Origin of the sequence: Enterobacter cloacae complex sp. GYL001 (assembly GCF_049237125.1) — a bacterium.
Classification (GTDB): Bacteria; Pseudomonadota; Gammaproteobacteria; order Enterobacterales; family Enterobacteriaceae; genus Enterobacter; species Enterobacter hormaechei_C.
The window spans coordinates 172,081-213,097 of sequence record NZ_JBMKGW010000008.1; the positions used below are offsets into that span (position 1 = coordinate 172,081).

Here is a 41,017-nt window from a genome sequence, read left to right on the forward strand (position 1 = left end):
ATTGCCATCTACACCGGCAGCCAGCTGGCGTACCAGGGGGCGGTGATCCAGATGATTGCGCACGGCCTGTCCGCTGCCGGTCTCTTCATCCTGTGTGGTCAGCTGTACGAACGTCTGCATACCCGCGACATGCGTATGATGGGCGGTCTGTGGGGCAAAATGAAATGGCTGCCGGCGCTCTCCATGTTCTTCGCGGTGGCGACTCTGGGTATGCCGGGTACCGGTAACTTCGTCGGCGAGTTTATGATCCTGTTCGGCAGCTTCAACGTGGTACCGACGATCACCGTCATCTCCACCTTTGGTCTGGTATTTGCCTCCGTGTACTCGCTGGCGATGCTGCACCGCGCTTACTTCGGTAAAGCGAAGAGTGAAATTGCTGCACAAGAACTGCCGGGGATGTCGCTGCGTGAGCTGTTCATCATCCTGCTGCTGGTCGTACTGCTGGTGCTGTTGGGCTTCTATCCGCAGCCGATTCTGGATACCTCGCACTCCGCGATGGGTAACATCCAGCAGTGGTTTGTTAATTCTGCTTCTACTACAAGGCCGTAATTCGCCATGACAATAACTCCACAACAACTGATCGCGCTGCTACCGCTGCTGATCGTCGGATTGACGGTGGTGGTTGTGATGCTCTCCATTGCGTGGCGACGCAATCACTTCCTGAATGCGACCCTGTCCGTTCTGGGTCTGAACGCTGCGTTAGTTTCCCTCTGGTTTGTTGGCCAGGCGGGAGCGATGGACGTCACGCCGCTGATGCGCGTTGACGGTTACGCCATGCTCTACACCGGTCTGGTGCTGCTGGCGAGCCTGGCAACCTGTACCTTTGCGTACCCGTGGCTCGAAGGTTACAACGACAACAAAGAAGAGTTTTACCTGCTGGTACTGATTGCCGCACTGGGCGGTATTCTGCTGGCGAACGCGAACCACCTGGCCGCGCTGTTCCTCGGTATTGAGCTGATCTCACTCCCGCTGTTCGGCCTGATTGGTTACGCTTTCCGCCAGAAGCGCTCTCTGGAAGCGGCAATCAAGTACACGATCCTGTCTGCTGCCGCGTCGTCGTTCCTGCTGTTTGGTATCGCGCTGCTGTACGCACAGACGGGTAATCTCTCCTTCATGGCGCTCGGTAAGAGCCTTGGCGACGGCATGATGCATGAGCCGCTGCTGCTGGCGGGTCTGGGCATGATGATTGTTGGCCTTGGCTTTAAACTCTCACTGGTTCCGTTCCACCTGTGGACGCCAGACGTATACCAGGGTGCCCCTGCACCAGTCTCGACCTTCCTGGCGACGGCGAGCAAAATCGCTATCTTCGGTGTGGTCATGCGTCTGTTCCTGTACGCCCCGGTGGGTGACAGCGAAGCGGTCCGCGTGGTGCTGGGCATTATCGCGTTCGTGTCCATCATCTTCGGTAACCTGATGGCGCTGAGCCAGACCAACATCAAGCGTCTGCTGGGCTACTCCTCTATCTCCCATCTGGGTTACCTGCTGGTGGCGCTGATTGCGCTGCAAAGCGGTGAGATGTCGATGGAAACTGTGGGCGTCTATCTGGCCGGTTACCTGTTTAGCAGCCTCGGCGCGTTCGGCGTGGTGAGCCTGATGTCCAGCCCGTACCGTGGCCCGGATGCGGATTCCCTGTTCTCCTACCGTGGTCTGTTCTGGCACCGTCCGATTCTGTCTGCGGTAATGACCGTGATGATGCTCTCTCTGGCGGGTATCCCGATGACGCTGGGCTTTATCGGTAAGTTCTACGTGCTGGCCGTCGGTGTGCAGGCGGGTCTGTGGTGGCTGACGGCGGGTGTCGTTATCGGCTCCGCGATTGGTCTCTACTACTACCTGCGCGTAGCGGTGAGCCTGTACCTGAGCGCGCCTCAGCAGCTCAACCGCGATGCGCCGTCTAACTGGCAGTACAGCGCGGGGGGCATTGTGGTGCTCATCTCCGCGCTGCTGGTGCTGATCTTCGGTATCTATCCGCAGCCGCTGATTGATATCGTGCAGCGCGCGATGCCGCTGATGTAAAAACAAAAAACCCGCCTCGGCGGGTTTTTTATTGTTTTCTCCCTCTCCCCGTGGGAGAGGGCCGGGGTGAGGGCACCAGCCCGCACAGAGTAAAACATGCCCAGCGGCGCTACGCTTGCAGGGCCTACGGGTCCTGTAGATCGGGTAAGCGTAGCGCCACCCGACTAAGCCAGCTGCTTGCGGCTAATCAACGGCCCTTCAATCTTCTTCATCGAGCGGTCCAGCACCTCTTCAATCACCGACGACAGCTCGTTCAGCTCAAACTTCGCCACATAGCCGTCCGCCTTCACTTTGCGAATATGATCTTCGTTCGCGTTGCCGGAAAGAGACGAGTGGATCACCACCGGAATATCTTTCAGTACCGGGTCGGTTTTGATTTTGCGCGTCAGCGTAAATCCGTCCATCTCCGGCATTTCGAGGTCGGTTAATACCAGGGCAATCTTATCGGTAACGGGAACGCCCTCGGCCTGTGCCTGCGCGGCCAGCTGAGTGATTTTCTCCCATGCGTCTTTGCCGGTGATATGCAGCTGGGCCGGGATCTCCATCGCCTGCAATCCCTTCTCCAGCATTGAGCGCGCTACTTTTGAATCTTCTGCAACAATCGCGACAGAGCCAGGCTTGATGTTGAATTTGGTGGTTTCCAGATGGGTGGCGTGCAGATCGTGGTTCGCCGGGGTGATGTCGTACAGGATCTGCTCCACGTCCAGCACCATCGCCAGATCGTTGGTATCGGTCTTCTCGTTCAGACAGGCAATGCTGGTGATGTAGCGACCGCTGACGGCGGTTTCCGCGGCGTGCACCTGCTTCCAGTCCAGACGCATGATGTTTTCCACCGATTCCACGGCAAACGCCTGCACGCTGCGGGCATATTCGGTGATCAGCAGGATGTTCAGCCCGGTGGCTGGTTTGCAGCCGGCGACGGCGGCCAGATCGATCACCGGGATCACCTGGTCACGAATGTTCACCATCCCCATCAGCGGAGACTTCATTCCCGCCGGTTTGGTGAAGGTCGGCATCGGCACAATTTCGCGCAATTTGAATACGTTGATGCCGAACAGCTCGGATTTATTTTCGTTCAGAGAGGTGCCAAGACGGAACAGCAACAGTTCAAAACGGTTGGACAGGGTCAGGTTTGCCCTGTCATCAATATCTTTCTGGAAATTATCCATTCTATCCTCAAGAGAAATGCTGGCCTTTTAATCGTTATCGGCACGCTGAGGGAAAAATGAAGGACTAAACGCTGACCTGAGCAAAATCTTCCGCCAGCTCGCATGCCGGAAATACTTCCCGGCACTCTGCCAGCAGGCTTTCAGCGCCGCGGACGTCATAGCGTGAGCTGACGTGAGTAACAATCAGTTTCCGGACGCCAGCCTCACGTGCCAGCTGCGCCGCCTGACGCGTAGAGCTGTGCCCCCGGCTGTTGGCTTTTTCTTCCATCGCCGCTTCCAGCGTAGCCTCATGCACCATCACATCTACACCTCTGGCAAGCCTGAGCGCCGAAGGGCAGGGGGCGGTATCCCCAAAAATAGCCAGTTTTTTGCCCGGCTGCGGTGGGGCGAGGTAATCCTGACCGTTGATGACGCGCCCGTCTTCCAGCGTGACGGTCTCGCCGTGCTTCAGACGCTGGAACAGCGGGCCTGGTTTCACCCCATCGGCCTGCAACGCGGCGGCGTTCAGCGCCCCGGGCTTGTCATGCTCCTCAACGCGATAGCCGTAGCATTCCACCGGATGGTTAAGCGGGTAAGCGCGCACCAGGTAATCTCCGTCATCGAACACCAGACCCTCGCCGATCTCTAACACCTCCAGCGGATAATCGGTCCACGAGCCGCTCAGGCGCAGCGTGGTTTCAACGAATTCCTGAATACCCGCGGGGCCATAAATGGTCAGCGGGTTAGCGTTACCGGCCATCGAACGGCTGCACAGCAGGCCCGGCAGGCCAAACAGATGGTCGCCGTGCAGATGGGTGATAAATATTTTATCCACTTTCCCCGGGTGGTAGGAGGTATGCAGCAGCTGATGCTGCGTACCCTCGCCGCAGTCAAACAGCCACAGCCCACCGCGGGTAGGATGCTTAAGATCCAGCAGAATCGCCGTCACGTTTCGTGAGCGGGTTGGCACCCCGGCGGACGTACCCAGAAAAATCAGTTCCATAACGCAATCAGCCCTTTGCCGAATGGGAAGGGGTTTAGTATAACGTGATGAACCCCAGGAAGGAGAAACACATGATCCAGTGGCAAGATCTACACCACAGCGAACTGACCGTGCAATCGCTCTACGCCCTGCTCAAACTGCGCTGCGAAGTCTTTGTGGTTGAACAAACCTGCCCGTATCAGGATATCGACGGCGATGACCTGATCGGCGAGAACCGGCACATCCTCGGCTGGCGCGATAACGAGCTGGTGGCGTATGCGAGGATTCTGAAAAGCGAAGAGGATTTTGACCCTGTCGTCATTGGCCGCGTCATTATCAGCGGCCGCGCGCGCGGTGAAAAGCTGGGCTATCAGCTGATGGAAAAAACGCTGGACGCATGCCAGAAACAGTGGCCGGACAAGGCGTTATACTTGGGCGCGCAGGCGCATTTGCAATCATTCTATGGCCATTTTGGTTTTACCCCGGTCACGGACATTTACGACGAAGACGGCATCCCACACATCGGCATGGCACGCGAAGCGAAACAGGCGCAATAGCAATACGTTGTCTATAGTTACCGGACTGGTGTACTAACATGGAGAAAAATATGTCATTTCAATCCTGGGATACCCGAGTCGACGACGACCTGACGCTGCTAAGCGAAACGCTGGAAGAAGTGCTGCGCTCTTCAGGCGATCCTGCCGATCAGAAGTACATTGAGCTCAAAGCCCGCGCCGAGCAGGCGCTGCATGACGTGAAAAACCGCGTCAGTAACGCATCCGACAATTACTACTACCGCGCCAAGCAGGCGGTTTATCGTGCTGACGATTATGTGCATGAAAAACCGTGGCAGGGCATTGGGGTCGGTGCGGCCGTAGGGCTGGTGCTGGGTCTGCTGTTAGCCCGTCGTTAAGCCGGTAAACCACTCCCTACACGTGGGTACTGCTATTTATCGTCAGTACCCCGTATAATATAAGGCTTTAACAGGGAGAGGTTCGCGTGCACTCGATTTTCCTCGCGCTGCAAAGCCTGCGTACTCAGCTTGCGCAAGCATTGCCAGCTACACCCGGTTTACGCCATTTCGATGTCTCTTTCCCGTTAAACGACGCCTTCGATCCGCTGGCCTGGCTCGGTGTGCAGCGATGCTATCCTCAGTTTTACTGGCAACAGCGCAGCGGCGATGAAGAACTTGCCGCGCTCGGAAGCCTCGCCCATTTTGATTCTCTGGCCTCGGCCTCGCGGTTTTTGCACACCCACGACGTAGCCAATGACACCCGTATCTGCGGCCTGAACGCCTTCAACCCGGCGCAGGGCAAGCTGTTTTTACCGCGCCTTCTCTGGCGACGGTCTGGCGGGGTCGCCACGCTGCGTCTGCAACTGTGGAGCGAAACGTCGTTGCGGGAAGAGGCCCGTGAGGCGCTGAATTTTGTCGATAACCTGCGCGACGCCGCGCCGATCCGCCCGTTGTCCGTGCAGATTGTGCAGGAAACCCATCATCCGGAAAAACCGGAATGGCTGGCGTTGATTCGTCAGGCGACGGATACCCTTGCTCGCGGCGATTTTGAGAAAGTGGTCCTCGCACGTGCTACAGACGTGCATTGCCAGCAGTCCGTGAATGCCATCGCGCTGATGGCTGCCAGCCGCGCGCTAAACCTCAACTGCTATCATTTTTGTATGGTCTTTGACGCCAGAAACGCGTTCCTCGGCTCGACGCCTGAACGCCTGTGGCGGCGACGCGGCACGCTGCTGCGCACTGAAGCGCTGGCAGGCACCGTCGCCAGCCATTCTGACGATAAGCAGGCCCAGCGTCTGGGCGACTGGCTGATGAATGACGACAAAAATCAGCGGGAAAATATGCTGGTGGTGGAAGATATCTGCCAGCGTCTTCAGCACCATACCCGGACGCTGGAGATCCTGCCTGCGCAGGTGCTGCGTCTGCGCAAGGTGCAGCATTTACGTCGCTGTATCTGGACCGAACTTAAACAGCCTGACGACGAGCAGTGCCTGCATATTCTGCAACCGACGGCGGCGGTGGCCGGGCTGCCGCGACAGGCGGCGCGAGAATTTATTGCGAAAGTGGAGCCGTTTGACCGGGAGTGGTACGCCGGGTCGGCGGGCTATTTATCGCGCGATCAAAGCGAATTCTGTGTGGCATTACGCTCCGCCCGCGTTCACGACGCTGCGCTGCGTCTTTATGCGGGGGCGGGCATCGTCAGCGGCTCCGATCCGGAGCAGGAGTGGCAGGAGATCGAAAACAAGGCCGCCGGGCTGCGTTCCCTTCTCCTAAGGGATTAATACTGATTCGTGCAATCCCGATTCATATCAAAATTCTGACTTTTTCTATTATTTATACTGTGTCGCATTCTTGATACTGGACAATCTCATGTCAGTAAGTTCTTTTAACCGACGCTGGGCGGCGGTGATCCTTGAAGCCCTGACCCGTCATGGTGTCAGGCATGTGTGTATTGCCCCGGGCTCTCGCTCCACGCCGCTCACCCTTGCTGCCGCGGAAAACCGGGCTTTTATTCACCACACCCATTTTGATGAGCGGGGTCTGGGCCATCTGGCGCTCGGGCTGGCGAAAGTCAGCAAAGCGCCCGTGGCGGTGATAGTCACCTCCGGCACGGCGGTGGCGAACCTCTATCCGGCGCTGATAGAAGCGGGATTAACCGGCGAAAAGCTGATATTACTCACCGCCGACCGTCCCCCGGAACTTATTGACTGCGGCGCTAACCAGGCGATTCGTCAGCCTGGCATTTTTGCCTCGCATCCTTCACAGACGGTCTCGTTGCCGCGCCCCACTCAGGACATTCCCGCCAGCTGGCTGGTCTCAACTCTCGACCACGCCATGAACGCACTGCGCAGCGGCGGGCTGCACATTAACTGCCCGTTTGCCGAGCCGCTGTACGGCGAAATGAACGATACTGGCCTCGTCTGGCAACAGCAGCTGGGTGACTGGTGGGAGAGCGAAAAACCCTGGCTGCGCGAGCAGACGCATCTGGAAAGCGCAAGACAGCGCGACTGGTTCTTCTGGCGCCAGAAGCGCGGCGTGGTGATTGCCGGGCGGATGAGTGCGGCGGAAGGCAAGCTGGCGGCGGAGTGGGCACAAACGCTTGGCTGGCCGCTGATTGGTGACGTGCTTTCCCAGACGGGCCAGCCGCTGCCCTGCGCCGACCTCTGGCTGGGGAACGCGAAAGCGGTTACCGAGCTGGCGCAGGCGCAGATTGTCGTCCAGCTGGGATCGAGCCTGACGGGGAAGCGTCTGCTCCAGTGGCAGGCCACCTGTACGCCAGAAGAGTACTGGCTGGTGGATCCGCTCGAAGGACGCCTTGACCCGGCGCACCATCGCGGCCGCCGCCTGGTGAGCAACATTGACAGCTGGCTGGAATTGCATCCGGCGGAAAAACGCAAACCCTGGGCGGTGGAGATCCCGGCGCTGTCACGTCAGGCGTGGGAACTCACCAAAGCGCAGTGCGAGGCGTTCAGTGAAGCCGGGCTGGCGCACCGTATCTGCAAATATCTTCCCGAGCAGGGACAACTTTTTGTCGGTAACAGCCTGGTGGTGCGCCTGATTGACGCCTTTTCGCAGCTGCCGGCGGGTTATCCGGTGTACAGCAACCGGGGCGCGAGCGGCATTGACGGCCTGATCTCCACCGCCGCTGGCGTACAGCGGGCCAGCGCGAAATCCACGCTGGCGATTGTGGGGGATCTCTCAGCCCTCTACGATCTCAACGCGCTGGCGCTCCTGCGTCAGGCGTCGGCCCCGTTCGTGCTGATTGTTGTGAACAATAACGGCGGGCAGATTTTCTCGTTGCTGCCGACGCCGCAAAGCGAGCGTGAGCGCTTCTATCTGATGCCGCAAAACGTGCAGTTCGAACACGCCGCCGCCATGTTCAGCCTGAAGTACCATCGCCCGGAAAACTGGGACGCGCTGGAGACGGCGCTGAACACCGCCTGGCGGCAGCCTGGCGCGACGCTGATTGAGCTGGTGGTAAACGATGCTGACGGCGCGCAGAAGCTGCAACATCTGCTTGCGCAGGTGAGTCACCTGTGATCCTCGCAGGCGTCTCCCAGCCAGGAAAACCAGGCTACCCCTGGCTGGTTTTCCTGCACGGTTTTTCCGGCGACTGTCGCGAGTGGCAGGCTGTCGGGGCGTCGCTGCATGACTACCCCCGGCTCTACATTGACCTGCCCGGGCACGGTGGTTCAGCGGATACGGGCGTGACGGGGTTTGCAGAGGTAAGTGAATTGCTCTCGCATACCCTTGTTAGTTACAACATACTAAGATACTGGCTCGTGGGGTACTCCCTCGGCGGCCGCATTGCGATGTTCCATGCCTGTCAGCATCCTGCGGGGTTAGACGGGCTGATGGTGGAAGGTGGACACCCGGGCCTGCAAGACGCCGATGCGCGCCAGGCCCGGCTGATCTCTGACCGCCGCTGGGCGTCACGGTTTCGCAGTGAGCCGCTGGAGGCCGTCTTTGCCGACTGGTATCAACAGCCGGTCTTTGCCTCACTTACGGATGATCAGCGCAGGGCGCTGATCGCGCTGCGCAGCCGGAACAACGGCCCGAGGCTGGCAGAGATGCTGGAGGCCACCTCGCTTGCCGTTCAGCCTGATTTACGTCCCGCGCTCATCGCGCGTAATTTTTCTTTTGACTATCTCTATGGCGAACGTGACGGGAAGTTTGCAGCTATCGCTGCTGAACTTAACGCCACGCGTCATGCTATCCCTCACGCCGGACACAACGCCCACCGGGACAACCCGGACGCGGTTGCCGCGAGTCTGGCTCAGATACTGCGTTATCGAACAAAGGACACGCTATGATCTATCCTGATGAACACATGCTTTACGCGCCGGTTGAATGGCAGGACTGCTCCGAAGGCTACACCGACATTCGTTACCACAAATCCGCCGATGGTATCGCCAAAATCACTATCAACCGTCCACAGGTGCGCAACGCATTTCGTCCGCTGACCGTAAAAGAGATGATCCAGGCGCTGGCGGATGCCCGCTACGATGACACTATCGGCGTCATCATCCTCACCGGGGAAGGGGAGAAAGCCTTCTGCTCCGGCGGCGATCAGAAAGTCCGCGGTGACTACGGCGGATACCAGGATGATGCGGGCACGCACCACCTGAACGTGCTGGATTTCCAGCGCCAGATCCGCACCTGTCCAAAACCGGTGGTCGCGATGGTGGCAGGGTATTCCATCGGCGGCGGTCACGTGCTGCACATGATGTGTGACCTGACGATCGCGGCGGAAAATGCCATTTTCGGTCAGACTGGCCCGAAAGTCGGCTCTTTCGACGGCGGCTGGGGCGCGTCCTATATGGCGCGCATTGTCGGTCAGAAAAAAGCCCGCGAAATCTGGTTCCTGTGCCGTCAGTACAACGCCCAGGAAGCGCTGGATATGGGGCTGGTTAACACCGTGGTGCCGATCGCCGATCTGGAAAAAGAGACCGTGCGCTGGTGTCGCGAAATGCTGCAAAACAGCCCAATGGCGCTGCGCTGCCTGAAAGCGGCCCTCAACGCCGACTGTGACGGTCAGGCGGGCCTTCAGGAGCTGGCAGGTAACGCCACCATGCTGTTCTATATGACCGAAGAGGGTCAGGAAGGGCGCAACGCGTTCAACGAAAAACGCCAGCCAGACTTCAGCAAATACAAACGGAACCCGTAATGCGTTGCGCGCAGGTTTACCGCTGGCAGATACCGATGGACGCGGGCGTGGTGCTGCGTGAACGGCGGTTAAAAACCCGTGACGGCTTTTGCGTGCATCTCCGGCAGGGCGAGCGGGAAGGGTGGGGCGAAATCGCCCCGCTTCCGGGTTTTAGCCTGGAAACGCTGGACGAGGCGCAGGCTGCGCTGATGGCCTGGACGTACGAATGGCGTGAGGGAGCAGATCCGGCGCTGCCGGACGTTCCTTCCGCCGCGTTCGGCATCAGCTGTGCGCTGGCAGAGCTGGACGGCAGTTTACCGGACGCGACGAACTATTGCGCCGCGCCGCTCTGTACCGGCGATCCGGATGAACTTTTCGCGCTCCTTTCCGCGATGCCTGGCGAGAAGGTGGCGAAAATAAAGGTTGGCCTGTACGAAGCAGTGCGCGACGGAATGGTGGTTAACCTGTTACTGGAAGCCATTCCCGATCTGCACCTGCGCCTGGACGCCAACCGCGCCTGGACGCCGCTCAGGGCGCAACAGTTTGCGAAGTACGTCAACCCGGCGTACCGCAGCCGCATCGCGTTTCTCGAAGAGCCGTGCAAAACGCGCGACGACTCGCGCGCCTTTGCCCGGGAAACCGGCATTGCCATCGCCTGGGATGAGAGCCTGCGCGAAGCCGATTTCGCGTTTGCCGCCGAGCCGGGCGTCAGGGCCGTGGTGATTAAGCCAACGCTGACCGGCAGCCTCGACAAGGTGCGCGAGCAGGTTGCGGCGGCCCATGCCGCAGGGCTGACGGCGGTGATCAGTTCATCCATCGAATCCAGCCTCGGCCTGACGCAGCTGGCGCGCATCGCTGCATGGTTAACGCCGGACACCGTTCCCGGTCTCGATACGCTAAACCTGATGCAGGCCCAGCTGATTCGCCAGTGGCCTGGCAGCACCTTGCCGTGCCTCGACGTCGGGGCGCTGGAGCCACTGCGATGAGTTTTACCGACTGGCCGTGGCGGTACTGGCGCACCCGGCGTGCCGATAAATCCGCGCTGCGTTTAGACGATATAACGCTCAGCTGGTCTCAGCTGGGCGAGCGTATCGATCGTCTGGCAGCCGGTTTTCAGTCTCAGGGCGTTACGGACGGTGACGGCGTCATGCTGCTCGCCCACAACCACCCGCAGACCCTGCTGGCCTGGCTGGCGCTGCTTCAGTGCGGCGCCCGCATTTTGCCGGTGAACCCTCAGCTTCCCCGTCCGCTGCTGGACGTCCTCCTGCCGCAGATGACCCTGCGTTTTGCGCTGGTGCTTAACGGTGAGTATGACGGTCTGCCCGGTCTGGTATTAAGAGAGGGCGAGGGGCAGGGCGGCGTCACGTGGCGGGCAGAACGGCTGGCCTCAATGACGCTCACCTCTGGCTCCACCGGCTTGCCGAAAGCGGCGGTGCACACCTGTGCCGCCCACCTTGCCAGCGCAAAGGGCGTGCTGGCGCTGATGCCTTACGGCGGTAGCGACGACTGGCTGCTCTCTCTGCCGCTGTTTCACGTCTCCGGTCAGGGGATTTTGTGGCGCTGGTTGCAGGGCGGAGGCCGTCTCACCGTGCGTGAAAAACAGCCGCTGGAGCAGGCGCTACAGGGCTGTACCCACGCCTCGCTGGTGCCAACGCAGCTGTGGCGGCTGCTTAATTCACACCATCCCGTCGCGCTGAAAGCCGTGCTGCTCGGCGGGGCGGAAATCCCCGTTGCGCTGACCGAACAGGCGCGCGAGCAGGGGATCCGTACGTTCTGCGGTTACGGTCTGACCGAGTTCGCCTCCACCGTCTGCGCCAAAGAGGCCGACGGCGCGCCGGACGTGGGCAGCGCGCTGCCGGGCAGAGACGTTCAGGTGGTGAACGGTGAAGTCTGGATCCGGGCGGAAAGCATGGCGGCGGGCTACTGGCGAGACGGCGCATTATTGCCGCTGGTCAATGAGCAGGGCTGGTTCGCCACCCGCGATCGCGGCGAGTGGCATGACGGACGCCTGACCATTCTGGGCCGAATGGACAATCTCTTTTTCAGCGGCGGAGAAGGGATCCAGCCCGAAGCGCTGGAGCGCGTTATCGCCACGCATCCGCAGGTAAGCCAGGCGTTTGTCGTTCCGCTGGATGATGCCGAGTACGGGCAACGTCCGGTGGCGGTAGTGGAATGCGAGCCGGGCACGGATATCACGCTGTTGCCGGAGTGGGTTCAGGGCAGGCTGGCGCGCTTTGAGCAGCCGGTACACTGGCTGGCGCTGCCGTCAGAACTGAAAAATGGCGGGATTAAAATCTCCCGCCAGGCGTTAAAGCAGTGGGTCAATGCCCTGTTGAGGGGCTAATCAGCCGATATCCGGCTGCGGTTTGTGCTGGCGTCGACGGACCCAGCGCAGCACCGGCGGCACGACAATCACCATAATCGCCATTGCCAGCAGGATCTTCGTCACGCTGCTCTCCCACAGGATCCCCATGTTGCCGTTGCTGATGGAGAGGGCGCGGCGCAGGTTCTGCTCCAGCATTTCCCCCAGCACAAACCCTAAAATCAGCGGCGACATCGGGAAGTGCATCTTGCGCAGAATGTAGCCCAGCACGCCGAGCAGCACCATCAACACCAGGTCGAAGGTGGTGCTGTGCACCGCGTACACCCCAACCGCAGAGACGGCGGCGATGGCCGGGACCAGGAACCACAGGGGAATGGTCAGCATGCGGGTGAACAGGCCGATCAGCGGGATGTTCATCACCAGCAACATCACGTTGGCGATCAGCAAGGCGGCAATCAAACCCCAGACGATATCGGGCTGCTCGGTAAACATCGCCGGACCCGGGGTGATGTTATAGAGCGTCAGCGCGCCCATCATTACCGCCGTGGTGCCGGAGCCCGGCACGCCGAGGGTCAGCATCGGGATAAACGAGCCGCAGGCCGAGGCGTTATTCGCCGCCTCCGGCGCTGCCACGCCGCGGATATCGCCTTTGCCGAAGCTGTCGCTGTTACCGCTCAGCTTTTTCTCGGTCATGTAGGTGATAGCGCTGGCGATAGTAGCCCCCGCGCCGGGCAGAATGCCGACGAAGAAACCGATCACCGACGAACGCAGGGTGGCGCCAATACACTGCGCCCCCTCTTTGGCATTAAAGAGCATACGTCCGGTTTTACGCACCAGCGTCTGCCCGCTGCTGGTATGCTCCAGCATCAGTAAGATTTCTGAGACAGAGAACAGACCAATCACCACGACGATAAACTGCACGCCGTCGGAGAGATGAACGCTGTCGAAGGTAAAACGATAAACCCCGGTGTTGGCATCCACGCCGACGGTGGCCAGACTGAGGCCAATCAACGCAGACAAAAACGACTTCAGCGGATTCTGCGCCATCATGCTGCCGAGACAGGCGATGGCGAACACCATCAGGGCAAAATACTCGGCCGGACCAAACGCCAGCGACCACTGGGCCAGCGCCGGGGCGAAGAGGATGATGCCGCCAATGGCGATCATGGAGCCAAAGAACGAGCTGACGGCAGAAATAGAGAGCGCCACGCCGCCGCGCCCCTGCTGCGCCATCGGGTAGCCATCCAGCGCGGTCATAATGGCGGCGGCATCGCCGGGCACGTTAAGCAGAATCGAGGAAATACGCCCCCCGTATTCGCAGCCGATATAAACCGTCGCCAGCAGGATCAGCGCCGATTCCGCAGGCAGGTGTAGCGCAAAGGCCAGCGGCAGTAAAATCGCCACGCCGTTGATAGGGCCAAGGCCCGGCAGCAGGCCGACGATGGTCCCGACGAAACAGCCGATCAGGGCGATCACCAGGTTTTCCGGGGTCATCGCTACCGCGAACCCCTGAGAGAGATAGATCCAGGTATCCATAGCGTGCTCCGTTAGTTAAACCATGCGCCGAGCGGCAGGGTCACGTCCAGCAGGCGGTCGAAGGCGTACCAGAGTAAAATGCCCAGTACGACCCCGGAGATCCCCGCCGCAGGCAGCGAGGCGTTAAACAGTATGCCAATCACCATCGTCAGCAGGGCGGTGGCAATCGGGAAGCCGAGCCACTCAAAGCCCCACGCATACATCAGCAGGACAATTACCATTACCAGCAGACGTTGCAGCGTACGGCGTGGCGGCCACTCCACGGTATCCGGATGGCGCAGCAGCAGCGCCACCGAACAGAGCAGCATCAGGCCGACAATGCCGACGGGGAAGGGGCGTGGCCCCACGGGTTCATAGCTGTATTCGCTGTGGATCTGCCAGGCGACGAACATGCCGCCAATGCAGAGCAGCAGCCATATCCCGGCAAAAATGCGATCGCTCATAGCGCCTCCGGTTATTTCGCCAGACCAAAGGCTTTCGCCTGTTCGCGGTAGTCATTCACCTGTTTTTTGACATACTCGTCCAGCTGCTTGCCGTTCAGGTTGAACTCAAACAGCCCGCGCAGATCGCGCTGTTTTTTGAACTCCTCGGTTTGCTGAAGTTTTGCGAAGGTATCCACCCACCACTGGTACTCGGCGTCGGTCACTTTTGGCCCGACGAAGAAGCCGCGGATGATCGGCCAGACCAGGTTATAACCCTGCTCTTTAGCGGTTGGGACGTCTGCCAGCTGGCCCGGCAGACGGTTTTCCGAGAAGACCGCCAGCACGCGGATCTTATCCCCGCTCAGGTAGGGCACCATTTCGCTGAGATCGCCCGATACCGCCTGGACGTGATTGCCCATCAGCGCCGTCACCGGCTCGCCGCCGCCTTCAAAGGCCACGTAACGCATCTTGTGCGGATCCACTTTGGCCTGCTGCGCCAGCAGCGCGGCTTTCATCCAGTCCTGGCTGCCGATAGAGGCGCCCGCGCCAATGACCACGCTGTTCGGATCTTTTTCCATGGCGTTCAGCAGATCTTTCAGGGATTTCCACGGGGAGTCCGCGCGCACGGCGATCATGCCGTAATCGGTGCCTACGGTGGCGAGCCAGCGCACGTCATTCACGTCATAACGACCAAATTTCCCCTGCGACAGGTTCAGCAACGAACCGCCGGAGAAGGCCACCACGGTGCCCGCTTCGGCAGGGCGCTGCGCGACGGTGGCGTTATAGGCTACCGCGCCCACGCCGCCGGGCATGTAGGTGACGCGCATCGGTTTTTCAATGGCCTTCGTCTCCAGCAGGCTGACCTGAATCAGCTTGCAGGTCAGGTCGAAGCCGCCGCCGGGTTTGGCCGGGGCGATACATTCGGTACGGGATGGCGCGTCCTGCGCCTGGACGACAGAGGCACTCAACAGCAATACGCTTGCAGCAAGGGTAGAAAGTAATTGTTTTTTCATCGTTTATCCTCACGCCGGAGAACCGGGAGTACGGGTACGGGTGTATTTTTTCTGATTATGTGAACCACCTTGTAGCGGTTCCGTTGCGTGATTGTTAAAACAATAACCTTTCATTTCCCTTTCACTGCGACACCAACTTTACAGGATGTGATATGCGTCTCTTACTGGCGGAAGATAATCGTGAGCTGGCTCACTGGCTGGAAAAAGCGCTGGTACAAAACGGATTTGCCGTGGATTGCGTCAACGATGGACGGGCGGCCGATCATCTTTTGCAGGGAGAAAACTATGCCGTCGCGATCCTTGATATCGGCATGCCCGGCTTCGACGGGCTGGAGGTGGTGCATCGCCTGAGAAAACGCGGGCAGACGCTGCCGGTGCTGTTTCTTACCGCCCGCAGCAACGTGGCAGACAGGGTGAAGGGGTTGAATGCCGGGGCGGATGACTACCTGCCGAAACCGTTCGAGCTGGAGGAGCTTGATGCCCGCCTGCGCGCGCTGCTGCGCCGCAGCGAAGGACGAACCCAGGAGCGCCAGCGGCTGGGAGAGCTGGAGTACGATGATGAAGGCTTTTTTCTGCTGCGCGATGAACCCCTTTCCCTCACGCCGCGCGAACTCTCTTTGCTGAAGGTGCTGATGCACCGCCGGACCCGTCCCGTCTCCCGGCAACAGCTTTTCGACCAGGTATTCAGCCTGAACGACGACGTCAGCCCCGAGAGCATCGATCTCTATATTCACCGCCTGCGTAAGAAGCTGACCGGCAGCGGGGTGCGGATCATTACCCTCCGGGGGCTGGGCTACGTGCTGGAGTGCGGCGATGAGGTGGGTTAAGCCGCAGTCGCTTTACCTGCAACTTTTGCTTTTTCTGGGTTTGCCGCTGCTGCTGTTATGGGGGCTGTCAGCCTTTAACAGCTACGTTAGCGCGTTACAGGCGGCGACGCAGGCCTATGACCGCACGCTGTTATCCTCGGCGCGCACGGTGTCAGAGCGGCTGGTGGTGCACAACGGAAAACTCCAGGTGAACGTGCCCTGGGTCGTGCTCGACAGCTTCGAGCTGAACATGAACGATCGCCTCTACTACAAGGTCGTGGACCCTGACGGGCGGACGATCTCCGGCTACGACGATCTGCCGAATATGCCTCCCTCCACGTCGCGCACTACACACTATCCGGCGCTGGCGTGGTTTTATCATACCGAGTATCGCGGGCAGGCGATCCGCGTGGCGAAGCTGCTCCAGCCGGTTAACGAGGACAGTGTGTTCGGGATGGCGGAGATCTACGTCGCCGAAACGTTGCAGTCGCGGCGCTATCTGGCCACTCAGCTGCTGTTTTCCTCGCTCGTGTCGCAGGGGCTGCTGGTGCTGTTGACGCTGGTCCTGACCGCGTGGCTGCTGCGTCGTGTGCTGCGCCCGATGCGGCAGCTCTCGTCCCTGATGGTGCGCCGTGAGCCCGGGCTGCTGGCTCCGCTGCCGGAGCTGCTGCCCTGGTCGGAAACGCGGCTGCTGATTGTGGCATTTAACCGCTATATCGACAGGTTGCGCGGCGTACTTTCGCGGCAGGCGCGCTTTAACGCCGACGCCTCACACCAGCTCAAAACGCCGCTGGCGGTGCTGAAAACCCAGGTATCGGTTGCCCTGACGCGTAACGATCCGGCGCTGTGGCAGGAGAGCTTACGGGCGATGAACGTCACGCTGGATAACACCATCGTGCTGACGGAAAGGCTGTTGCAGCTTTCGGCGGTGAAGCGAAAAGAGCAGGGGGAGCGACAGTTTGCGCCTGTCGATCTGGTACAGGTGGTGCAAAACTGCTGCTTTTCCCGGCTGGCGCAGGCGCGCAGCAAGGGTATCGATCTCGGTTATGACGGCGTACAGCAGTCGGTAATGATTGAGGGGGATGACGTGTTGCTGGGCGAACTTTGCGCCAACCTGCTGGAGAACGCAATCAAATACACACCGGAGCAGGGCGTCGTGACGGTGTACCTGCGCACGGCTAACGATGCCGTTGAGCTGAGCGTGGAGGACAGCGGACCGGGCATTGCTGAAGACCAGATCTCCCAGGCCATGCTGCCGTTTCATCGGCTGGATAACGTGGGCGATGCCGCCGGGTCCGGCATTGGCCTGGCGCTGGCTAACGATATTGCCCGCCTGCACCGCAGCCATCTTCAGCTGATGCCCAGTGAAAATCTGGGTGGGCTGAGCGTGAAAATGCGCTTTCTGATGCTGGTATAAATGCCGATATTATCAAATCGTTACAAACTAATTGCCCGCCGCACGCTGAGTCCATTGATCACACAGGCAGTCAGGTTAAAATCTCGCGGTTTTTGGACATCTCTGAATAAATTGTGCGGGATCACGACAATGAAAAAAGTGGCATTAATGGGCTTAAGCGGCCTGATGTTTGTTTCAGCAGCGGCAAACGCAATTTCCTTCAACGGCTCGGCGGGAGAAGATTATACCCATCTGGGCTTTGGTCTTGGCACGGATAGCGCAGGCCTGGCAATGACCGGCGGCTGGACGCACAACGACGACGATGGGGATGCGGCAAGCCTGGGCCTCGGCTTCAACGTGCCGTTGGGCCCCTTCCTGGCGACCGTCGGCGGTAAAGGCATTTACACCAACCCGAACGACGGCGACGAAGGCTACGCGGCGGCAGTGGGCGGCGGCTTGCAGTGGAAAATTGGCGACAGCTTTGGCCTGTTCGGTGAGTACTACTACTCCCCGGATTCCCTCTCCAGCGGTATCGACAGCTATCAGGAAGCTAATGCCGGCGCGCGCTGGACCATCATGCGTCCGATCACCATCGAAGCGGGCTATCGCTATCTGAACCTGGCCGGTAAAGACGGCAACCGCGACAACGCCCTGGCAGACGGTCCGTACGTCGGCGTGAGCGCCGGTTTCTAATCCTCTCGGCGCGGCGTTCAGTCGCGCCAGTTTCTCTCTTCCCCCGGTCCTCGATTGCGCTATAGTGTTTTGACCATTGAAATGGGAGAACACAATGATAAATGTGGAAATGTTATCCACTGGCGACGAAGTGCTGCATGGGCAAATCATTGATACCAATGCCGCCTGGCTCGCCGATCTCTTCTTTGAGCAAGGATTACCGTTAACGCGCCGCAACACCGTAGGTGACAATCTTGAGTCGCTGGTCAACGTTCTGCGCGAGCGCAGCGAACGCTGCGACGTGCTGATTGTGAACGGCGGGCTGGGACCCACCAGCGACGATCTCAGCGCGCTGGCCGCCGCCACGGCCAAAGGCGAAGGCCTGGTTCTGCACGAGGCGTGGCTGGCACAGATGGAGCGCTTTTTCTCCGGGCGTGGCCGCGTGATGGCCCCCAGCAACCGTAAGCAGGCTGAAATTCCCGCCAGCGCGGAACTGATTGATAACCCGGTCGGCACCGCCTGCGGGTTTGCCGTTCAGCTGAACCGCTGCCTGATGTTCTTCACCCCGGGCGTCCCGTCGGAATTTAAAGTGATGGTCGAGCAGCAGATCCTGCCGCGCCTGCGCGCGCGCTTTACGCTGCCTGAACCGCCGCTGTGCCTGCGTCTGACCACCTTTGGTCGCTCGGAAAGCGATCTGGCCCAGAGCCTCGATCACCTGCAACTGCCTCCTGGCGTGTCGATGGGCTATCGCTCCTCCATGCCGATTATTGAACTGAAGCTGACCGGACCGGCGTCAGAGAAAGCCGCCATGCTGGCGCTGTGGCCGGAAGTGCAGCGCGTCGCCGGGGAAAGCCTGATTTTCGAAGGAACGGAAGGGCTGCCGGCGCAGATCGCAGCGCATTTGCAGTCCCGCCAGTTGAGCGTGACGTTAAGCGAGCAGTTTACCGGTGGGCTTCTGGCGCTTCAGCTTACCCGGGCGGGTGCGCCGCTGCTGGCCAGTGAAGTGGTGCCGTTCCAGCAGGAGACGCTGGCGCAGACCGCGCGCTGGGCGTCCGAGCGCAGAGTGAAGCATTTCGCCGGGCTGGCGGTGTTTGTGGGCGGGCTGGATGAGGAGCACCTCAACTTTGCCCTGGCAACGCCGGAAGGGACGCACGCCCTGCGGGTCAGGATGAGCATTACCCGCCACAGCCTGGCCGTGCGTCAGGAGGTGTGCGCGATGATGGCGCTGAACATGCTGCGCCGCTGGCTGAACGGGAAAGAGGTCGCCAGCGAGCACGGCTGGATCAACGTCGTCGAATCGCTGTTCGTGGAGTGAGAGTGTGCCGGGGCCGCGTCCCCGGCAACGGTTACGCCAGCGCTTTTGCCAGCAAGGTAATGGGATGTTCACAGCGTTTGCTGGTGGACATCTCGATCTGCCACTTGCAGGTTTCGCAGTCCGTCACCACGATATCTGCGCCGCTCTCTTCAATCTGCCGGAACAGCGGCGCGCCAATGGCCTGTGACGTTGGGTAGTTTTCACGCTTGAAGCCGTACGTGCCTGCGATGCCGCAGCAGCGTGAGTCCAGCACCGTCAGCTCCAGCCCGGGGATCAGCCGCAGAAGCTCAAGCGTATAGATCGACCAGCCCATCTTCTCCATATGACATGGCGTGTGATACACCACCTTCAGCGGCAATTTGCCCAGCGGTAACGTCTGCCCGCTGTCCAGTTTGCGCCAGAGAAAACGGGTCGCCAGCTCAATGTGCTCGCGCAGGCCGGTGTTATCCACCTCCAGCAGATGCGGATATTCATCGCGCAGCGTGAAGGTACAGGTTGACGACGTCGCCAGTACCGGTATCCCTTTGTCGACGATCGCCTCACGTAAAGAGGTGACGTTGCGGCTCGCCTGCTTGCGCGCTTTGTCGATGAAGCCGTTGGCAATCAGCGGAACGCCGCAGCACTTTTCTTTGCTCAGCAGCTGAACGCCCGTTCCCATGGCGTTCAGCACTTTCAGCAGGTCTTTCCCCAGCTGCGGATGGTTGTAGTTCACGTAGCAGCCGTGGAAGAAGGCGACCTGCTCAGCGAACTGCGCCTGTTCTGCCGCCACGGATTTAAACCAGCGGCGGAAGGTGCCGTGAGAATATTTCGGCAGACTGCGGTGATGGTCGATTTTGAGCGTCGCATCCAGCAGCCTGCGCACCGGCTTCAGGGCGGTGGCGGCATTGACGACCGGCGCGAAAGGCGTCGAGAGGCTACCCATCAGATCGGTGTGGCTCAGTATCGCGTCACGCAGCGTCGGTTTTTGCGTACTGTAGCGGGCGCGGGCGCGCTGGATGATATCGCCTATTTTCACGTCCGACGGGCAGGCAACTTCGCAGCGTTTGCAGTTGATGCAGTATTTCAGCGCCTCGTCGTAGAGCGCGCCATCCTTCAGGCGCAGACGCTCCCCGTCGGGACCGGCCTGTTTCGGGCCGGGATAGCGCGGATCGACGCCGCTGACCGGGCAAACCGTGGTGCAGACCGTGCATTTGATACAGCTTTCAAATCGGGTGTCGTTCATTGTGCTCCCTCCCTGCGCTGGATAATCTGCTCCGCGACATGCAGCGCAGTGACGGCGCAGACGCCGCCACCGCAGCCCTGCGCCACGGGATCGTACCCGCCCAGAACCGAGCCGATGGCGTAAAGATTTTCAACCGGTTCCCCGCCCAGCCGCGGGCGCAGTTGGCTGTCGACGATCACGCCGAACTGCTGCCAGGGCTGCGGGGTGAAGAAATCGCTTTGATACCAGTCCGCGCGGGAAGCGCTTTGCCGGACGTCCAGACCGAGGATCGCCTCACGCACGCCATCCCGGCTGCTCAGCAGACCGTTACTGAAGAAACTGCCGCTTGCCAGCACCGTAAAGCGTGCGCGAAGCGGGATGTCGCCGTGGTTGCGGGTCCAGATTTCGCTTACCGCGCCCTCAGCCAGGATGATTTTTTTCACCTCGTCGCCTGCCATCCAGACGCCACCCTGGGCAACAAACTGACGCTGAAGCTGGGTGTGCAGACGAATGCCGGGCACGGAAGGGGGGAGCGTCGGCAGTAAACCGAGCGTACAGGGCAGGCGCGCCGAGAGCCAGCGCCAGAGCCGGTTGTCCGTTAAGCCAAAACAGGCGGGCATAAACAGGGCGTCGCAGGTCTCGCCGAGCGGTTGAAGCGCCGCGTACAGCTGCGGCCAGTAACTTTCATTATCCAGCAGGCGGGCAATGTTCACCGCACGAAACTCGCTGGGGTTTTCGCGCAACACGTCGAGTTCGGGGAGATCAATCTCCGCCGTATCCACCTGAACACCCTGCTGTCTGAGAGACGCGGCGGCCAGATGCGGCTGGAAATCGAGGAAGCCGCTGATCCCCACCACCCGCACGCGCTCGGCAGCGATGGGGGCGACAGGCACCTCTTCCGGGCTAAGCCAGGCGGCGCGCAGGGTGCCGAGCGGCGTGACGCGCTGATGATTTTGCTCGGCGTCACCCTGCATGCGTGCGCCGCAGGTGGTGAGCAGGTGTTCGGTTTCGCAGGCAAAGCGGGCCATATTCTCTGCGCCCGTCAGGCGGTAGGGATGTTCAGGCGGCAGATCGGCGAACGATAGCGCGCCCAGTAAATCCAGCGAGCCGGAAGAGAAGTGCAGGGCACTCTGACCGCGAGTGACAATGGCGCAGCGCAGACCCCGCTGCGTCAGTTTGAGGCCGCACAGCAGGCCCGCCAGCCCGCCGCCGACAATCACGGTATCAAATTTCATGGTTGTGCTCCTTCTCCAGACCGCAAAGCCCCTGATAGACCCAGCGGGTAAACTCGCTTTCGCGCAGGGCATCGCCCCAGGCGACGGGCTGAATGCCCTTCCAGCGCTCGTTTAAAAAATCGCTGAGCTGGGCAAGCGACTGGGTTGAGGTGGTGGCGTGAAAACGTTGCAGCAGCCCGGCGGCACGGCAGGCGCACAGCTCCCCCTGACAGGTGCCCATCCCGACGCGCGTGCGGCGGCGTAAATCGAGCAGGTTGTTCACCGTCAGGTTTTCCACGGCATACTGCACCTCGCCTGCGGTCACGGCTTCGCATTCGCACACCAGGCTGCGGCTGAGTCGCCCTTCACCGAGCCAGGTTGGGGTGCGGTCGCCGTGGCGGTAAATCGCTGAACCGCGAAGCGGGGCAGGAAGTGAAATGATTTTGTGCAGCGTTTTTTCTGTCGATTGTTGCGAGCCGGGCAGAGCCTGTTCCGCCGTCACGCACGGTGCGGTGTTGCCGAGCTTACGGCAGATGGCATCGGTGGCCCACTGGGCCATCAGCCGATAGGTCATCAGCTTGCCGCCAGTAATGGTGATAAACCCGTCCATGCCGTCGCGTTCGGCGTGATCGAGCAGCACGATGCCGCGGCTGACGTTACGCCCGCTCGGATCGTTATCGCTGGCGACAAGGGGACGCACGCCCGCGTAGGCACGCAGAATACGCGTCTGCGCCATCACCGGGGCCAGCTTTTCCCCTTCGCGCAGCAGGATATCCACCTCTTCAGCGGTGACGCGGTTGTAATCAATTTCGCTGTAGTCCACATGCATTGAGGTCGTGCCGATTAACGAAATGGTGTCCCCCGGCACGAGGATATCGGCGTCAGACGGTTTACGGCAGCGGTTGATGACATGGTTATTGATGCGGTGGTCGAGGATCAGCAGCGAGCCTTTCGCCGGGAACATGCGCACCGACAGGTCCGCGTATTCCGCGATGCGCTGGCCCCAGATCCCCGCCGCGTTGACCACGACGGCGGCATACAGCTCGCGGTGTTCGTTGTACTGCGCATCAAACACGCGCACTCCGCGCACGGTATTACCTTCACGAATAAGCCCGGTGACGTGATGCCCGGTCAGGATCCGGGCGCCATGTTCCCGCGCGTCGAGCATATTGGCGGCGGTCAGGCGGAAAGGATCAACGGTTCCGTCCGGTACTTTTACCGCGCCCAGTAACGCCGGGTTTACCGAGGGTTCAAGACGGCGCGCCTGCGTAGGATCGATCGCCTCGGCCTGAATGCCTGCCGCCGTGCAGGCGGTGATAAAGGTTTGCTGAAAGCCGAGGTCATCTTCTGGAAGGGTGATAAAAAGACCGTTGGTCGGTTCAACGCAGTGGCGGGCGATGCGCCTGAGGATCTGGTTTTCAGCGATACACTCGCGTGCTGACTCAGCGTCAGTGACCGCATAGCGGGCGCCGCTGTGCAACAGACCGTGATTACGTCCCGTCGCGCCGGTGGCGATATCGTGGCGTTCCAGAAGCGTGACGCTCAATCCCCGCAGGGCGCAGTCGCGTGCGATGCCGGCACCCGTCGCGCCACCGCCAATGATAATCACATCGCTGAAGCGTGGATCGTGAATTGTCATTGCCTTTCCTCTATGTTCGTTTTTTAGCATTTAGCCACATTGATCGTGTGGTTTGTTTGATTTCGAACATAAACGCGCGAAATTCGAAAGTGAAACGTGATTTCATGCGCTTTTTTGCGCATTCTGTCATATTTCTGTAACAATCTGTGCGTTGATTCACAGTAACATTCACCGTGATTTCTTAACATCGCCGCCTCTGTAGCCGGGCGCGAGATGCCCGGTCATTTTTTGAAAGGCCACGGAGGCTGTTATGCTCAGTATCTTTAAACCTGCGCCACATCGGGCGCGACTGCCAGAGGCAGAGATTGATCCTCTCTACCGCCGTCTGCGTTGGCAAATCTTCCTCGGGATCTTCTTCGGGTATGCGGCGTACTATCTGGTACGTAAAAACTTTGCGCTCGCCATGCCGTACCTGGTGGAGCAGGGCTTCTCACGCGGCGATCTGGGATTTGCGCTGTCGGGGATCTCCATCGCGTACGGTTTTTCGAAGTTCATTATGGGGTCGGTGTCGGATCGCTCGAATCCGCGCGTGTTCCTGCCCGCCGGCCTGATCCTAGCGGCCGCGGTGATGCTGTTCATGGGCTTTGTGCCGTGGGCGACCTCCAGCATTGCCATCATGTTCGTGCTGCTGTTCCTCTGCGGCTGGTTCCAGGGGATGGGATGGCCGCCATGCGGACGCACCATGGTTCACTGGTGGTCACAGAAAGAGCGTGGTGGAATTGTATCTGTGTGGAACTGCGCACATAACGTCGGGGGCGGGCTTCCGCCGCTGCTGTTCCTGCTGGGGATGGCCTGGTTCAACGACTGGCATGCCGCGCTCTATATGCCAGCCTTTGGCGCCATTCTGGTGGCGATTATCGCCTTCGCTCTGATGCGCGACACCCCACAGTCCTGCGGCCTGCCGCCGATTGAAGAGTACAAAAACGACTACCCAGATGATTACAGCGAGAAGCACGAAGAAGAGCTGACGGCAAAGCAGATCTTCATGAAGTACGTGCTGCCGAACAAGCTGCTGTGGTACATCGCGGTGGCAAACGTATTTGTCTACCTGCTGCGCTACGGCATCCTCGACTGGTCGCCAACCTACCTGAAAGAGGTGAAGCACTTCGCGCTGGATAAATCCTCCTGGGCCTATTTCCTGTATGAATACGCGGGCATTCCCGGCACGCTGATCTGCGGCTGGATGTCGGACAAAGTGTTTAAGGGCAACCGTGGGGCGACGGGCGTGTTCTTTATGACGCTGGTCACCATCGCGACGGTCGTTTACTGGCTTAACCCGCCGGGGAATCCGGGTGTGGATATGGCCTGTATGATCGTCATCGGCTTCCTGATTTATGGTCCGGTTATGCTGATTGGTCTGCATGCCCTGGAGCTGGCGCCGAAGAAAGCGGCAGGCACGGCGGCAGGCTTTACCGGTCTATTTGGCTACCTCGGCGGTTCGGTCGCTGCGAGCGCCATCGTCGGCTACACCGTCGACTTCTTCGGCTGGGATGGCGGCTTTATGGTGATGATTGGCGGCAGCGTGCTGGCTGTTCTGCTGCTGGTTGTTGTGATGATTGGTGAAAAACGTCACCACGCCGAAGTGCTGGCGCGTCGTCAATAAGGAGCATTGCGATGAAATTAACTCAGTTAGCGACAGGTCTGCTGCTGGCGGGCCTGATGACAAGCTCCGCGCTGGCGGCGGATAAGATCGTGATCGCCCACCGTGGCGCCAGCGGTTATCTGCCGGAGCATACGCTGCCGGCAAAAGCGATGGCCTATGCCCAGGGCGCGGATTATCTGGAGCAGGATCTGGTGATGACGAAGGACGACCAGCTGGTCGTTCTGCATGACCACTATCTTGACCGCGTCACGGACGTGGCGGAGCGTTTCCCGGATCGCGCCCGTAAAGATGGTCGCTACTACGCCATCGACTTCACGCTGGCGGAGATCCGCTCGCTGAAGTTTACCGAGGGCTTCGAGATTGAAAACGGTAAGAAGGTGCAGGTCTATCCGGGACGTTTCCCGATGGGCAAGTCTGACTTCCGTATTCACACCTTCGAAGAGGAGATCGAGTTTGTTCAGGGGCTGAACCACTCGACAGGAAAAAATATCGGTATCTACCCGGAAATCAAAGCGCCGTGGTTCCACCATCAGGAAGGGAAGGACATTGCCGCGAAGACGCTGGAGGTACTGAAAAAGTACGGCTACACCAGCAAGCAGGATAAGGTTTTCCTGCAATGTTTCGACGCCGCGGAACTGAAGCGCATCAAAACCGAGCTGGAGCCGAAAATGGGGATGGATCTCAATCTGGTGCAGCTGATTGCGTATACCGACTGGAATGAAACCCAGGAAAAACAGCCGGACGGGAAGTGGGTGAACTACACCTACGACTGGATGTTTAAGCCGGGCGCGATGAAGCAGATTGCGCAGTACGCCGACGGCATCGGGCCGGATTACCACATGCTGGTGGCGGAAGGCTCAACGCCGGGTCACGTGAAGCTGACGGCGATGGTGAAAGAGGCGCATGCGAGCAAGATGCAGGTGCATCCGTATACCGTACGCGCAGACCAGCTGCCGGAGTATGCGACGGACGTGAATCAGCTTTACGACGTACTGTATAACCAGGCGGATGTGGACGGGGTGTTTACGGATTTCCCGGATAAAGCGGTGAGCTTTTTGAAGGATAAACGCTGAAATTGCCGGGTGGCGGCTGCGCCTTACCCGGCCTACGAACTGCGGTTTTGTAGGTCGGGTCAGCGAAGCGCCACCCGACATAATTACATCTCGATCTCAATATCGCCTTTTGCCCGGCAGCAGCAGGGCAAAATCTCCCCTTCACTGATAAAGGCCAGCGGTTCGGTCAGCCAGTCTACCTGGCCTGCGACCAGACGGCAGCGGCAGGAGCCGCAGTAGCCTTCACGACACTGGTACTCTACTTCTACCTGATGCGCTTCAAGCGCCACCAGCAGAGAAGGGTGCTCTTCCTGGCACAACACCTCTGTACCAGAAAGGCTCAGCGTTACGCGGCTCATCAGAGCTGGAAATCGCTCAGGTCGTCGGTGTTGACTTCAGAATCAATCTGACCGACCAGATAAGAACTCACTTCCACTTCCTGCGGCGCAACCTGCACGTTATCGGACACCAGCCAGGTGTTGATCCACGGAATCGGGTTAGAGCGCGTCTGGAATGGCAGATCGAGACCCACAGCCTGCATGCGGATGTTAGTGATGTACTCCACGTACTGGCACAGAATGTCTTTGTTCAGGCCAATCATGGAGCCGTCGCGGAACAGGTAGTCTGCCCACTCTTTCTCCTGCTGGGCGGCCAGCACGAACAGATCGTAGCATTCCTGCTTGCACTCTTCGGCAATCGCAGCCATTTCCGGGTCGTCCGCGCCGCTGCGCAGCAGGTTCAGCATGTGCTGAGTCCCGGTCAGATGCAGGGCTTCGTCACGGGCGATCAGGCGGATGATTTTGGCGTTGCCTTCCATCAGCTTGCGCTCGGCAAAGGCGAAGGAGCAGGCGAAGCTCACGTAGAAGCGGATCGCTTCCAGCGCGTTAACGCTCATCAGGCACAGGTACAGCTGCTTTTTCAGGGCCCGCAGGTTTACGGTAATGGTTTTGCCGTTCACGTTATGCGTGCCTTCGCCCAGCAGATGCCAGTAGCTGGTCATCTCGATCAGCTCGTCGTAGTAGTGCGCAATGCCTTCCGCGCGCTTCTGGATCTGCTCGTTGGTGACGATATCGTCAAACACCACCGCCGGATCGTTCACGATGTTGCGGATGATGTGGGTGTAAGAGCGGGAGTGGATCGTCTCGGAGAACGCCCAGGTTTCTACCCAGGTTTCCAGCTCAGGAATCGAGATCAGCGGCAGCAGCGCCACGTTCGGACTACGGCCCTGAATGGAGTCCAGCAGCGTCTGGTACTTCAGGTTGCTGAGGAAGATGTGCTTTTCGTGTTCCGGCAGCGCCTGGAAATCGATACGGTCGCGGGAAACGTCAACTTCTTCCGGACGCCAGAAGAAGGAGAGTTGCTTTTCAATCAGCTTTTCGAAGATGTCATATTTTTGCTGATCGTAGCGTGCCACGTTGACCGGCTGGCCGAAGAACATCGGCTCTTTGAGCTGGTCGTTTTTCGTCTGTGAAAAGGTGGTATATGCCATTGCGGTGAGTCCTGTTGAGATTTTATTGCCCGGCGGCACTGCGTTTGCCGGGCCTACAAAACCGTAGGCCGGGTAAGCGTAGCGCCACCCGGCGAAGTGCTTAGATCTTACATGCGCCGCTTTCGCAGCCATCGTCCTGAATTGACGGCACCAGGTCGTCCTGGGCGTCTTCCGCACCATCACGGGTGTTGTGATAGTACAGCGTTTTCACGCCAAATTTGTAGGCGGTGAGCAGGTCCTTCAGCAGTTGCTGCATCGGAACCTTGCCAGACGGGAAGCGCGTTGGGTCGTAGTTGGTATTGGCAGAGATCGACTGGTCGATAAACTTCTGCATGATACCCACCAGTTGCAGATAGCCGTCGTTGTTTGGCATTTCCCACAGCAGCTCGTAGTTGTCACCCAGCGTTTCGTAATCCGGCACCACCTGACGCAGCACGCCGTCTTTCGACGCTTTGATGCTGACGTGGCCGCGCGGTGGCTCAATACCGTTGGTGGCGTTGGAGATCTGCGAAGAGGTCTCGGACGGCATCAGGGCAGAGAGCGTGGAGTTACGCAGGCCGTGAGTTTTAATGGACTCGCGCAGGCCTTCCCAGTCGAGGTGCAGCGGCTCGCTGACGATCGCATCCAGGTCTTTCTTGTAGGTGTCGATTGGCAGAATGCCTTTCGCGTAGGTGGTTTCGTTGAACCACGGGCACGCGCCTTGCTCTTTCGCCAGCTCGTTGGACGCTTTCATCAGGTAGTACTGAATCGCTTCGAACGTCTGGTGCGTCAGGTTGTTGGCGCTGCCGTCGGAGTAACGCTTGCCGTTTTTCGCCAGCCAGTAGGCGAAGTTGATCACGCCGATACCCAGGGTGCGACGGCCCATTGCACCGCGTTTAGCGGCCGGGATTGGGTAATCCTGGTAGTCCAGCAGGGCGTCGAGCGCACGAACCGCCAGCACCGCCAGCTCTTCCAGCTCGTCCAGGCTCTTAATCGCACCCAGGTTGAACGCGGACAGCGTACAGAGCGCGATTTCACCGTTTTCGTCGTTCACGTCTTCCAGCGGTTTGGTCGGCAGGGCGATCTCCAGGCACAGGTTAGACTGGCGCACTGGCGCAACCACCGGATCGAACGGGCTGTGGGTGTTGCAGTGGTCAACGTTCTGGATGTAGATACGACCGGTAGAGGCACGTTCCTGCATCATCAGGGAGAACAGATCGACCGCTTTCACGCGCTGCTTGCGGATGCTGTCGTCTTTTTCATATTTGGTGTACAGACGCTCGAACTCGTCCTGATCGGCGAAGAACGCGTCGTACAGACCCGGGACGTCGGACGGGCTGAAGAGGGTGATGTCTTCCCCTTTCAGCAGACGGGTGTACATCAGCTTGTTGATCTGCACGCCGTAGTCCATGTGACGCACGCGGTTGCCTTCCACGCCGCGGTTGTTCTTCAGAACCAGCAGACTTTCCACTTCCAGGTGCCACATTGGGTAGAACAGGGTCGCTGCACCACCACGCACGCCGCCCTGAGAGCAGGATTTTACTGCCGTCTGGAAGTGCTTGTAGAACGGAATACAGCCGGTGTGGAACGCTTCACCGCCGCGGATCGGGCTGCCCAGTGCACGAATACGACCGGCGTTGATGCCGATACCGGCACGCTGGGAGACGTATTTCACGATGGCGCTGGAGGTCGCGTTGATGGAATCCAGGCTGTCACCACACTCGATCAGTACGCAGGAGCTGAACTGACGGGTAGGGGTACGCACGCCAGACATGATTGGCGTAGGCAGAGAAATCTTGAACGTAGAGACCGCATCGTAGAAACGCTTCACGTAGTCCAGACGGGTTTCACGCGGGTAATTAGAGAACAGGCAGGCGGCCACCAGAATATAGAGGAACTGGGCGCTCTCGTAGATTTCGCCCGTCACACGGTTCTGAACCAGGTATTTGCCTTCGAGCTGCTTCACCGCCGCGTAGGAGAAGTTCATGTCGCGCCAGTGATCGATAAACCCGTTCATCTGCTCGAACTCTTCTTCCGTATAGTCTTCCAGCAGATGCGTGTCGTATTTGCCCAGCTCGACCATTTTCACTACGTGATCGTAAAGCTTCGGCGGCTCGAACTGGCCGTAGGCTTTTTTACGCAGGTGGAAAATCGCCAGACGCGCAGCGAGGTACTGATAATCCGGTGCGTCGCGGGAGATCAGATCTGCCGCGGCTTTGATAATGGTTTCGTGGATATCAGACGTTTTGATGCCGTCGTAGAACTGAATGTGAGAACGCAGTTCAACCTGGGAGATAGATACGTTGTTCAGTCCTTCTGCTGCCCAGTCGAGAACTCGATGGATTTTGTCCAGATTGATACGCTCGGTGGTACCGTCGCGCTTTGTCACCAGCAGACTCTGATTCATGTGGGTTTTTACCTGTCCGTGAAATAAAAAAATATCCCCCGCTTATCCACAGAACCGTCTTGTGACTAACTCTGTGGATAAATACTACATATAGGGGTTTTGCGATAAGAAGAACGCTATATGGTGAGTATTCTAGTATCGAATCTTTTCAGCACAAGGGTTGATTTTGACGTTAAATTGAGGTTGTGAAAGGGTAAAAAAGGCTAAGTCCTCGTGCCGTAAGGCCTGGAAGAGATGTCAATAATTAAGAAAAAAAATTCAAAATTTGATCGAGTGCTGATTTCTTCAACGGGAGGTCAGAATTGCGCAACATGATGTCGCGCAATCATTATAAGAATAACGGATGACGTTAGTCGTTTTTGGCGGTTGTGTGCAACATATAGTTAACATCCACACCTGGGGCCAGTTTGAATTTATCCGTCAGCGGATTGTAGTGCAGGCCCGTCATGTGCTGCTCCTTAAGCCATGTCTGGTCAACCCAGCCCAGCAGTTCGGCAGGCTTGATGAACTTCTTCACGTCGTGCGTCCCTTTCGGCACCATGCGCAGCACGTATTCCGCGCCTACCACGGCCATCAGCCAGGCTTTGCCGTTGCGGTTGATGGTCGAGAAGAAGACCTGTCCACCCGGTTTCACCAGTTTTGCACAGGCGCTGACCACCGACTGCGGATCGGGAACGTGCTCCAGCATCTCCATGCAGGTCACCACGTCATACTGGTGCGCATGTTTTGCCGCGTGCTCTTCCACGGTTTCCTGGACATATTCTACCTGTACGCCGGACTCCAGCGCATGAAGACGCGCAACCTGTAGAGGTTCGAAGCCCATGTCCAGACCGGTGACGGTGGCCCCTTCACGCGCCATACTTTCCGCCAGGATGCCGCCGCCGCAGCCGACGTCGAGCACTTTCTTACCGAACAGACCGCCGGAACGCTCCGCGATATAGCCCAGACGCAGCGGGTTAATACGATGCAGAGGTTTGAACTCACCTTCGAGATCCCACCAGCGGGACGCCACCGCTTCAAATTTGGCAATCTCTTCGTGGTCAACGTTGTGAGCCACCGGGGATTTTTCGGCATTCATGGGCGCTTTTACTCCTTATTTAGCAAGACAAATGAGTATATCAGGCAATCCCTGTGAATAAAGCGTATAGGTTTACCTGTATCACCGCGGCTGTGTTATAATTTGCGACCTTTGAATCCGGGATACAGTAGAGGGATAGCGGTTAGATGAGCGACCTTGCGAGAGAAATTACACCGGTTAACATCGAGGAAGAGCTGAAAAGCTCCTATCTGGACTATGCGATGTCGGTCATTGTTGGCCGTGCGCTGCCGGACGTCCGCGATGGCCTGAAGCCGGTACACCGTCGCGTACTATACGCCATGAACGTATTGGGCAATGACTGGAATAAAGCCTACAAAAAATCTGCCCGTGTCGTTGGTGACGTAATCGGTAAATACCATCCTCATGGTGATTCCGCGGTGTACGACACCATTGTCCGTATGGCGCAGCCCTTCTCGCTGCGTTACATGCTGGTAGATGGTCAGGGTAACTTTGGTTCTATCGACGGCGACTCCGCCGCGGCAATGCGTTATACGGAAATCCGTCTGGCGAAGATTGCCCATGAGCTGATGGCTGACCTGGAAAAAGAGACGGTTGATTTCGTTGATAACTACGACGGCACGGAAAAAATTCCTGACGTTATGCCAACGAAGATCCCAAACCTGCTGGTGAACGGTTCGTCCGGTATCGCCGTCGGTATGGCAACCAACATTCCACCGCACAATATCACGGAAGTGATCAACGGCTGCCTGGCCTACATTGACGATGAAGACATCAGCATTGAAGGGCTGATGGAACACATCCCGGGCCCGGACTTCCCGACGGCGGCAATCATCAATGGCCGTCGCGGTATTGAAGAAGCGTACCGCACCGGTCGCGGCAAGATTTACATCCGTGCCCGCGCCGAAGTGGAAGCGGACGCTAAAACCGGCCGTGAAACCATTATTGTTCACGAGATCCCGTATCAGGTGAACAAAGCGCGACTGATTGAAAAAATCGCCGAGCTGGTAAAAGAAAAACGCGTTGAAGGCATCAGCGCGCTGCGTGACGAGTCTGATAAAGACGGTATGCGCATCGTGATTGAAATCAAGCGCGACGCGGTGGGTGAAGTTGTGTTGAACAACCTTTACTCCCAGACTCAGCTTCAGGTCTCCTTCGGTATCAACATGGTTGCGCTGCACCATGGCCAGCCGAAGATCATGAACCTGAAAGAGATCCTGAGCGCGTTCGTGCGTCACCGCCGTGAAGTGGTGACCCGTCGTACCATCTTCGAACTGCGCAAAGCGCGCGACCGTGCCCATATCCTTGAAGCACTGGCCGTTGCGCTGGCGAACATCGACCCGATCATCGAGCTGATCCGCCGTGCGCCGACGCCGGCAGAAGCGAAGGCGTCGCTGGTTGCGCGTCCATGGGATCTGGGCAACGTGGCGGCAATGCTGGAACGTGCCGGTGATGACGCTGCGCGTCCTGAGTGGCTGGAACCGGAATTCGGCGTGCGTGACGGTCAGTACTACCTGACTGAACAGCAGGCCCAGGCGATTCTGGATCTGCGTTTGCAGAAACTGACCGGCCTTGAGCATGAAAAACTGCTCGACGAGTACAAAGAGCTGCTGGAGCAGATTGCCGAGCTGCTGCATATCCTGGGTAGCGCAGAGCGCCTGATGGAAGTGATCCGTGAAGAGCTGGAGCTGGTTCGCGATCAGTTCGGCGACGAGCGTCGCACCGAAATCACGGCCAATAGCTCTGATATCAACATTGAAGATCTGATCAACCGCGAAGACGTGGTAGTGACGCTGTCTCACCAGGGCTACGTGAAGTATCAGCCGTTGACCGACTACGAAGCACAGCGTCGTGGCGGTAAAGGCAAATCTGCGGCGCGTATTAAAGAAGAAGACTTCATTGACCGTCTGCTGGTGGCCAACACCCACGACACGATCCTCTGCTTCTCCAGCCGGGGCCGTCTGTACTGGATGAAAGTCTATCAGCTGCCGGAAGCGAGCCGTGGCGCGCGGGGTCGTCCTATCGTCAACCTGCTGCCGCTGGAAGCGAACGAACGTATCACCGCTATTCTGCCGGTACGCGAGTACGAAGAGGGCGTGAACGTCTTTATGGCGACCGCGAGCGGTACCGTGAAGAAAACTGCGCTGACCGAGTTCAGCCGTCCACGTTCTGCCGGGATCATCGCGGTGAACCTGAACGAAGGCGATGAGCTGATCGGCGTGGATCTGACCTCCGGTTCCGATGAAGTGATGCTGTTCTCTGCCGCCGGTAAAGTGGTGCGCTTTAAAGAGAACGCCGTGCGCGCAATGGGTCGTACGGCGACCGGCGTGCGTGGTATCAAGCTGGCGGGTGAAGACAGCGTGGTTTCCCTGATCGTTCCGCGTGGCGAAGGCGCAATCCTGACCGTCACCCAGAACGGCTACGGTAAACGTACGGCGGAAAGCGAATACCCGACCAAGTCACGCGGCACGCAGGGCGTTATCTCCATCAAAGTGACCGAGCGCAACGGTTCCGTTGTTGGCGCGGTGCAGGTGGACGACGCGGACCAGATCATGATGATCACCGATGCCGGTACGCTGGTGCGTACCCGCGTGTCTGAGATCAGCGTGGTGGGTCGTAACACCCAGGGCGTTATCCTCATCCGCACTGCGGAAGATGAAAACGTCGTCGGTCTGCAACGCGTTGCTGAGCCGGTGGATGACGAAGAGCTCGACTCTATCGACGGCAGCGTTGCGGAAGGGGATGATGAAATCGCCCCGGAAGCGGACACCGATGATGAAGTAGCGGATGACGCTGACGAGTAACGTCTCCTGACGCATAAAGGGCCGGTTTCCGGCCCTTTTGTTTTGCGCAAGCAGACAAGTGAACGTTGCGACAAGCCGCGTTTACCGCTACCTTAACCACATTCTTTTTGACCCCGACGGCGGAGCCTCGCCCCTTTGAAATACCTCGTCTCCTTTCGTACCACGTTAAAAGTCTCTCGCTATCTGTTTCGGGCGCTTGCGCTACTGCTATGGTTGCTGGTGGCACTGCTCTCGGTGTTTTACATCGTTAACGCGTTACACCAGAAGGAAGCGGAGATCCGCCAGGAGTTTAACTTAAGCTCGGATCAGGCTCAGCGCTATATCCAGCGCACGTCTGACGTGATGAAAGAGCTTAAGTATATTGCTGAGAATCGACTCACGGCGGAGAACGGCATTCTTGCTATCCGCGGTCGGGATGAAAAAACCGAAGTACCTGATTTCGAACCGCTCTTCCCGGACTCCGATTGTTCCGCCATGAGCAAAGCCTGGCGTGGTTCACTGGAGTCCCTGTCATGGTTTATGCGCTACTGGCGCGATAATTTCTCGGCCGCCTACGATCTGAACCGTGTCTACCTGATTGGCAACGAAAATCTCTGCATGGCGGATTTCGGCCTGCGGGATATGCCCGTCGAACGCGAAGACGCGCTGAAAAGTCTGCATGAGCGTATAGTGAAATACCGCAATGCGCCTCAGGAAGAGCGCGGGAACAACATCTTCTGGATAAGCCAGGGGCCGCGCATGGGCGTCGGCTATTTCTATGCCCTGACTCCGGTTTACCTCGGAAACCGCCTGCAAGCATTGCTGGGGATTGAACAAACCATCCGCATGGAAAACTTCTTCACGCCGGGCAGTCTGCCGATGGGCGTGACCATTCTGGATGAAAACGGCCATCCGCTCATCTCCCTTACCGGGCCTGAAAACCGCCTGAAGGTGGAACCCAGCTGGATGCAGGAGCGGTCATGGTTTGGCTATACTTCCGGGTTCCGCGAGCTGGTGCTGAAGAAAAGTTTACCGCCATCGTCGCTGAGCATTGTCTACTCGCTGCCGGTGGACAAGGTCCTGGAGCGCATTCGCATCCTGATACTTAACGCCATTTTGCTGAACATCGCGGTAGGCGTCGCGCTGTTTATGCTGGCGAGAATGTATGAGCGGCGGATCTTTATTCCGGCGGAAGCGGATGCTCAGCGTCTGGAAGAGCATGAGCAGTTTAACCGTAAAATTGTCGCCTCGGCGCCGGTGGGGATCTGCATCCTGCGTACTCAGGACGGGACAAATATCCTCAGTAATGAGCTTGCCCATAACTACCTGAACATGCTCACGCATGAAGACCGCCAGCGGTTAACGCAGATCATCTGCGGTCAGCAGGTTAACTTTGTGGATGTGCTGACCAGCACCCACACCAACCTGCAAATCAGCTTCGTCCATTCTCGCTACCGCAATGAAAACGTGGCCATTTGCGTGCTGGTGGACGTCTCTGCGCGCGTGAAAATGGAAGAGTCATTGCAGGATATGGCGCAGGCGGCGGAGCAGGCCAGTCAGTCGAAATCGATGTTCCTCGCGACCGTCAGCCATGAGCTGCGAACGCCGCTGTACGGCATTATCGGTAACCTCGACCTGCTCCAGACCAAAGAGCTGCCGAAAGGGGTCGACCGGCTGGTGACGGCCATGAACAACTCGTCCAGCCTGCTGCTGAAAATCATCAGCGATATTCTCGATTTCTCTAAAATTGAATCCGAGCAGTTGAAAATAGAGCCGCGCGAGTTCTCCCCGCGCGAAGTGATGAACCATATCTGCGCTAACTACCTGCCGCTGGTGGTGCGTAAACAGCTTGGGCTGTACTGCTTTATCGAGCCGGATGTGCCGCTGACGCTGCATGGCGATCCGATGCGTCTGCAACAGGTCATCTCAAACCTGCTGAGCAACGCCATCAAATTCACCGATATCGGCTGTATTGTGCTGCACGTCTGTCGGGCAGGGGAGTACCTGACCATTCGCGTGCGCGACACGGGTGTTGGCATTCCGGCGAAAGAGGTCGTTCGCCTGTTCGATCCGTTCTTCCAGGTGGGAACCGGCGTCCAGCGTAATTTCCAGGGGACCGGGCTAGGTCTGGCGATTTGCGAGAAGCTTATCAGTATGATGGATGGAGATATCTCCGTCGATACAGAGCCAGGGATGGGCAGCCAGTTCACTATTCGTATTCCGCTCTATTCGGCGCACTATCCGGCGAAAACCACGGTCGACGGGCTGAGCGATAAGCACTGCTGGCTGGCGGTGCACAACGCCTCCTTACATGATTTCCTGACCTCGATGCTGACCAGCAGCGGCGTGCGGGTTTCACGCTACGAAGGCCAGACGCCGGACGCGGATGACATGCTGATCACCGACGTTGAGCCGGAGCAGGCATGGGCGGGGCGCGGCGTGGTGATGTTCTGCCGCCGTCATATCGGTATTCCGCTTGAGCGTTCGCCTGGGGTATGGGTGCACAGCGTGGCGACACCGCACGAGCTGCTGGGCTTGCTGGCGCGTATTTACAGCGTGCAGCTTGAGGACAGCGACGGCGCCACCGTGCTGGCTTCCCCTGATGAGCTGGCGTCGGTGAACGACGATATGATGATTCTGGTCGTCGACGATCATCCGATTAACCGTCGTCTGCTCGCAGATCAGCTTGGCTCTCTGGGCTATCAGTGTAAAACGGCCAATGATGGCGTGGATGCCCTGAATGTCTTAAGTAAGAACCATATTGATATTGTGCTCAGCGATGTGAACATGCCTAACATGGACGGCTATCGTCTGACGCAGCGTATCCGACAGCTGGGGCTGACGCTGCCGGTGGTAGGGGTGACAGCCAACGCGCTGGCGGAGGAAAAGCAGCGCTGTCTGGAGTCGGGAATGGACAGCTGCCTGTCGAAGCCGGTCACGCTGGATGTACTGAAGCAGACGCTATCCGTGTATGCGGAGCGGGTACGAAAAGCGAGACAATAAAAAAGGCCCGAAAGGGCCTTTTTTATTTCTCCGGCGGTTGTAGGCCGGGTAAGCGCGAGCGCCACCCGGCGTAGACAGCGAAGATCAATCTTTGTCCGTTGCGCTCAGCGTCACGGAAGAGAGATAGTTCAGCAGGGCGATATCGTTATCCACACCCAGCTTCATCATCGCGGATTTTTTCTGGCTACTGATGGTTTTAATACTGCGGTTCAGCTTTTTGGCGATTTCAGTGACCAGGAAACCTTCAGCGAACAGACGCAGAACTTCACTCTCTTTAGGCGAGAGACGCTTGTCGCCATAGCCACCCGCGCTGATTTTTTCAAGCAGGCGTGAGACGCTCTCAGGAGTGAATTTCTTCCCTTTCTGTAGCGCCGCCAGCGCTTTTGGCAGATCGGTAGGTGCGCCTTGTTTCAGCACAATCCCTTCAATATCGAGATCCAGAACGGCGCTCAGGATCGCCGGGTTATTGTTCATGGTCAGAACAATGATCGAAATGTCCGGGAAGTGGCGTTTAATGTATTTGATGAGCGTGATCCCATCACCGTACTTATCTCCAGGCATGGAGAGATCGGTAATGAGCACGTGCGCATCAAGTTTAGGCAGATTGTTAATGAGGGCTGTGGAATCTTCAAATTCACCGACTACATTCACCCACTCGATCTGTTCAAGTGATTTGCGAATACCGAACAGTACAATCGGATGGTCATCGGCAATAATTACGTTCATATTGTTCATGTATAAGGCTACCTTGCTACAGCAAGCTCTTGACGTAAGCGTCAATGTCGCTGATGTATTTTTCAATGCCAGAGGCATCTTTCTCACGAATTAGATGTTCCAGCGTTTCACATAACTGCTTGCCGGGAACCAGATTAAGCATGGCAAACACCCCTTTAAGCCGGTGTGCTGTCTGTGCCAGCGCTGCAAAATCCTGCGCAGCGGACTCAGTATACAACCGCTTAACATCATCTGGTACTGTATCAACGAAGAGCGAATAATATCCGCTGGCATGGAGTTCGGCATTTTCATCGCCGCCTAACGGTGACTCCAGGATCTCTTCCTGCGCCAGATTCTCTTCAATCAGTTGTAATACAGCTTCCTGCATTGCATTGCTCATATTAAAGTTGACGCGCAGCTGCCCAGGGCCGATTTTCCGCACGCCTGGCTCATCATCGCTTAAAAGCAAGCCTGAGGCAGTAAGATTAGACGGATTATCAGTTAAAAATAGATCAAATTCTTGACTCGCGAGCCTTTCGTCCGGGGTAATGCAGGACGCCCCCCAGTTTTCCAGCTGACGAACGACGATATTACGGATCTCACTGGAGGTCACATCCACCATCACCACCACATCGTCCAGCAGACGCTCTTCATCCTCTTCCTGGGGATTCGCCGCCATTTTCACGTGTAAAGAGTAGCGGGTGCCGAGGGATTCGCGGGCCTTAATGTTCAGATGACCGCCCAGCTTACGCGCCAGCTGATCGCAAAGCCAGAAGGTGAGGGCATTCGCCTTACCGTAGTGGTCGCGCTGGGTATCGTTCAGGAACGGGAAGTGCAGGTTATCAATTTCGCTCACTGTGACGCCTTCGCCCGTATCCAGAATGCGGAACGTCAGACGATCGTCGGTGGACTCATCGGTGCTGACTTCAAGGGTGATCTTGCCGATCTGCGTCGTGGTGACGGCATACTGTATCAACATCATCAGGATGCGACGCAGGGCATCGCGATCGCCGTGACGTTCGTCGTTGGCCGGTAAATGGTTGTTGATCAGCAGCTGGAGTCCCTTGCGCTTGATCACCGGCAGGACTTCCGGCACCACCTCATCAATCAGGTCCTGGATGGAGAAGAGCGTAGGGGTGCCCTTCCAGATATCATTTTCCAGCATGTTCGCAAGCTGGATTTCGTCCACCAGACGAACCAGTGAGTCGGCCTGGCTGCTGAGCTGTCGGCTTTCCGGCGTGCTCAGATCAGCAATCTGCGTGGCGAGTGACTTCAACGGTTGTTTAAAGGCATCGCCAATATTTTGCATAAACGCCGCGCGGCCATGTTGGTTTTTCTCGTACAGCCTTTGCGCCTGCTTGAGCTTTTTATTCACCAGCACTTCGCGATCCTGATCGCGAATGATGAAGATTTGCGTGCGCGAGGCGACCTGACTGCGGAACTGACGGATCTCATACAGTTCATTATTAACGGTGGCCTGAATAACGCCCTGGTGCTGGTCCGCCATGGCCGTAATATTTTGCAGGTTAAGATGCGGCAGAAGGTGATCGGCAATTTTATTGCTCATTACCGTGCGGTTAGCCTCCTGGTCGTGAACGAGCACCCCAAGCGGCAGCACGGAAATAATCTCTTCATTCAGGGCACGAAGAATGCGCAACTCGTTGCTGGTCCCGGCTGATACCGACGTCGAGTCGCTCTGGCGGCCCGACTGGAAACGGAAGGTGCTGTAGCCAAACAGCGCCAGCGCCAGCAGGCCAATATTCAGCAACAGCGGCAGCAGAATGTTTTGCAGAGTATCAAGCATCAGGGTGCCAAAAGGCACCTGCCACACCAGACGCATACCGGTTGAGTTGAGCGATGAGGCAATCTCAATCTTTGAGCCATTAAAGGAGATCGCTACGCTGTCCGCGCCTTCTTTATCCGACGGCGTGCGCATATTTTGGGTGCTGTTGTCTGGCTCCAGACGGAAACTGTCCAGCGGCATATCCGGTGGGATGAGATCGTTAATCGGCAGGTCGAAGGCAACCACGGTCGCCAGATGGCCCGGCTGGTTAAAAGTGGTTCGCAGCGTAAAGTAGTGGCCATTCTGCCAGGCAAGACGGCGTAGTGACGAGAAACTTTCTCGCTCGTCCAGCGCGTTGGCCTGTTGCAGCATTTCTGCCCGACGGGAATCCACAATACTGCCAACGGTGGTCTCTTTAAAGCCGGACGAAAGATCCTTAAGCGGCAGGGTCGAGATCAGGATCATGCTGTTGTCCTGACCGTTCAGGTAATACATTGACCACGGTACGGTCTCGGCGCCCCACAGGGTGTCCAGATAGGAGGAGATCCGCTGCGTCATCTCAAGCGTTGCGCTGTCGTGCGAGCCGAAAATCAGGGCTTCCGTCTTGCGCTGCGGTTTTTCAAGGTAATACACATCCTGCTTAAGGCGCGTTTCCTGCAACCCTTCGCCTGACGAGGTGGCAGGCGCGGCAGCGATGTTGTCGTAGATTTGCCAGGTCGCATAGCGCCACGTATCAATGCGCTTATGCACCGCATGGGTGATATCGACGATTTGATAGCTTTTATCTTTAAGCCAGGTATTAACGGCGCTCTGAACCATCACCCCCATTGTGACTAACAGCACAACGATCAACAGAAGAAAGAAACGGGTGATGCTGCCCGGTAGAAGGGAGAATTTGCTCGGGGCGGTAGTTTCAGTCTGACTCATCGATGTGTTTAACCCGTAATGGCCGCGCGGTAATGGGATAGGGCAGTATAAAGGGTAATAACTGAATTTCCAGCGTCGTTAACGGTATGACCTTGACTTTTTATCCGGGTAAGCGGCTTCAACGTCCCCGGATGAAAGGTGTACAAAACCCCGTGAAATGTATAAATACGCGATCGCACCGGCAGGAAAATAGCACGAATAAACAAGAAATTAATTTCAATAGCATAAAAAAGAATTCAGTGAAAGCCGGATGCTGGATTTAGTTAATAGTCGTTATCATTTCTGAGGGGTAGCACATAAAATGTAGGCTGACGTAAAGAAAGGTAAAAAAAAACCGAATGCGAAGCATCCGGTTCAATTAGGGATAAACAGACATTCAGAACTGAATGACGGTAATAAATAAAGTTAATGATGATAGCGAGAGTTATTTTAGTGGTGTTGAAGGGAATTTTTTTGTCATTCAGTGCTGTACTGTTTTTTAAGCTAATCACTTGTATTAAATAGAATATATTTTTGTTTTGATTATCCGTGCTATATTTTTAAACTATTTATGCTCTGTAAAAGTTCCATCAAATTTACAAATTGAAACATGTTGATGGTAAAGTGAAACATCTTCAAAGTTTTCGTATCATATTCCTGTTGGATTATTCTGCATTTTTGAGGAGAATGAACTTGCCGACTGGTTAAGAGGGTTGACCAGTAAGCAGTGGTAAATAATAAGGCATATAACAGAGGGTTAATAAAATGAAAGTTAAAGTACTGTCCCTCCTGGTACCAGCTCTGCTCTGATGAATCCCCTAATGATTTTGGTAAAAATCATTAAGTTAAGGTGGATACACATCTTGTCATATGATCAAATGGTTTCGCGAAAAATCAATAA

Annotated in this window: 32 protein-coding genes (1 of these 32 cut by a window edge); 18 read left to right on the top strand and 14 right to left on the bottom strand. The window is 57.8% G+C overall.

Translation table 11 applies throughout. The features are described from left to right. Both nuoM and nuoN read left to right on the top strand, forming a co-directional pair. Positions 1–549 carry the 3' portion of an NADH-quinone oxidoreductase subunit M gene (gene nuoM / locus ACOTWU_RS15695; protein WP_003861498.1) on the top strand. Its footprint begins 981 nt before the window's first position, so 549 of the gene's 1,530 nt are visible here — the last part of the coding sequence; its start codon lies beyond the left edge, outside the window; the stop codon is at positions 547–549. A gap of 6 nt (positions 550–555) precedes the next feature. Then, positions 556–2,013 (top strand): NADH-quinone oxidoreductase subunit NuoN, encoded by a 1,458-nt coding sequence (nuoN, locus tag ACOTWU_RS15700; protein ID WP_015572273.1) that lies wholly within the window; start codon positions 556–558, stop codon positions 2,011–2,013. A gap of 164 nt (positions 2,014–2,177) precedes the next feature. Here the strand turns inward: nuoN and ACOTWU_RS15705 are convergent, their stop codons facing one another. Next, positions 2,178–3,182, bottom strand: a complete 1,005-nt coding sequence (locus ACOTWU_RS15705; protein ID WP_125321115.1) for a chemotaxis protein — start codon at positions 3,180–3,182, stop codon at positions 2,178–2,180. Between the two features lie 64 nt (positions 3,183–3,246). After that, positions 3,247–4,164, bottom strand: coding sequence for a ribonuclease BN (rbn, locus tag ACOTWU_RS15710; RefSeq protein ID WP_015572275.1), 918 nt, complete (start codon positions 4,162–4,164; stop codon positions 3,247–3,249). Positions 4,165–4,235: 71 nt separating this feature from the next. On the opposite strand from rbn, the gene ACOTWU_RS15715 reads away from it, so the two are divergent. From ACOTWU_RS15715 to menE, 8 genes are all read left to right on the top strand, one after another. Continuing rightward, a complete protein-coding gene (locus ACOTWU_RS15715) occupies positions 4,236–4,700 on the top strand; it encodes a GNAT family N-acetyltransferase (protein ID WP_126498862.1) in 465 nt (154 codons plus the stop codon). 50 nt (positions 4,701–4,750) lie between these two features. Next, complete coding sequence (gene elaB, locus ACOTWU_RS15720; protein WP_017693006.1) at positions 4,751–5,056, top strand: stress response protein ElaB; 306 nt, start codon at positions 4,751–4,753, stop codon at positions 5,054–5,056. An 86-nt stretch (positions 5,057–5,142) separates the two neighbouring features. Continuing rightward, entirely contained in the window at positions 5,143–6,438 is a 1,296-nt protein-coding gene (gene menF, locus ACOTWU_RS15725; protein ID WP_126498861.1) for an isochorismate synthase MenF, read from the top strand. 88 nt (positions 6,439–6,526) lie between these two features. Continuing rightward, entirely contained in the window at positions 6,527–8,197 is a 1,671-nt protein-coding gene (gene menD / locus ACOTWU_RS15730) for a 2-succinyl-5-enolpyruvyl-6-hydroxy-3-cyclohexene-1-carboxylic-acid synthase (RefSeq protein ID WP_126498860.1), read from the top strand. Beyond that, on the top strand, positions 8,194–8,970 hold the full coding sequence (menH, locus tag ACOTWU_RS15735) for a 2-succinyl-6-hydroxy-2,4-cyclohexadiene-1-carboxylate synthase (RefSeq protein WP_220719689.1): 777 nt from the start codon (positions 8,194–8,196) through the stop codon (positions 8,968–8,970). The genes menD and menH overlap by 4 nt, the downstream gene beginning before the upstream one ends. Continuing rightward, positions 8,967–9,824: a 1,4-dihydroxy-2-naphthoyl-CoA synthase gene (gene menB, locus ACOTWU_RS15740; RefSeq protein ID WP_003859452.1), complete on the top strand. Its 858-nt coding sequence runs from the start codon at positions 8,967–8,969 to the stop codon at positions 9,822–9,824. The genes menH and menB overlap by 4 nt, the downstream gene beginning before the upstream one ends. Beyond that, positions 9,824–10,789 (top strand): o-succinylbenzoate synthase, encoded by a 966-nt coding sequence (menC, locus tag ACOTWU_RS15745; protein ID WP_040117895.1) that lies wholly within the window; start codon positions 9,824–9,826, stop codon positions 10,787–10,789. The genes menB and menC overlap by 1 nt, the downstream gene beginning before the upstream one ends. Beyond that, positions 10,786–12,147 (top strand): o-succinylbenzoate--CoA ligase, encoded by a 1,362-nt coding sequence (gene menE, locus ACOTWU_RS15750; RefSeq protein WP_045349096.1) that lies wholly within the window; start codon positions 10,786–10,788, stop codon positions 12,145–12,147. The genes menC and menE overlap by 4 nt, the downstream gene beginning before the upstream one ends. Here the strand turns inward: menE and ACOTWU_RS15755 are convergent, their stop codons facing one another. The 3 genes from ACOTWU_RS15755 to ACOTWU_RS15765 are packed head-to-tail and all read right to left on the bottom strand — an operon-like array spanning position 12,148 to position 15,097. Beyond that, a complete protein-coding gene (locus ACOTWU_RS15755; protein WP_006811365.1) occupies positions 12,148–13,662 on the bottom strand; it encodes a tripartite tricarboxylate transporter permease in 1,515 nt (504 codons plus the stop codon). It abuts the gene before it with no gap. 11 nt (positions 13,663–13,673) lie between these two features. Beyond that, complete coding sequence (locus ACOTWU_RS15760) at positions 13,674–14,105, bottom strand: tripartite tricarboxylate transporter TctB family protein (protein ID WP_003859443.1); 432 nt, start codon at positions 14,103–14,105, stop codon at positions 13,674–13,676. Between the two features lie 11 nt (positions 14,106–14,116). Continuing rightward, a complete protein-coding gene (locus tag ACOTWU_RS15765) occupies positions 14,117–15,097 on the bottom strand; it encodes a Bug family tripartite tricarboxylate transporter substrate binding protein (protein ID WP_126498858.1) in 981 nt (326 codons plus the stop codon). A gap of 152 nt (positions 15,098–15,249) precedes the next feature. On the opposite strand from ACOTWU_RS15765, the gene tctD reads away from it, so the two are divergent. The 4 genes from tctD (at position 15,250) to ACOTWU_RS15785 (ending at position 19,286) form a co-directional block, all read left to right on the top strand. Continuing rightward, positions 15,250–15,924, top strand: coding sequence for a transcriptional regulator TctD (tctD, locus tag ACOTWU_RS15770; RefSeq protein ID WP_006811361.1), 675 nt, complete (start codon positions 15,250–15,252; stop codon positions 15,922–15,924). After that, a complete protein-coding gene (locus ACOTWU_RS15775; protein WP_045343810.1) occupies positions 15,911–17,320 on the top strand; it encodes a sensor histidine kinase in 1,410 nt (469 codons plus the stop codon). Before tctD ends, ACOTWU_RS15775 begins: the two co-directional genes overlap by 14 nt. A 129-nt stretch (positions 17,321–17,449) precedes the next feature. Then, a complete protein-coding gene (locus ACOTWU_RS15780) occupies positions 17,450–17,992 on the top strand; it encodes a YfaZ family outer membrane protein (protein WP_126498857.1) in 543 nt (180 codons plus the stop codon). 94 nt (positions 17,993–18,086) lie between these two features. Continuing rightward, positions 18,087–19,286: a nicotinamide mononucleotide deamidase-related protein YfaY gene (locus tag ACOTWU_RS15785; RefSeq protein ID WP_126498856.1), complete on the top strand. Its 1,200-nt coding sequence runs from the start codon at positions 18,087–18,089 to the stop codon at positions 19,284–19,286. 31 nt (positions 19,287–19,317) lie between these two features. On the opposite strand, the gene glpC is transcribed toward ACOTWU_RS15785, so the two are convergent. From glpC to glpA, 3 genes are read right to left on the bottom strand one after another with little or no spacing between them, the layout of a single operon-like run. Then, complete coding sequence (glpC, locus tag ACOTWU_RS15790) at positions 19,318–20,508, bottom strand: anaerobic glycerol-3-phosphate dehydrogenase subunit GlpC (protein ID WP_126498855.1); 1,191 nt, start codon at positions 20,506–20,508, stop codon at positions 19,318–19,320. Next, a complete protein-coding gene (glpB, locus tag ACOTWU_RS15795; RefSeq protein WP_017693018.1) occupies positions 20,505–21,722 on the bottom strand; it encodes a glycerol-3-phosphate dehydrogenase subunit GlpB in 1,218 nt (405 codons plus the stop codon). The genes glpC and glpB overlap by 4 nt, the downstream gene beginning before the upstream one ends. Further along, positions 21,712–23,340, bottom strand: coding sequence for an anaerobic glycerol-3-phosphate dehydrogenase subunit A (gene glpA / locus ACOTWU_RS15800; protein WP_126498854.1), 1,629 nt, complete (start codon positions 23,338–23,340; stop codon positions 21,712–21,714). Before glpA ends, glpB begins: the two co-directional genes overlap by 11 nt. A 250-nt stretch (positions 23,341–23,590) precedes the next feature. Between glpA and glpT the strand changes: the two genes are divergently transcribed. Continuing rightward, positions 23,591–24,943: a glycerol-3-phosphate transporter gene (gene glpT, locus ACOTWU_RS15805; RefSeq protein WP_003859423.1), complete on the top strand. Its 1,353-nt coding sequence runs from the start codon at positions 23,591–23,593 to the stop codon at positions 24,941–24,943. Positions 24,944–24,954: 11 nt separating this feature from the next. Next, entirely contained in the window at positions 24,955–26,016 is a 1,062-nt protein-coding gene (glpQ, locus tag ACOTWU_RS15810) for a glycerophosphodiester phosphodiesterase (RefSeq protein WP_126498853.1), read from the top strand. Between the two features lie 83 nt (positions 26,017–26,099). On the opposite strand, the gene yfaE is transcribed toward glpQ, so the two are convergent. From yfaE to ubiG, 4 genes are all read right to left on the bottom strand, one after another. Continuing rightward, positions 26,100–26,354: a class I ribonucleotide reductase maintenance protein YfaE gene (gene yfaE / locus ACOTWU_RS15815; protein WP_003859419.1), complete on the bottom strand. Its 255-nt coding sequence runs from the start codon at positions 26,352–26,354 to the stop codon at positions 26,100–26,102. Further along, positions 26,354–27,484, bottom strand: coding sequence for a class Ia ribonucleoside-diphosphate reductase subunit beta (gene nrdB / locus ACOTWU_RS15820; protein WP_026080618.1), 1,131 nt, complete (start codon positions 27,482–27,484; stop codon positions 26,354–26,356). Before nrdB ends, yfaE begins: the two co-directional genes overlap by 1 nt. 100 nt (positions 27,485–27,584) lie before the next feature. Next, a complete protein-coding gene (nrdA, locus tag ACOTWU_RS15825; RefSeq protein WP_023295072.1) occupies positions 27,585–29,870 on the bottom strand; it encodes a class 1a ribonucleoside-diphosphate reductase subunit alpha in 2,286 nt (761 codons plus the stop codon). 349 nt (positions 29,871–30,219) lie between these two features. Further along, positions 30,220–30,948 carry a bifunctional 2-polyprenyl-6-hydroxyphenol methylase/3-demethylubiquinol 3-O-methyltransferase UbiG gene (gene ubiG / locus ACOTWU_RS15830; RefSeq protein WP_006811346.1) on the bottom strand — a complete coding sequence of 243 codons (729 nt, stop codon included), beginning with the start codon at positions 30,946–30,948 and terminating at the stop codon, positions 30,220–30,222. 146 nt (positions 30,949–31,094) lie between these two features. Here ubiG and gyrA point away from each other — a divergent pair, with 146 nt between their 5' ends. After that, a complete protein-coding gene (gene gyrA, locus ACOTWU_RS15835; RefSeq protein ID WP_017693022.1) occupies positions 31,095–33,731 on the top strand; it encodes a DNA topoisomerase (ATP-hydrolyzing) subunit A in 2,637 nt (878 codons plus the stop codon). A gap of 135 nt (positions 33,732–33,866) precedes the next feature. Continuing rightward, the gene (gene rcsC, locus ACOTWU_RS15840) at positions 33,867–36,713 is read left to right on the top strand and encodes a two-component system sensor histidine kinase RcsC (RefSeq protein WP_017693023.1); all 2,847 of its coding nucleotides are present in this window, start codon (positions 33,867–33,869) and stop codon (positions 36,711–36,713) included. 84 nt (positions 36,714–36,797) lie between these two features. Here the strand turns inward: rcsC and rcsB are convergent, their stop codons facing one another. Together rcsB and rcsD are read right to left on the bottom strand one after the other, a co-directional pair. Continuing rightward, positions 36,798–37,448: a response regulator transcription factor RcsB gene (rcsB, locus tag ACOTWU_RS15845; RefSeq protein WP_003859405.1), complete on the bottom strand. Its 651-nt coding sequence runs from the start codon at positions 37,446–37,448 to the stop codon at positions 36,798–36,800. Positions 37,449–37,464: 16 nt separating this feature from the next. Further along, the gene (rcsD, locus tag ACOTWU_RS15850) at positions 37,465–40,137 is read right to left on the bottom strand and encodes a phosphotransferase RcsD (protein WP_017383411.1); all 2,673 of its coding nucleotides are present in this window, start codon (positions 40,135–40,137) and stop codon (positions 37,465–37,467) included. Positions 40,138–41,017: the final 880 nt, after the last annotated feature.

Bases quoted from the DNA above. Each gene is read 5' to 3' on its own strand.
- ACOTWU_RS15760 (WP_003859443.1), bottom strand. From the start codon at position 14,105: ATGAGCGATCGCATTTTTGCCGGGATATGGCTGCTGCTCTGCATTGGC.
- glpQ (WP_126498853.1), top strand. From the start codon at position 24,955: ATGAAATTAACTCAGTTAGCGACAGGTCTGCTGCTGGCGGGCCTGATG.
- rcsD (WP_017383411.1), bottom strand. From the start codon at position 40,137: ATGAGTCAGACTGAAACTACCGCCCCGAGCAAATTCTCCCTTCTACCG.
- ACOTWU_RS15775 (WP_045343810.1), top strand. From the start codon at position 15,911: ATGAGGTGGGTTAAGCCGCAGTCGCTTTACCTGCAACTTTTGCTTTTT.
- nrdB (WP_026080618.1), bottom strand. From the start codon at position 27,484: ATGGCATATACCACCTTTTCACAGACGAAAAACGACCAGCTCAAAGAG.
- ACOTWU_RS15785 (WP_126498856.1), top strand. From the start codon at position 18,087: ATGATAAATGTGGAAATGTTATCCACTGGCGACGAAGTGCTGCATGGG.
- tctD (WP_006811361.1), top strand. From the start codon at position 15,250: ATGCGTCTCTTACTGGCGGAAGATAATCGTGAGCTGGCTCACTGGCTG.
- rcsB (WP_003859405.1), bottom strand. From the start codon at position 37,448: ATGAACAATATGAACGTAATTATTGCCGATGACCATCCGATTGTACTG.
- glpB (WP_017693018.1), bottom strand. From the start codon at position 21,722: ATGAAATTTGATACCGTGATTGTCGGCGGCGGGCTGGCGGGCCTGCTG.
- ACOTWU_RS15755 (WP_006811365.1), bottom strand. From the start codon at position 13,662: ATGGATACCTGGATCTATCTCTCTCAGGGGTTCGCGGTAGCGATGACC.
- glpC (WP_126498855.1), bottom strand. From the start codon at position 20,508: ATGAACGACACCCGATTTGAAAGCTGTATCAAATGCACGGTCTGCACC.
- nrdA (WP_023295072.1), bottom strand. From the start codon at position 29,870: ATGAATCAGAGTCTGCTGGTGACAAAGCGCGACGGTACCACCGAGCGT.
- nuoN (WP_015572273.1), top strand. From the start codon at position 556: ATGACAATAACTCCACAACAACTGATCGCGCTGCTACCGCTGCTGATC.
- yfaE (WP_003859419.1), bottom strand. From the start codon at position 26,354: ATGAGCCGCGTAACGCTGAGCCTTTCTGGTACAGAGGTGTTGTGCCAG.
- ubiG (WP_006811346.1), bottom strand. From the start codon at position 30,948: ATGAATGCCGAAAAATCCCCGGTGGCTCACAACGTTGACCACGAAGAG.
- glpT (WP_003859423.1), top strand. From the start codon at position 23,591: ATGCTCAGTATCTTTAAACCTGCGCCACATCGGGCGCGACTGCCAGAG.
- menC (WP_040117895.1), top strand. From the start codon at position 9,824: ATGCGTTGCGCGCAGGTTTACCGCTGGCAGATACCGATGGACGCGGGC.
- menE (WP_045349096.1), top strand. From the start codon at position 10,786: ATGAGTTTTACCGACTGGCCGTGGCGGTACTGGCGCACCCGGCGTGCC.
- gyrA (WP_017693022.1), top strand. From the start codon at position 31,095: ATGAGCGACCTTGCGAGAGAAATTACACCGGTTAACATCGAGGAAGAG.
- elaB (WP_017693006.1), top strand. From the start codon at position 4,751: ATGTCATTTCAATCCTGGGATACCCGAGTCGACGACGACCTGACGCTG.
- menD (WP_126498860.1), top strand. From the start codon at position 6,527: ATGTCAGTAAGTTCTTTTAACCGACGCTGGGCGGCGGTGATCCTTGAA.
- glpA (WP_126498854.1), bottom strand. From the start codon at position 23,340: ATGACAATTCACGATCCACGCTTCAGCGATGTGATTATCATTGGCGGT.
- ACOTWU_RS15715 (WP_126498862.1), top strand. From the start codon at position 4,236: ATGATCCAGTGGCAAGATCTACACCACAGCGAACTGACCGTGCAATCG.
- rbn (WP_015572275.1), bottom strand. From the start codon at position 4,164: ATGGAACTGATTTTTCTGGGTACGTCCGCCGGGGTGCCAACCCGCTCA.
- ACOTWU_RS15705 (WP_125321115.1), bottom strand. From the start codon at position 3,182: ATGGATAATTTCCAGAAAGATATTGATGACAGGGCAAACCTGACCCTG.
- ACOTWU_RS15780 (WP_126498857.1), top strand. From the start codon at position 17,450: ATGAAAAAAGTGGCATTAATGGGCTTAAGCGGCCTGATGTTTGTTTCA.
- ACOTWU_RS15765 (WP_126498858.1), bottom strand. From the start codon at position 15,097: ATGAAAAAACAATTACTTTCTACCCTTGCTGCAAGCGTATTGCTGTTG.
- menB (WP_003859452.1), top strand. From the start codon at position 8,967: ATGATCTATCCTGATGAACACATGCTTTACGCGCCGGTTGAATGGCAG.